The 43,052-nt window shown below is 73.2% G+C and carries 37 protein-coding genes, 4 tRNA genes and 1 other RNA gene; 22 read left to right on the top strand and 20 right to left on the bottom strand.

Features of this window, described 5'->3' with window-relative positions:
• The first annotated feature begins 117 nt into the window (after positions 1 to 117).
• The 3 genes from J1M37_RS05000 (at position 118) to J1M37_RS05010 (ending at position 2,735) form a co-directional block, all read left to right on the top strand.
• A complete protein-coding gene (locus J1M37_RS05000; RefSeq protein ID WP_020625366.1) occupies positions 118 to 612 on the top strand; it encodes a GNAT family N-acetyltransferase in 495 nt (164 codons plus the stop codon).
• A gap of 126 nt (positions 613 to 738) precedes the next feature.
• A complete protein-coding gene (locus J1M37_RS05005) occupies positions 739 to 1,902 on the top strand; it encodes a spermidine synthase (protein ID WP_342345114.1) in 1,164 nt (387 codons plus the stop codon).
• Entirely contained in the window at positions 1,821 to 2,735 is a 915-nt protein-coding gene (locus J1M37_RS05010; protein WP_342345117.1) for a universal stress protein, read from the top strand. The genes J1M37_RS05005 and J1M37_RS05010 overlap by 82 nt, the downstream gene beginning before the upstream one ends.
• 7 nt (positions 2,736 to 2,742) lie before the next feature.
• On the opposite strand, the gene J1M37_RS05015 is transcribed toward J1M37_RS05010, so the two are convergent.
• The gene (locus tag J1M37_RS05015) at positions 2,743 to 3,138 is read right to left on the bottom strand and encodes a metallopeptidase family protein (protein ID WP_002856128.1); all 396 of its coding nucleotides are present in this window, start codon (positions 3,136 to 3,138) and stop codon (positions 2,743 to 2,745) included.
• 125 nt (positions 3,139 to 3,263) lie between these two features.
• On the opposite strand from J1M37_RS05015, the gene J1M37_RS05020 reads away from it, so the two are divergent.
• From J1M37_RS05020 to J1M37_RS05035, 4 genes are all read left to right on the top strand, one after another.
• Positions 3,264 to 3,336, top strand: a tRNA-Glu gene (locus J1M37_RS05020).
• 116 nt (positions 3,337 to 3,452) lie between these two features.
• Positions 3,453 to 3,526, top strand: a tRNA-Asp gene (locus tag J1M37_RS05025).
• 72 nt (positions 3,527 to 3,598) lie between these two features.
• A tRNA-Phe gene (locus tag J1M37_RS05030) sits at positions 3,599 to 3,674 on the top strand.
• 92 nt (positions 3,675 to 3,766) lie between these two features.
• A complete protein-coding gene (locus J1M37_RS05035; RefSeq protein WP_115165509.1) occupies positions 3,767 to 4,381 on the top strand; it encodes a cysteine hydrolase family protein in 615 nt (204 codons plus the stop codon).
• A gap of 7 nt (positions 4,382 to 4,388) precedes the next feature.
• On the opposite strand, the gene J1M37_RS05040 is transcribed toward J1M37_RS05035, so the two are convergent.
• Positions 4,389 to 4,655, bottom strand: a complete 267-nt coding sequence (locus tag J1M37_RS05040) for a hypothetical protein (RefSeq protein ID WP_206452220.1) — start codon at positions 4,653 to 4,655, stop codon at positions 4,389 to 4,391.
• A gap of 201 nt (positions 4,656 to 4,856) precedes the next feature.
• Between J1M37_RS05040 and J1M37_RS05045 the strand changes: the two genes are divergently transcribed.
• On the top strand, positions 4,857 to 6,716 hold the full coding sequence (locus tag J1M37_RS05045) for a BCCT family transporter (RefSeq protein ID WP_206452221.1): 1,860 nt from the start codon (positions 4,857 to 4,859) through the stop codon (positions 6,714 to 6,716).
• 82 nt (positions 6,717 to 6,798) lie between these two features.
• Here J1M37_RS05045 and J1M37_RS05050 read toward each other — a convergent pair whose 3' ends face one another.
• The 6 genes from J1M37_RS05050 to J1M37_RS05075 form a co-directional block, all read right to left on the bottom strand.
• Positions 6,799 to 8,265 (bottom strand): amino acid permease, encoded by a 1,467-nt coding sequence (locus tag J1M37_RS05050; protein ID WP_206452222.1) that lies wholly within the window; start codon positions 8,263 to 8,265, stop codon positions 6,799 to 6,801.
• Between the two features lie 206 nt (positions 8,266 to 8,471).
• Complete coding sequence (locus tag J1M37_RS05055) at positions 8,472 to 10,295, bottom strand: glycoside hydrolase family 13 protein (protein WP_206452223.1); 1,824 nt, start codon at positions 10,293 to 10,295, stop codon at positions 8,472 to 8,474.
• A 114-nt stretch (positions 10,296 to 10,409) separates the two neighbouring features.
• Positions 10,410 to 11,312: a hypothetical protein gene (locus J1M37_RS05060; protein WP_206452224.1), complete on the bottom strand. Its 903-nt coding sequence runs from the start codon at positions 11,310 to 11,312 to the stop codon at positions 10,410 to 10,412.
• 18 nt (positions 11,313 to 11,330) lie between these two features.
• Complete coding sequence (locus J1M37_RS05065; RefSeq protein ID WP_036340253.1) at positions 11,331 to 12,158, bottom strand: exodeoxyribonuclease III; 828 nt, start codon at positions 12,156 to 12,158, stop codon at positions 11,331 to 11,333.
• A gap of 44 nt (positions 12,159 to 12,202) precedes the next feature.
• A complete protein-coding gene (nadE, locus tag J1M37_RS05070; protein ID WP_036340250.1) occupies positions 12,203 to 13,111 on the bottom strand; it encodes an ammonia-dependent NAD(+) synthetase in 909 nt (302 codons plus the stop codon).
• Positions 13,112 to 13,169: 58 nt separating this feature from the next.
• Positions 13,170 to 13,616 carry a MarR family winged helix-turn-helix transcriptional regulator gene (locus tag J1M37_RS05075; RefSeq protein WP_010079606.1) on the bottom strand — a complete coding sequence of 149 codons (447 nt, stop codon included), beginning with the start codon at positions 13,614 to 13,616 and terminating at the stop codon, positions 13,170 to 13,172.
• Between the two features lie 58 nt (positions 13,617 to 13,674).
• Here J1M37_RS05075 and pyrE point away from each other — a divergent pair, with 58 nt between their 5' ends.
• Positions 13,675 to 14,271, top strand: a complete 597-nt coding sequence (gene pyrE / locus J1M37_RS05080) for an orotate phosphoribosyltransferase (RefSeq protein WP_145950568.1) — start codon at positions 13,675 to 13,677, stop codon at positions 14,269 to 14,271.
• Positions 14,272 to 14,299: 28 nt separating this feature from the next.
• Here the strand turns inward: pyrE and J1M37_RS05085 are convergent, their stop codons facing one another.
• Positions 14,300 to 15,385, bottom strand: coding sequence for a magnesium and cobalt transport protein CorA (locus J1M37_RS05085; protein WP_145950594.1), 1,086 nt, complete (start codon positions 15,383 to 15,385; stop codon positions 14,300 to 14,302).
• A 69-nt stretch (positions 15,386 to 15,454) separates the two neighbouring features.
• On the opposite strand from J1M37_RS05085, the gene J1M37_RS05090 reads away from it, so the two are divergent.
• Entirely contained in the window at positions 15,455 to 15,823 is a 369-nt protein-coding gene (locus tag J1M37_RS05090; RefSeq protein WP_145950567.1) for a hypothetical protein, read from the top strand.
• Positions 15,787 to 16,461 (top strand): TrmH family RNA methyltransferase, encoded by a 675-nt coding sequence (locus J1M37_RS05095; RefSeq protein ID WP_101967673.1) that lies wholly within the window; start codon positions 15,787 to 15,789, stop codon positions 16,459 to 16,461. Before J1M37_RS05090 ends, J1M37_RS05095 begins: the two co-directional genes overlap by 37 nt.
• A 124-nt stretch (positions 16,462 to 16,585) precedes the next feature.
• Here the strand turns inward: J1M37_RS05095 and J1M37_RS05100 are convergent, their stop codons facing one another.
• Positions 16,586 to 17,482, bottom strand: coding sequence for an SMP-30/gluconolactonase/LRE family protein (locus J1M37_RS05100; protein ID WP_036316794.1), 897 nt, complete (start codon positions 17,480 to 17,482; stop codon positions 16,586 to 16,588).
• A 51-nt stretch (positions 17,483 to 17,533) separates the two neighbouring features.
• On the bottom strand, positions 17,534 to 18,841 hold the full coding sequence (locus J1M37_RS05105) for a lipase family protein (protein ID WP_342345115.1): 1,308 nt from the start codon (positions 18,839 to 18,841) through the stop codon (positions 17,534 to 17,536).
• A 255-nt stretch (positions 18,842 to 19,096) separates the two neighbouring features.
• Between J1M37_RS05105 and fbaA the strand changes: the two genes are divergently transcribed.
• The gene (gene fbaA / locus J1M37_RS05110) at positions 19,097 to 20,119 is read left to right on the top strand and encodes a class II fructose-bisphosphate aldolase (RefSeq protein WP_036341084.1); all 1,023 of its coding nucleotides are present in this window, start codon (positions 19,097 to 19,099) and stop codon (positions 20,117 to 20,119) included.
• A 59-nt stretch (positions 20,120 to 20,178) separates the two neighbouring features.
• Here the strand turns inward: fbaA and J1M37_RS05115 are convergent, their stop codons facing one another.
• Positions 20,179 to 21,645, bottom strand: coding sequence for a helix-turn-helix domain-containing protein (locus tag J1M37_RS05115; protein WP_078025969.1), 1,467 nt, complete (start codon positions 21,643 to 21,645; stop codon positions 20,179 to 20,181).
• Between the two features lie 269 nt (positions 21,646 to 21,914).
• Between J1M37_RS05115 and aceA the strand changes: the two genes are divergently transcribed.
• Positions 21,915 to 23,222, top strand: a complete 1,308-nt coding sequence (aceA, locus tag J1M37_RS05120; RefSeq protein ID WP_095695228.1) for an isocitrate lyase — start codon at positions 21,915 to 21,917, stop codon at positions 23,220 to 23,222.
• A 33-nt stretch (positions 23,223 to 23,255) separates the two neighbouring features.
• Positions 23,256 to 25,019 carry a malate synthase A gene (gene aceB / locus J1M37_RS05125; protein WP_206452226.1) on the top strand — a complete coding sequence of 588 codons (1,764 nt, stop codon included), beginning with the start codon at positions 23,256 to 23,258 and terminating at the stop codon, positions 25,017 to 25,019.
• A 65-nt stretch (positions 25,020 to 25,084) separates the two neighbouring features.
• Here the strand turns inward: aceB and J1M37_RS05130 are convergent, their stop codons facing one another.
• From J1M37_RS05130 to J1M37_RS05140, 3 genes are all read right to left on the bottom strand, one after another.
• Positions 25,085 to 25,936 (bottom strand): hypothetical protein, encoded by an 852-nt coding sequence (locus tag J1M37_RS05130; protein WP_241250830.1) that lies wholly within the window; start codon positions 25,934 to 25,936, stop codon positions 25,085 to 25,087.
• A 474-nt stretch (positions 25,937 to 26,410) separates the two neighbouring features.
• A complete protein-coding gene (locus tag J1M37_RS05135; protein ID WP_144879291.1) occupies positions 26,411 to 27,448 on the bottom strand; it encodes an electron transfer flavoprotein subunit alpha/FixB family protein in 1,038 nt (345 codons plus the stop codon).
• The gene (locus J1M37_RS05140) at positions 27,445 to 28,227 is read right to left on the bottom strand and encodes an electron transfer flavoprotein subunit beta/FixA family protein (protein ID WP_095347321.1); all 783 of its coding nucleotides are present in this window, start codon (positions 28,225 to 28,227) and stop codon (positions 27,445 to 27,447) included. The genes J1M37_RS05135 and J1M37_RS05140 overlap by 4 nt, the downstream gene beginning before the upstream one ends.
• 179 nt (positions 28,228 to 28,406) lie before the next feature.
• Between J1M37_RS05140 and J1M37_RS05145 the strand changes: the two genes are divergently transcribed.
• From J1M37_RS05145 to J1M37_RS05155, 3 genes are all read left to right on the top strand, one after another.
• On the top strand, positions 28,407 to 29,321 hold the full coding sequence (locus tag J1M37_RS05145; protein ID WP_206452227.1) for an NUDIX hydrolase: 915 nt from the start codon (positions 28,407 to 28,409) through the stop codon (positions 29,319 to 29,321).
• 184 nt (positions 29,322 to 29,505) lie between these two features.
• Complete coding sequence (locus tag J1M37_RS05150) at positions 29,506 to 30,924, top strand: L-serine ammonia-lyase (RefSeq protein ID WP_036384036.1); 1,419 nt, start codon at positions 29,506 to 29,508, stop codon at positions 30,922 to 30,924.
• Between the two features lie 107 nt (positions 30,925 to 31,031).
• Positions 31,032 to 32,129, top strand: a complete 1,098-nt coding sequence (locus J1M37_RS05155) for a YihY/virulence factor BrkB family protein (protein WP_227717929.1) — start codon at positions 31,032 to 31,034, stop codon at positions 32,127 to 32,129.
• Positions 32,130 to 32,222: 93 nt separating this feature from the next.
• Here J1M37_RS05155 and J1M37_RS05160 read toward each other — a convergent pair whose 3' ends face one another.
• The gene (locus J1M37_RS05160; protein ID WP_206452228.1) at positions 32,223 to 33,230 is read right to left on the bottom strand and encodes a thermonuclease family protein; all 1,008 of its coding nucleotides are present in this window, start codon (positions 33,228 to 33,230) and stop codon (positions 32,223 to 32,225) included.
• Positions 33,231 to 33,380: 150 nt separating this feature from the next.
• Complete coding sequence (locus J1M37_RS05165; RefSeq protein WP_206452245.1) at positions 33,381 to 34,202, bottom strand: TspO/MBR family protein; 822 nt, start codon at positions 34,200 to 34,202, stop codon at positions 33,381 to 33,383.
• Positions 34,203 to 34,266: 64 nt separating this feature from the next.
• Between J1M37_RS05165 and J1M37_RS05170 the strand changes: the two genes are divergently transcribed.
• Positions 34,267 to 35,163 carry a haloacid dehalogenase gene (locus J1M37_RS05170; RefSeq protein ID WP_206452229.1) on the top strand — a complete coding sequence of 299 codons (897 nt, stop codon included), beginning with the start codon at positions 34,267 to 34,269 and terminating at the stop codon, positions 35,161 to 35,163.
• Between the two features lie 130 nt (positions 35,164 to 35,293).
• Positions 35,294 to 37,009 (top strand): ubiquinone-dependent pyruvate dehydrogenase, encoded by a 1,716-nt coding sequence (gene poxB, locus J1M37_RS05175; protein ID WP_049146688.1) that lies wholly within the window; start codon positions 35,294 to 35,296, stop codon positions 37,007 to 37,009.
• A gap of 87 nt (positions 37,010 to 37,096) precedes the next feature.
• On the opposite strand, the gene J1M37_RS05180 is transcribed toward poxB, so the two are convergent.
• Positions 37,097 to 38,659: an alanine/glycine:cation symporter family protein gene (locus J1M37_RS05180; RefSeq protein WP_206452230.1), complete on the bottom strand. Its 1,563-nt coding sequence runs from the start codon at positions 38,657 to 38,659 to the stop codon at positions 37,097 to 37,099.
• A gap of 218 nt (positions 38,660 to 38,877) precedes the next feature.
• Positions 38,878 to 38,963: transfer RNA gene (locus J1M37_RS05185), tRNA-Ser, on the bottom strand.
• 155 nt (positions 38,964 to 39,118) lie between these two features.
• Between J1M37_RS05185 and ffs the strand changes: the two genes are divergently transcribed.
• Positions 39,119 to 39,215, top strand: an RNA gene (gene ffs / locus J1M37_RS05190) — signal recognition particle sRNA small type.
• Between the two features lie 16 nt (positions 39,216 to 39,231).
• Positions 39,232 to 40,218, top strand: a complete 987-nt coding sequence (gene gluQRS / locus J1M37_RS05195) for a tRNA glutamyl-Q(34) synthetase GluQRS (RefSeq protein WP_170748230.1) — start codon at positions 39,232 to 39,234, stop codon at positions 40,216 to 40,218.
• Between the two features lie 39 nt (positions 40,219 to 40,257).
• Here gluQRS and J1M37_RS05200 read toward each other — a convergent pair whose 3' ends face one another.
• On the bottom strand, positions 40,258 to 40,923 hold the full coding sequence (locus J1M37_RS05200) for a malonic semialdehyde reductase (RefSeq protein ID WP_049146682.1): 666 nt from the start codon (positions 40,921 to 40,923) through the stop codon (positions 40,258 to 40,260).
• Between the two features lie 78 nt (positions 40,924 to 41,001).
• Here J1M37_RS05200 and J1M37_RS05205 point away from each other — a divergent pair.
• The coding region (locus J1M37_RS05205; protein ID WP_206452231.1) for a DNA polymerase III subunit gamma and tau at positions 41,002 to 43,052 on the top strand (2,051 nt) is incomplete at its 3' end.

Here is a 43,052-nt window from a genome sequence, read left to right on the forward strand (position 1 = left end):
CCCCCACTTCCGTTCGAGAAACGGGAGCCTCGGGAGGCACCTTCGTTCGAGGAACGGGAGGTCCCCCGACCGCTTTCGTTCGAGGAACGGGAGCCCCACATGCCCAGGAGGTCCGCCATGGCCGTCACCGTGCGACCGGCCACGTCCGACGACGTCGAGCCCCTGCTGCGCGTCAAGGCACAGGCCTGGCGCGAGGCCTACGGCGGGCTGCTGCCCGCCGCGCACCTGGACGCCGTGGACGCGGGCGTGCCGGAGCAGGTCCCGGGGTGGGCCGCGCTGGTCGGCTCGGACCGGGAGCTGTGGGTCGCCGACGACGGCGGCCGGCTGCTCGGCATGGCGCTCGCGGGCCCGCGGCGCAGCCAGGGCGGGGGCCTGCCCGACCTCGAGCTCATGGCGCTCTACGTCCTGGCTGAGGCGTACGGCACGGGCCTGGGTGCGCTCCTGCTGGACGCCGTCGTCGGGAAGCGTCCGGCGGTCCTGCGCGTGCTCGCCGAGAATCCGCGCGCGGTGGCCTTTTACGCGAAGCACGGCTTCGCGCCCGAGGGTGGGCCCGAGCCCATGACCGGGCCGTGGGCGGGCTTGCACGAGCAGTTGATGGTGCGTCGTGGCTGAGCGGCGGACTCGCTCCGGGCGGGCGTCGGGCTCCCGTTCCTCGAACGGAAGCGGTCGGGGGACCTCCCGTTCCCCGAACGAAGGCGCCTCTGGAGGCTCCCGTTTCCCGAACGAAGGCGTGGGGGCGTGAGCCGGCGGTCGGGTCGGTCGTCGGGTCGGTCGTCGGCGGCGTCCTCGTCGTCGCGGGGGTCGGCCGCCCGGCGCGGCCGGGCCGCGGAGCCGGAGGGGATCGTCCCCGGCGTCCACGCGATCACCCACGGCACCGCCGAGATCCGCGAGGACGCCTTCGAGCCGGGCGCGTTCATCCTCTACGTCAACGGCGTCGAGTCCTCGCCGCTGGACCCCGAGCGCCCCGAGCGCATGGCCTTCGAGTACATGCGCTGGGCCGCCGCGGCCGTCCGGGCGCACTGGCCGGAGCCCACGCCCCTGCGGGCCCTGCACCTGGGCGGCGCGGGCTGCGCGCTCGCCCGCTGGGTGGACCACGCGTACCCGGGCTCCCACCAGACCGCGGTGGAGATCGACGCCGGCCTGGCCGCCCTCGCGCGTGAGCGCTTCGGCCTGCCCCGCGCCCCGGCCCTGCGCATCCGCGTGGCCGACGCCGCCGAGGTCCTGGCCACGGCCCACCCGGCCAGCCGCGACCTGATCATCCGCGACGTCTTCGCCCCGGACCCCACGGACCTGACGGGCGCCCGCCACATCACCCCGCCGGGCCTCACCGGCCTGGACGCGGCCCGCGCCGCCGCGCGGGTCCTCGCCCCCGGCGGGCTGTACGTGCTCAACGTGGGCGGCGGGCCGGACCTGACGTCGGTGCGGGCGGACGTGGCCGCCGTCGTCGCCGCGTTCGAGCACGTCGAGGTGATCGCGGATCCGCCCATGCTCAAGGGGCGGCGCCGCGGCAACGTCATCGTGGCGGCCTCGGACGCCCCCGTGGCCCGCCCCTTGAGCAGCCCGGCTCCGACCCCCGCGACCGCCTGGCCCGTGCCCTGCGCATGGACGCCTTCCCGGCCCGGCTCGCGGAGGATCCACGCGGCTTCCCCGCGGGCGTCGCGCCCGGGATCACGGGACTCGTCCCGGGCCCCGAGGCGTAGACTGGAGGCACTCGGCCGGGTCCGCCCGGGGCCCGTCGAGTCCGACTCGAGGAGGTCGCCATGTCCGCCCAGACCCAGCCCGCCGCCACCCGCCGTGAGGACGCACCGCTCGGCGTCCTGGTGGGTGTGGACGGCTCCGACCAGTCCGTCTCCGCCGCCCGCTGGGCCCAGCGCGAGGCCGGCCTGCGCGGCGAGCCGCTGACCCTCGTCACCGCCTACTCGATCCCCGCGTACTGGGGTTACGGCGCGGACGCCGGCGGCGCCGTCCTGGACGACTCCCGTCTCCGCGAGGGCGTGCAGGCCCTCCTGGAGGAGGTCGCCGGCAAGCTCGACGCCGACGGGGTGCGTCCGGAGCTGCGTGTGGAGATCGGGGACGCGGCCGGCGTCCTCGTGGAGCTCTCCGCCGAGGCCTCCCTGCTCGTCTCGGGCGCGCGCGGCCGCGGCGGCTTCATGGGCCGCCTGCTCGGCTCGGTGGCCGCCGCGCTGCCCGGCCACGCGCACTGCCCGGTCGCCATCATCCCCGCCGGGGTCGAGGCCAGCCGCGCGGGGGACAGGACCGCCGTCGTGGTGGGCGTCGACGGTTCCGAGCAGGGCCGTGCCGCCGCTCTCGAGGCCGCTGAGGAGGCCCGCCTCCGCCAGGCCCCGCTGAAGCTCGTGTGCGCCGTCCCGCCCCTGGGCGCGAATGCCGCGTGGCTGGCGGTCAGCCTGGACGAGGAGGCCCGCGAGCGGGAGCTGCGGGAGCGTCTCGAGGCCGGCGCCGCGTGGATCAGCTCCGAGTTCCCCGGCCTCGAGGTCCTCACCGAGCTCGTGGACGGCACCCCCGTGGACGTGATGGTGGACCAGAGCGCCACCGCCTGCCTCACCGTGGTGGGCACGCGCGGTCTGGGCGGCTTCGCCGGTGCGATCGTCGGCTCCACGAGCCGCGGCGTCGCGGACCACGCGAAGGGCCCGGTGCTCGTCGTCCCGTTCCGCGAGGACGTCCGCCTCGGCCGCCGCGCCTCGTTCGGCCCGGTCCAGGACCAGCCGGAGTCCTGACCGGCGCTCAGCCCCAGCCGAGCTCGTGGAGGCGCTCCTCGGAGATGCCGAAGAAATGCCCCACCTCGTGCATGACGGTGACGGTGATCTCGTCCTCGAGCTCGGCGCGGGAGGTGCAGTGGCGGGTGAGCGGGCCGCGGAACACCACGATCCGGTCCGGCATCTGCCACGCGAACTCGGCGCGCTCGGTCAGCGGCACGCCCTCGTAGAGGCCGAACAGCTCGGTGGCCGGGTCCTCCCAGCGCTGCGGCTCGTACTCGTCCTCCACCACCACGACGACGTTCGTCAGCAGCCGTGCCAGCTCGTCCGGGATGCGGGTGAGGGCCGCGGAGACGGCGTCGTCGAACTCCTGCTCGCTCATCCACGTGGCGGCGGGCTGCTCGGGCGACGGGCGGTGGTCCACGGCGGCTCCTGGGGGTGCGGGGCTCCGCGGTGCGGAGGGCGGCCGGCCGGCGGCCGGACTTGCCGGAGGGTGTGCGGCCACCATAGACTCCCAGGGTCCACCTCGGGAATCTCGACATCGGACCTGCCCCTATCGTCTAGAGGCCTAGGACACCGCCCTTTCACGGCGGCGACACGGGTTCGAATCCCGTTGGGGGTACGCAGAACGGCCGCCCTCGGCGGCCGGAACGGCACGTAGAGCGTGGATTTGCACGACGCTCGGAGGCTCTGCTAGAGTTTCCACTCGTTGCGAAAGCGGCGAGAACAACAGAACATGGCCCTGTAGCGCAGTTGGTTAGCGCGCCGCCCTGTCACGGCGGAGGTCGCGGGTTCAAGTCCCGTCAGGGTCGCTCGGATCGTCCGATCACCGGCATTCGGAAACGGAGTCCGGTGACGCATGGTCCTGGTGACGAAGGTCGCCGGGCTCTGTAGCTCAGTTGGTAGAGCGTACGACTGAAAATCGTAAGGTCACCGGATCGACGCCGGTCGGAGCCACCACTTCGAGAAGGCCCCCCGCAGACGCGGGGGGCCTTCGTCGTCCGGGGCGACGGGCCGCTGACAGGCGGCGACGCGGTGGGCACACTGGGTCGATGCCCGATTCCCCCTCCCCCCGCGCGACCGGCGGCGAGACCGCGCTGGTGGTGATCGACGTCCAGCACAGCTACTTCGAGCATCCCGCGCTGGCCGCCCATCAGGCCGAGCTGACGGCGGCGGTCGTGGAACTGCTCCGGACCGCGCACGAGGCCGGCCGTCCCGTCTTCCTGGTGCGGACCGAGCACGCGCGGGACCGCTCCACGTGGACGTTGAACATGCTGGCCGACGGCGAGGGCTTCGCCTTCCCGGGCACCCGGCAGGCCGCTCTGCTCGACGGGGTCGCGGCGGCCGCCCCGGACGCCGTCGAGGTCGTGAAGACCCGGGACTCCGCCTTCCACGGCACCGGACTGGCGGCCGAGCTGCGGGGCCGCGGGGTGGATCGGCTCCTGCTGTGCGGCGTCTCCACCCACAGCTGCATCGCCGAGACCGCCACGGCCGCGTTCGCCCTCGACTTCCACGCCGCGATCGCGACGGACGCGATCGCCTCCGAAGAGCCGGCGCTGGCCGCCGCGATGCTCGACTTCCTCCGCGCCGAGATGCGTCAGCCGCTCCTCGGGCAGGACGAGGCGCTCACCCTCCTGCGCACCGGCCTCGTCCCCGACCGGGGCTGAGGGGCGGTCACAGGATCTCGACGTCGCCCTCGTCCGCACGCGTGCGGACGAGGGCGTCCTCCTCGATGTGCATGGCGGCGGACTCCGCATTGCGAAGGGAGTCCGGGGCACGTCCCTCCCCGGCCCAGTGCTGCGGGTCGTCCGAGCCGCCGCGCACGGGCTGGCCGTCGCGGCCGTCCTCCGGCTCGGGGTCGCCGGCGGCGTTGGGATCGGCGAGCAGGTCCGTCTCGAGCTCTCGTTCGTCCTCGCGGTCCTCGAAGGGGACGTCGGTCATGGTGCGGTCCTTCCTCTCGCGGGCGGGCCCATCCGGCGCCGCCGTCGTCGTGGTGCCCCACACCCTAGTGAGGCCGCCCACGCCTCACCAGGGGACGCCCGCGCCGGGGCCGTGGGTGCGGTCACCCCACCGGGTGAGACCGTCCACTCGGCCGCGTCTCAGGCAGGGAGCCGGCGTGCGGGACCACGTAAGGTCGGGAGGATGAGCGATCCGACACCGCCCTCGACCGAGCCCATGATCCCCGAGCAACCCGGGAACCATCCGTCCTCGGCGACCGCCCCCGACGCCGGCGTCGCCCCTGCCACCTCCGCCGCGGCCGCCCGCGACCGCGTCCTGCTGCCGTGGGTGTTCTGGCCCTCCGCGGTCATCGTGCTCTCCTTCGTGGGGGCCACGCTGCTCGCCCCCGACCAGATGACCGTGGGCATCGGCCTGGTCCAGCAGGCCATCATCACGAACTTCTCGTGGTGGTACGCGCTCGTCGCTCTGTTCTTCGTGCTGTTCTGCGGCTACCTCGCGTTCTCCCGCAAGGGCGGGATCACGCTGGGCAAGCCCGATGAGAAGCCCGAGTTCTCCACGCTGTCCTGGTTCTCCCTGCTCTTCGCGGCGGGCATGGGCATCGGCCTCGTGTTCTTCGGCATGACCGAGCCGCTCATGCACTTCACCGATCCGCGGCCCGACGTGGCGGCCGCCAACCCCACCCAGGCGGAGGCCGCCCAGTCGGCGCTGGCCACCACGTTCCTGCACTGGGGCCTGCAGCCCTGGGCGATCTACGCGGTGGTGGGCGTGGCGGTCGCGCTGGCCATCCACCGGCGCGGCCGTCCCCTCGCGCTGCGCTGGGCCTTCGAGCCGCTGATCGGCGAGCGCCGCGTGCGCGGCGGCTGGGGCCACCTGATCGACAACATCGCCCTCATCGGCACCGTCTTCGGCGTGGCCACCTCGCTGGGCCTCGGGGTCACCCAGATGTCCGCGGGCCTGCGCGCGCTGGGCATCGTGCCCGAGGACAGCCCCTGGCTCGAGTACGCCATGATCGGCGCGGTCACCTGCGTGGTGCTCTACACCGTGGTCTCCGGCGTGGAGCGCGGCATGAAGTGGCTGTCCAACACCAACCTGATCCTGGCCGCCGGCCTGCTGCTGTTCATCGCGATCGTGGGACCCACCGCGTTCCTGTTCAAGGAGATGGTGCAGTCCCTCGGCTCCTACATGCAGTACTTCTTCGCGAACTCGCTCAACGTCTCCGCGTTCTACGGCGCCGAGGGCGACGCGTGGCAGGCCGGCTGGAGCGCGTACTACTGGGGCTGGTGGATGTCCTGGACGCCGTTCGTCGGCATCTTCATCGCCCGCATCTCGCGCGGTCGCACCGTGCGCGAGTTCATCGCCGGCGTGCTGCTGGTGCCCACCCTGGTCTGCGTGGTCTGGTTCGGCATCCTGGGCGGCACCGCGATCTTCCTCGAGACCACCCGCCCGGCCGGGTACACCTCCGTGGTGGGCGCGGACGGCGCCATCGACTCGAACACCGCGCTCTTCCAGGTGCTCGAGCAGCTGCCCGCGGGCATGATGCTCGTGGTCGGCGCCATCATCCTCTCGGGCATCTTCTTCATCACCTCCGCCGACTCGGGCTCGCTGGTGATGGGCATGCTCGCCACCGGCGGCGACGTGAACCCGAAGGCCACGGTGAAGATCTTCTTCGCCATCGCCACCTCGCTCATGGCCGCGGCCCTGCTGGCCGCCGGCGGCCTGTCCGCGATCCAGGTCCTGGCCATCACCATCGGCCTGCCGTTCTCCGTGCTGATGCTGCTGATCTGCCTGGCCACGTTCCGCTCGCTCGGCTACTCCGTGGCGCGGGTGGAGGCGGTGCGCCGTCAGGCCATGCTGGCCTCCATCAAGGACCGCCTGGGCCTCGAGTCCGACGACGACGAGGTGGTCGACGCCGGCCCCGTGGCGGCCTCGCAGTGGTGGGCCTCGCTCAGCCGGGACCACCAGCAGCGGATCGCCGATGCGGCCGCCGGCGTCCCGGCCTCGGAGGGGTCCCGCCGCACCCGGCTGCGCCGCCACGAGCACTGACGTCCGCCCCCGGGCGCCCTCCCGGCCCCAACGAGAACGGCCCCTGTCCCGCGCGGGACAGGGGCCGTCGTCGTCGTGGGGGTCAGTCCTCGTGGGACTGGCGGGTGCGGACCACCGGCAGGGTGCCGGTGCGGCTGTGGGCCGCGGCCGACGTGCGGGTGCCCGTGACGAACCAGGCGAGGGTCAGGACCGCGACCCACACGAGACCGATGATGAGCGCCTGGCGCGAATCCGGGATGGTAGCCATGGTGATCACCACGGTGGCCACGAACGCCAGGCCCAGGTAGGTGCCGACGTTGCCCAGCGGCATGGGGAAGGGGGACGGCTCCGCGCCCTGCTCCGCGACGCGCCTGCGCATGGCGCGGTGGGACAGGAAGATCATGGCCCAGGTCAGCACCACGGCGAACGAGGCGACGCCGGCCACCAGGCTGAAGGCGTTCGGGTCCACGGTGATCAGCACCGCGCCGAGCACCATCACGCCCAGCATCACGGCCACGGACAGCCACGGCACGCCGCCGCGGTTGGTGTGGGTGAAGGCCCGGGGCGCCTGGCCGTCGTGGGCCATCGCGTAGAGCAGGCGACCGGACGCGTAGATGCAGGCGTTGATCGCGGAGACGGCGGCCGTGAGCACCACGAAGTTCAGCAGGTGCGGGGCGAAGGGGACGCCGAGGCCCTCGAAGATCTGCACGAACGGGCTGGCCTTGCCGTCCACCTGGTTCCAGGGGACGAGGGCCATGATGACCGCCATCGTCAGCACGTAGAACAACAGGATGCGGATCGGCACCGTGTTGATGGCCTTGGGCAGCACCTTCTCCGGGTTCTTGGCCTCGCCCGCGGCCACGCCGAGGGTCTCGACGCCGCCGAAGGAGAACGTCACGATGGTGAGCGCGGTCAGCACGCCCAGGATGCCGTGCGGCAGGAATCCGCCGTGGTCCACGAGGTTCGCCAGGCTCGCCTGGGTGCCGTCCGCGGTGGAGGCGCCGGTGAAGAGCAGGATCACACCGCCGAAGATCATCGCCACGATGGCCCCGACCTTCACGAGCGTCAGCCAGAACTCGGCCTCACCGAAGTTGCCGACGTGCGTGAAGTTGATCAGGCCGACCACGAGGATCGTGGCCGCGACCCAGGCCCAGGCCGGGACCCCCGGGAACCAGAACGCCATGTACGTGGTGATGGCGGCGGTGTCCGCGATGATCACGACGGCCAGCTCGAAGACGAAGGTCCAGCCGGTCACGTAGCCGGCGAAGGGGCCGAGATAACGGGAGGCATAGGCGGCGAAGGAGCCGGAGACGGGCTCACGGAGCGTCATCTCGCCGAGGGCGCGCATCACGAGGAACACGGCGGCGCCGGCGACGAGGAAGGACAGGATCACGCCCGGCCCGGCGGCCTGGATGCCGCCGGCCGAGCCGTAGAAGAGGCCGGTGCCCACCGCCGTGCCCAGGGCGATGAACATGATGTGCCGCTGGCTCAGGCCGCGGTGCAGCTGCCCGCGGTCCGTGGTGGCCGCGTCGGGCTCGGCGACGCGGGAGCCGGAGGGGGAGGTGCTCACGTGAAGTCTCCGCTCGAAGGGGGTGGATCAGGACACGCCATGGTGACTCGTGACACAGCGTTCATGCCACTTTGTCCGGTGTGATGCGAGTCATCGTGGACGTTACGTCGAGTTCATCCGACCGTGCCGGATGATGTGGCCTCGGCCACCGCTGATTCCTCGCGGAAGATCTGTGGCGCCCCGGCGGGTCCCGGGGCGTGCCCGGCTCAGTCCATGAGCAGCCACGCGGCGGCGTCGTGCGCGAGCTGCCCGTCCTGCACGGCCTCTGCCTCCTCGAGGGAGAACAGGGCCCGGGAATGGCCCGCGGGCAGGTCGACGGGATCGGTCGACAGGTTCGCCATCACGAGCACGGTGCGCGCCGGGATCGGCTCGCCCGAGCCCAGGTGCCGGCCACCGCCCGAGGTGACCGTGAACGCCAGCACCCCGCGTGCGGGGTCGTGGTGCTCGGACCACGCGAACGTGCCCGTGCCCAGGTCGAGCTCGCCGCGGATCTGCAGCAGACGCCGGTACAGCTCGAACACGGAGCCCTCGACGCCGACCTGCCGGTCCGCCGCCAGCGCTCGGAAGGACGCGGGCTGGGGCAGCCACGGCGCGGCGACGCCCTCGGCGGCGGACGCGGGGCCGTCGCCGTCCGCGGGGGTCGAGAAGCCGTAGGACGGCTCGTCGGCGGCCCACGGCAGAGGGATGCGGCAGCCGTCGCGGCCGGGCTCCGTGCCGTCCGTGCGGAAGAAGTACGGGTCCTGGCGATGCTCGGCGGCGAGGGTGGTGTGCTCGGGCAGGCCCAGCTCGTCGCCCTGGTAGATGTACGCGGAGCCGGGCAGGCCCAGCTCCACCATCGCGGCGGCGCGGGCCCGACGGCGGCCGACCGCCTCGTCCGGCTGCTCGTCCTCGGCCGTGATGCCGGCGGGGTAGGAGCTCGGGTCCGCGAGGCCGTAGCGGGAGGCGTGGCGCACCGTGTCGTGGTTCGAGAGCACCCAGGTGTTCGGGGCGCCGACGCGGCCGGCCTGCTCGAAGGACCGGTCGATCGCGTGCGTCAGCGACGTGGCGTCCCAGCCGGCCATGAGGTAGGTGAAGTTGAAGGTCTGGTGCATCTCGCCGGGGCGGACGTACCGGAACATGCGCGAGAGCGGGGCCACCCACGCCTCGGCCACCATCATCGGCTCGTGGTCGTAGGAGTCCAGGACCCGCCGCCAGTCCCGGTAGACCTCGTGGACGCGGTCCTGGTCCATGAACGGGGTGAGCGGCTCGAAGGTGTCCGGGTCGAACGTGGGGTCGGCGTCCTCGCCCGCGTCCGTGACCATGCCCATGCGGGAGTGCTCGGCGTCCGGGTAGCCGGGCTGCTTGATGAGCCCGTGGGCCACGTCCACCCGGAAGCCGTCCACGCCGCGGTCCAGCCAGAACCGCAGGATGGAGCGGAACTCCTCGCGCACCTCCTCGTTCTCCCAGTTCAGGTCCGGCTGCGTGGTGTCGAACAGGTGCAGGTACCACTGGCCCGGGGTGCCGTCCGCCTCGGTCACGCGGGTCCAGGCCCCGCCGCCGAACGTGGACTCCCAGTTGTTGGGGGGCAGCTCGCCGTGCTCGCCGCGGCCCTCGGCGAAGTGGTAGCGGGCGCGCTCGGGGGAGCCGGGGCCGGCGGCCAGGGCGGCCTGGAACCACGCGTGCTCGGACGAGGTGTGGTTCGGCACGAGGTCCACGACCACGCGGATGCCGGCCTCGTGCGCGGCGGCGATCATCTCGTCCGCGTCCGCGAGCGTGCCGAACCGCGGGTCCACGGCGCGGTAGTCCGCGACGTCGTAGCCGGCGTCGTGCTGCGGGGAGAGGTAGAAGGGCGAGAGCCAGATCGCGTCCACGCCGAGCTGGGCCAGGTAGTCGAGGCGCGAGGTCACGCCGCGCAGGTCGCCCATGCCGTCCCCGTCCGCGTCCGCGAAGGAGCGCGGGTACACCTGGTAGATCACGGCGTCCACCCACCACGGGGTGACGGGCCGGTTCCGGGCTTCCGAGGGCGGGGTGCTCAGGCGCTGCGTGGTCATGGGATCCACCCTAGGCCCGACGCCGGGGCGCGCGCCCCGCGTGGGCGGCGTCGGCGGCGTGGTGTGCGTCTCGAGCACCCGGGTCGGCCCCACCCCGGTGCGCCGGCGGCCGGCTCAGGTCAGCCTGGCCAGCATCCCGACGGCGGCCCAGCGCCGGTTCAGTCGTTCCTGTGCGACGCCGGCGGTCGCCTCGTCGCCCTCCTCGAGCGCGTCGATGAGCGTCCACAGGTCGAAGACGGAGTCGTCCGGCCACACATGCCGCGTGAGGCCGCCGTAGTCCAACTCCACCCACGAGTCGGGGTGGAACGCGCCGAGCCACTCCACCATCACCGTGAGCTCACCGATCAGCTCCGCATCCGGGGCGTGCCGCGCGAGCACCGCCGCCGCGTGCCCGGCCCGCTCCCGGGCGGCCACGATCGGCGCGCGCCGGTACGCCGTGCGCTCGCCGTCCACGAGGCGCTGCACGGCCTCCTCGGGGTCGAACACCGTGAGCCAGCCGTGCGGCACACCCCACGTGGCGGTGCGCGTCTGCACGCGGTGGTGGTCCGACGCGCCGTCCTCGCCGTGCGGGTCCTCGCCCGCCGCGTCCGGGTCGGGGGAGAGGCCCCACTCCTCCTCGAGCGCCACGAGTGCGCGGCCGCGGTTCATGGCCCGCGCCGCCGGCGGGATGGCGGCCTCGTGCAGCCGCGGCAGCATCGTCTCCTCGAGCATGGCCGCGGCCATCTCGGCGCGCAGGCCCCGCTCGTCCGGGCAGTAGAAGGCGGAGCGGTGCTCGTCCTGGAGGACCCGCACCAGGTCGTCCTCACCGGGTTCCGGGAACGGGTCGGCCACGGGCCGGGCCAGGCGACGCCGGGCCCGTTCGGCCGCCTCGGCCTCGACCTCGGCACGGGTGCGGTGGCCGCCGGCGATCAGCCGCGCCTGGACCGCGTCCGGGAACGCGGCCAGCGGTTGGAAGACGCGCAGGTGCGCGGTGCCGCGCGCGACACCCGGGGGCGGGCCGCCGTCGTCGTGGGTCATCGCGGGCTCGTCCGTGGTTCAGCCCAGCTCGACGACCACGGGCGCGTGGTCCGAGGCGCCCTTGCCCTTGCGCTCCTCGCGGTCGATCCAGGCGTCCGTGACCGTCCGTGCGAGGGCGGGGGAGCACAGCTGGAAGTCGATGCGCATGCCCTTCTTCTTGGGGAAGGCCAGGCCCGTGTAGTCCCAGTACGTGTACACGCCGGGGCCGGGGTGGCGCGGGCGCACCACGTCCACCAGCCCGGCGTCCTCGAACGCGTGGAACGCCGCGCGCTCGGCCGGGGAGACGTGCGTGTAGCCCTCGCGCTGGAACAGCTCGATGTCCCACACGTCCTCGTCCTGCGGAGCGATGTTCCAGTCGCCGGCCAGGGCGAGCCGGGTGTCCGGGTCCTCGGCGAGGCGAGCGGCCGCGTGCTCCTGGAGCACGCGCAGCCACTCGAGCTTGTAGCCCATGTGCTCGTTCTCCAGGCCGCGCCCGTTGGGCACGTAGAGGCTCCACAGGCGGACCGGGGCGACGCCGTCGGCCGCCTCGGCGCCCACGGTCGCCCCGATGGCGCGGGACTCCTCCTGCGGGTCCACGCCGCCCTTGCCGAAGTGCGGCTGGCCGGGGAAGCCGCGCTGCACGTCGCTCAGGCCGACGCGGGAGGCGATGGCCACGCCGTTCCACTGCGAGGTGCCGTTGTGGACCACCTCGTAGCCGGCGCGCTCGAAGAGCTCCCACGGGAAGTTCTCGTCCCGGCACTTGGTCTCCTGGATGGCCAGGACGTCGATGTCATGGCGCTCGAGGAAGGCCTCGACGCGGTCGGCGCGGGCACGGAGGGAGTTGACGTTCCAGGTGGCGATCTTCACCCGGCCAGGCTATCGAAGGGCGCGGACACCGTGGGATCGGCGCCTCAGCGCCACCAGTCGTCGTGGATCGTCACCGGCGTGGTGCGCTTGTGGCGGCTGCGGAGCCAGATGCCCTCGAGCTTCTCCGCGACCTCGGTCGGGACGTCCTTGCCCTCGAGGTAGTCGTCGATGTCCTCGTACGTCATCCCGAGTTCGGCCTCGTCCGTCTGGCCCGGCGTGCCGTCCAGCAGGTCCGCGGTGGGCACCTTGTTCCACAGGGGCTCGGGGGCTCCGAGTTCGCGGCCCAGCGCCCGCACCTGCCGCTTGTTCAGGCCGGCCAGCGGCAGGACGTCCGCGCCGCCGTCGCCGAACTTCGTGTAGAACCCGGTGACGGCCTCGGCCGCGTGGTCCGTGCCGATCACCAGCTGCCCGTGGGCGCCGGCCACCGCGTACTGGGCCGTCATGCGGATGCGGGCCTTCACGTTGCCCTGGTTGTAGTCCGAGATCGGCTCCCCCACGGCCTCAGCGAAGGCGGCGGCCAGACCCTGCACGGCCTCCGCGATGTTCAGGGTGACGTCCTGATCCGCACCCACGAAGTCCATGGCCGCCCGGGCATCCGCCTCGTCGTGCTGCACCTTGTAGGGCAGGCGCACGGCGGTGAACCGGGGGTTCTCGCGGGAGGGCACGACGTCGGCGCCCACCCCCGCCTCACCCGGCGGAGTGGTGTCGGGGCCGCCCAGGGCGACGGCGTCCGTGACGCCGAGCTGGGCGCGGCGACGCTCGACGGCGAGCTGGGCCAGCCGGCCGCCCACGGTGGAGTCCACGCCGCCGGAGATGCCCAGGACGAAGCCGGACGCGCCCGTGGCCGCGAGGTAGTCGGCGAGGAAGGCCACGCGCCGTTCGACTTCGGCCGCGGGGTCGATCTCAGGGAGGACGCACTGCTCGGCGATGATCCGCTGCTGGAGTTCACGCATGCCGGTCAGCGTAGGACCGGCGCCGCGCACGGGGACAGGGGCGACCGGCGACGGCGGCTCACGCGTCCGGGTGCCCCAGGTTGCGGGCGATGCGGCGCAGGACGCGGACGGCGTCGTCGATCTGGTCCCGCGGGACGTCCGCCGTCGCCTCGGCACGCAGGGCCTCGACCGCCTCGCCGACGCGGGCGCCCGCGGTGCGGCCCGTGGCGGTGAGGGTGTAGAGGTCGCCCTCGACCGTCACCCAGTGGGACTCGACCAGCTCCTCGATCTGACCGGACACCGCGCCGCGCTGCTCCTCCTCGAAGCCGGCCTCGAGCTCGGCACGGGACTGCGGGGCCACCGTGAGGGTGTTCAGCAGCTGCCACTGGGCGCGGGTCAGGCCGTGCTCCTCGAGGCTCTCGGCCACGCGCGCCGCGATCAGGCCCTCGGTGAGGGTGAGCCAGTGCGCCAGGGGCAGGCCGGAGGGGTGCTGGACGGCGGTGTCATCGTGCGGAATCTCGCTCATAACCCGAGCCTAGCCAGGCCGGGACGGAAGCGGCAGGGGTGGCCGGGCCCGCACTAGCATGGGCGGCATGACCGACGCGCAGACCCCCACCGTCCCCACGCCCGAGCAGGACCGCGAGCGGCTCAAGCAGCTCATCCAGGAGCTGGCCGTGGTGCACGGCCGGGTGACCCTGTCCTCCGGCAAGGAGGCGGACTACTACGTGGACCTGCGTCGCGTCACCCTGCACCACGAGGCCGCCCCGCTGATCGGCCGCGTGATGCTGCGCCTGCTCGAGGAGAACGGGATCGGGTTCGACGCCGTGGGCGGTCTCACCATGGGCGCCGACCCCGTGGCCACCGCGATGATGCACCAGGCCGGCGCCGCGGGCCGCGCGCTCGACGCGTTCGTGGTGCGCAAGGCGCAGAAGTCGTACGGCATGGGCCGGCAGGTGGAGGGCCCGAGCGTGGACGGGCGCCGCGTCGTCGTGCTGGAGGACACCTCGACGACGGGCGGCTCCGCGCTGACCGCCGTCGAGGGCGTGCGCAACGCGGGCGGCGACGTCCAGGCCGTGGCTGTGATCGTGGACCGTGCGACCGGCGCCGCCGAGCGCGTGGCCGAGGAGGCGGACGTGCCGTACCTGTACGCGTTCGGCAAGGACGAGCTCGGCCTCGACTGAGCCTCGGACTGCCCCGCGCGCCGCCCGCCTAGAGCCAGTCCGCGCGCTTGAACAGCACGAACAGCGTGAGGGCCACCGCCAGCATGAGTCCCAGGGCGAACGGATAGCCGAACGTCCAGTGCAGCTCGGGCATGCCGTCGAAGTTCATGCCGTAGACCGAGCCCACCAGCTGCGGCGCGAAGATGATCGCCGCCCAGGACGAGATCTGCTTGACCTGCTCGTTCTGGGCGATCGACTGCTCGGACAGCCGCTTCGACGCCAGCGTCGAGTCCAGCTCGAGGGCGCTGTGGAGCATCTGGCGCATGGTCGTCACGCGCTCGTTGATCTGGACGGTGTGGTCGTGGACGTCACGCAGGCGGCGCAGGTTCTCCACCTCGAGGCGCGCCTGATCGCTGAGCTCCTCGTCCTCCCAGGCGTGGGCGTCGTCGCGCCGGGGCAGGCCGTCGGCGTCGAGGCGGCGGGTGTCCTCGTGCAGGCGGGTGCGCACCTCCTCCTGGAGCTGTTCCACGATGGACGGCAGCGCGCGGATGGCGTGCTGGAAGTTCAGCACCTCGCGGGAGAGCTGGTAGATGCGCCGGGAGACGTGCCCGTCGCCGGCGAAGACCTGGCCCTCGATCTCCTCGATGTCCTGTTCGAGGCCGTCGGCCACGGGGAAGTAGTCGTCCACGACCCGGTCCAGGATCTCCAGGGTGACCTGCCACGGCCCCATCGCGAGGCGCTCGCGGCCCTCCGTCTCCAGGGACCGTCGCACGGCGGCCAGGTCCGGCTCCTCCGCGTGACGCACCGTCACCACGTAGTGCTCACCGGTGAAGACGCTCAGCTCGCCGAACTCCACGGTCTCGGTGCGGTCGACGTAGCGGGCCGGGTGCAGGACCATGAACGAGTCCTCGCCGTAGCGGTCCAGCTTGGCGCGCTCGCCTCCGGCGAGGGCGTCCTCGACGGCGAGCGGGTGCAGGCGCAGCTCCTCCGCGACCGCTTGGAGCTCGGCCACGTCCGGGCGGTACAGGCCCAGCCAGGCCATGCCTCCGGTGCGCTCGCACTCCTCCCAGGTGTCCTCGAGGGTGGAGGGGGCGTGGACGCGCCGCCCGTCCACGTACACGGCGTTGTCGATCATGCTCACCCGGACATTCTCCCCGACGGCGGTCCCCGGCGGATTCCAGGATGCGCGCGCTACGGTGGCGCCATGAAGACTCCGCGCCATGCCCCGCCCGTCGTCCGCGACGGCAAGACCCTGCTCCCCGCCCACGCCGTCTCCACGGCCCCGGTCACCGCATTCGGTCTGATCGGCGGCTACCTGACCGCCCGTGAGACCGGCATCCGGCCGATCGGCGGTGTCGTGCTGGCCGCCGCCGGCCTGTATGCCGGCCGGACGTGGTTGGCCACGCGTGGGCCGGCCGTCGCCGGGGGCCTGGCCGCCCTGTACCTCGGCGGCTTCGGCGCCTCCCACCCGCTGGCCAAGAAGATCGGTGCGTGGCCGGCGGTGCTCTCCGTGGCCGCGGTGTCCGCCGGGGCCGCGTGGGCCGCCGTCGACCGGTCCGAGGCCGGCCGCTGAGCGAGCCCGCGCCGGCCGAGGACGGCGCCGCGCCCCGCGAGGTCGGCGTCGGCCCGTGGCTCGGCCCGTGGCCGGAGGACCCGCGCTACGACCCGGAGCTGCTCGCGCACGGCGACCGCCGCAACGTGCTCGACCACTACCGCTACTGGAGCCTCGAGGCGATCGTCGCGGACCTCGACGCGCGGCGCCACCCGTTCCACGTGGCCATCGAGAACTGGCAGCACGACCTGAACATCGGCACCGTCGTACGCACCGCCAACGCGTTCAACGCCGCCGGGGTGCACATCATCGGGCGGCGCCGCTGGAACCGGCGCGGCGCCATGGTCACCGACCGCTACCTGCACGTGCGCCACCACGAGACGGTGGCGGCGTTCACGGAGTGGGCGGCGGGGGAGGGGCTGCCCGTGCTCGGCGTGGACCTGTTCCCCGAGTCGGTGCCGGTGGAGACCTTCGACTTCCCGCGCGCCTGCGTGCTCGTCTTCGGGCAGGAGGGGCCGGGACTCTCGGCGGAGGTGCGGGCGGCGTCGAGCGCGGTGCTGTCCATCGCGCAGTACGGCTCCACCCGCTCGATCAACGCGGGCGTGGCCGCCGGCATCGCGATGCACGCGTGGATTCGGCAGCACGCGGCCGTCCCCTGAGTCCGGCGCGAGCCAGACGATTCCGCGCTGAAAGGAGCCTCTGGACCGCAGATTCGTCTGGCTCGCCGCGCAGAACGGCGCAGGACCGCGCAGGACCGCGCCGACGACGTGCGGCGTGACGGCCTCAGCCCGCGAAGGGCCGGGCCGGCAGGCCCGTCACCCCCGGGCGGACGGCGAACAGGGCCCCGGCCAACGGGTCCTCGCCGCGCTCCATGTTCTCCCAGGAGGTGGTGATGTAGAGGGTGCCGAGGTCGTCGCCGCCGAAGGTGCAGGCCGTGGTCTTCTGCACGGGCACCTCGACCACCTCGTCGAGCGTCCCCTCGGGCGTGTACCGGTGGATCTGCCCGTGGCTGAACACGGCCACCCAGACCCCGCCCTCGGCGTCCACGGTGAGTCCGTCCGGCTTGCCCTCCCCGTCGAGCACGTCCACGAGCACGCGGCGGTTCGTCAGGCCCTCCTCGCGGGAGTAGTCGAACACGGCCACCTGCCGTGTGGGGGTGTCGTTGTAGTAGGCCCGTGTGCCGTCCGGGCTCCACTCGAGGCCGTTGGACGTCGTCGCGCCGGTCAGCACGACGTCCACCTCGCCGGCGCCGCCGTCGGGTCCGGGGGCGAGCCGGTAGAGGTTCGCGGCGCCGGGGGTCTTGGCGTACGCCATGGTGCCGCAGTAGAACCGGCCGTCCGGGTCGCAGCCGCCCTCGTTCATGCGGATCCCGGCGTCCGCGCCCCACAGCTCGGGCAGCGTCGTCAGCTCGCCCTCGGGCGAGATCAGGGCGAAGCCCCGCTCCACCGCGACGACGGCGCCGCCCCCGGCACGCGGGCGCAGCGCGGCGGCCACGTCGCCGACGTGCGTGCGGTCCACCGTCCCGTCGGCGCGCAGGGACAGGACGTCCCCGGCGAGCATGTCCACCCAGCGCAGGCCGCCGCCGGCGGTCACGCCCTCGGCGGCGGCGCCCCAGGAGGCGGCCCAGACGGGGCCCTCGCCGTGGTAGGCGATGGGATCGGTGACCTGCTCGGCGCGCATGACTGCTCCTTCGGTGGGCGGGACGGTCCTGGCCCCGACGCTAGCCGAGGCTCAGAACCACCCGCACGAGTCGGCGGTCCAGCGGTCGGCGAGGGTCGCGTCCAGGAACGCCCCCATCCGCGGCAGGGAGGCCACGTGGCCGCCCACGTGGGTCGGGGTGAGGAGCGGGTCGAAGCGCACCCGCGCGCCCTCCGCGCACCAGCGGCGGCCCAGGTCGCGGCCGGCGCGGTACGGGATGACGTCGTCCGTGACGGAGTGCGCGATCATCACCGGCACATCGGGACGGCGGCCCTGCGCGCCGATCCGCTGCTCGGCGAGGATCCCGGCCAGCTCGGCGTCGGAGCGGACGAGCTCAGGGAAGTCCTGCCCCGTGTGGGTCAGCGTGGCGGAGTCGAGGTGCGCGTAGGCGAGGCTGCCTGCCAGGCAGGTCTCGGCCGCGCCGTCGAGGGCCGTCAGGCCGGTCTCGTTGAGGTGCGTGGCCGGGTCCACGTCGTACGCGGCGAGCTGCCCGGCCATCGCGTAGAGCAGGAAGGCCGCGTAGAGACCGCCGTCGATCCGGCCCGCGACCTGCACGAGGTCGGCCGGCGGGGCGCCCGCGTAGGCGCCCTTGAGGTCCAGCTCCGGGGCGTAGTCGGGCGCGAGCTCGGCCGCGGCCGCGGCCGCCCCGCCGCCCTGCGAGTAGCCCGCGAGCGCGACCGGCGCGGTCGCGGTGACGCCCGACCCCGCCACCTGGGCGGCCGCGCGCACCGCGTCGAGGACGGCGTGCGCCTGGGCCTCCCGGACCATGTAGGTGTGCGTGCCCGGGGTGCCCAGGCCCTCGTAGTCGGTGACCACCACGGCGTGGCCGCGGCTCAGCAGGGACGTGATCCCGACGCCCTCGTACTGCACGCCGGTGGAGAGGGTGCGGGAGGGGGCGCAGCGGTCCGCCGCGCCCTGGGTGCCCACCGCGTAGCCGATCACGGGGCGCTCGCCGGCGCCCGTCCACGGGGCGGTGGGGGTCAGCACGGTGCCGGTCACGGCGATGGGTCGGCCCTGGGCGTCCTGCGAGGCGTACATGATGCGCGTGGCGTGCGCCGGCACCTGCACCAGTCGCACCGGGTCCAGGTAGAAGGCGGTGGGCTCGGTGCGGATCAGGGCGCCGGGGGTCGAGGGCAGGGTGGTGGGCGGCAGGTAGAAGGGGTCGTCGGCCGAGGCGGCCGCCAGGGCGTCCCGGGCCGCGTTCCAGCGGGCGTCCTCGGCCGTCGTGGCCGGCTGCGAGAGGTCCTCGACGGCGGAGCTCACCTCCGGCGCGTCGGGGGCCGGGGCGGACTCCTGGGCCAGGGCCGCGTGCGGCGCGCCGAACCCGGCGACGACGGCCACGGCGGCGGCCAGGGCGAGGGGGCGGGAGGGGCGCGGGAGGGGCGGCGTACGGGGGCCATGGTGGTCTCCGGTCTCTGGGATGCAGATGTGACGCAGCTCACCCTAGGCCAGCGACGGGGCCGTGCCCAGGTTGGCGTCGCCGTCGGGCCCGGGGCCCTGGGGCGGGTCCGGCCGCGCGGATAGGATGAGCCCGAGGGTGTCGCGCCCGCCGCGCTCCCCCGCCTGCCTGAGTCGACGACGCCTAGGAGCTGCAGCATGCCCATCGCATCCCCGGAGAAGTACGCCGAGATGATCGACGCCGCCAAGAACGGCGCCTTCGCCTACCCGGCGATCAACGTCACCAGCTCCCAGACCCTGAACGCCGCCATCCGCGGCTTCGCCGAGGCCGGCTCGGACGGCATCATCCAGGTCTCCACCGGCGGTGCCGCCTACTTCTCCGGCTCCTCCGTGAAGGACATGGTCGCCGGCTCGCTGGCGTTCGCCGCGTTCGCGCGCGAGGTCGCCAAGAAGCACTCCGTGAACATCGCCCTGCACACGGACCACTGCCCCCAGGACAAGCTCGAGGACTTCGTCCTGCCCCTGCTGGACGCCTCCGAGGCCGAGGTGAAGGCCGGGCGCGACCCGATCTTCAACTCCCACATGTGGGACGGCTCCGCCGAGACCCTCGAGGAGAACCTGCGGATCGGCCGCGAGCTGCTCGCCCGCACCCACGCCAACAAGCAGATCCTCGAGGTGGAGATCGGCGTCGTGGGCGGCGAGGAGGACGGCGTGGCCCACGAGATCAACGAGAAGCTCTACACCACCGTGGCGGACGGCATCGCCACGGTGGAGGCACTCGGCCTCGGCGAGAACGGTCGCTACCTCACCGCGCTGACCTTCGGCAACGTGCACGGTGTCTACAAGCCAGGCAACGTGAAGCTGCGCCCGGAGATCCTGCAGGAGATCCAGCAGGCCGTGGGTGAGAAGTTCGGCAGGGAGCGCCCGTTCGACCTCGTGTTCCACGGCGGCTCCGGCTCCGCCGCCCAGGAGATCGCCGACTCGGTGGAGTACGGCGTCGTGAAGATGAACGTGGACACGGACACCCAGTACGCGTTCACCCGCCCCGTGGCCGGGCACATGTTCGAGAACTACGACGGCGTCCTGAAGGTCGACGGCGAGGTCGGCGACAAGAAGCAGTACGACCCCCGCGTGTGGGGCGCCAAGGCCGAGGAGGCCATGGCCGCCCGCGTGGTCCAGGCCTGCACCGAGCTGAACTCGGCCGGCAAGAGCATCGGCTGACCCCGCCGTCCGCCGCACCGGCCCGCACCCTCGCGTGAGGGTGCGGGCCGGCGTCGTCCTCAGCCCTCCCGCTCCTCCTGGGCCTGGAGGAACTCGAAGACCTCGCGCTCGTCCACACCGGGGAAGGTCTGCGTGGGCATGGCCGCCAGCAGATGCGCGTGCATGCGGGCCGCGGGCCACACGTGCCCGCCCCACGCGGCCTCGAGCTCGGGGTCGGGGCGGCGGCAGCAGCGCGGATCCGGGCACGTGGAGGTGACCCGGTGGCGGGTGTCCGCGCCGCGGAAGTACCGGGCATGCTCGAACGGGGTGCCCACGGAGAGGGCGAACAGTCCGTCGGGGCCGTTCTCGATCATCGAGGTGCACCAGAACGTCCCGTTGGGCGAGTCCGTGTACTGGGCGTGGGCGCGGAACCGGTCGTTGCGGGAGAACGCCTGCCGTGCGCCCCACTTCCGGCACGCCTGCTGGCCCTCGATCGCACCGGTGTGGTCGGCGGGGAACACGATCCCGTCATTCTCGTAGGCCTTGTGGATCACCCCGGTCTCGTGGACCTTCTGGAAGTGGCAGCGGATGCCCAGGTCCACGGTGGCCAGGTTGGTGAACCGGTGCGCGGCGGCCTCATAGGAGACGCCGAACGCGTCCTTCAGGTCGTCCACGGACAGGTCCCGGCGCTTCTGGGCGGCCCGCAGCAGCGACGACGCCGCCCGCTGCGGCATGAGCAGCGCGCCCGCCAGGTAGTTCACCGCCACACGCTGGGCGAGGAAGTCCTCGTAGTCCCGCGGCTCGCCGTGGCCCAGGACGGCGGCGGCGAGGGCCTGGAGCACCACCGTGCGGCGGTCGTGGTCCGACGAGCGGGAGCCGCTGATGTGGATGCGCCCGTGCTTGAGGTCCGTGACGGAGCGCGTGGAGTGCGGCAGGTCCGGGACGAAGCGCAGGGTGAAGCCGAGGTGCTCGGCCAGCTCCGAGACCGCGTGCAGGCCCAGCGGCCCGCCCGTGTGGCCGATCGCGTCGAGCAGCCGATGCGCCTCGGCCTCGAGGTCGGGGTAGTGATTGTCCACCGCGCGCATCCGGGCGCGCAGCTGGGCGTTGGCGCGGCGCGCCTCCTCGGGGGTGGCGGCCTGCTCCTCCAGGCGACGGCGCAGCTCGGCCTCCAGCCCCGCGATCACCTCGAGGACCTCGGTGGGGGTGCGGGGCCCGATGCGCAGCGGCGGCAGGCCGAGGGAGGCGTAGTGCTCCGAGCGCGCGAACCGTTCGACCTCGATCTCCAGTTCGGCCCGCCGGGTGGGGGCCCGGCCGGTGAGCAGGTCCTCGACCGGCACGCCCAGGACCTCCGCGATCCGCTGGACCAGCGAGAGCCGCGGCTCGCGGCGGGCGTTCTCCACGAGGGACAGGTGGGAGCCGCTCACTCCCGTGCGCTCCGCGAGCTGGTCCAGGGTGAGGCCGGCCTGCTTGCGCAGGTGCCGGACGCGGCGGCCCAGCGCGACGGTGTCCACGGTCGCGCTGTCCTCGGGAAGCGGGCGGGTCATCATGCGCGGAACTGTAGACGGAACCGGGGAGGAGATCACGTGTGACGGAAAGAAAGTCACATTCTTGACAAGCGGGGGGCCGTTGTCGTGACCCAGACCACACCGGGGCGCAAGGACCGTCACGTTCTGACCCAGTGGCAGGAACAGCCGGAGTTTCCACCGATTTTGTGCTCCAGAGGGCCTTGCCCGGGGCCAAGGTGGATGTCAACGGCAGCGACGGACACGTCGCACCGAACCCCTCACCGAACCGGACCGATCCTCAGGAGGACGTCATGACCACCCAGCCCCACCACTCCACTCCCGCCTCCGCCGAGCAGCTCCAGCACGACTGGGAGCACAACCCCCGCTGGGCCGGCGTCGAGCGCAGCTTCACCGCCGAGGACGTCGTCCGTCTCCGCGGCCGGATCCAGGAGGAGCACACGCTGGCCCGCCGCGGCGCCGAGAAGCTGTGGACCCAGCTGAAGGACGAGAACGCCCGCGGTGATTTCACCAACGCCCTCGGCGCCCTCACCGGCAACCAGGCCGTCCAGCAGGTCAAGGCCGGGCTGCGCGCCATCTACCTCTCCGGCTGGCAGGTCGCCGCGGATGCCAACCTCTCCGGCCACACGTACCCGGACCAGTCCCTGTACCCGGCCAACTCCGTGCCGCAGGTGGTGCGCCGCATCAACAACGCCCTGCTGCGCGCGGACCAGATCGAGCACGCCGAGGGCGTCAGCAGCGTCGAGGACTGGCTCGTGCCGATCGTGGCCGACGCCGAGGCCGGCTTCGGCGGCCCGCTCAACGCCTACGAGCTCATGAAGTCGATGATCACCGCCGGCGCCTCCGGTGTGCACTGGGAGGACCAGCTGGCCTCCGAGAAGAAGTGCGGCCACCTCGGCGGCAAGGTGCTCATCCCCACCGGCCAGCACATCCGCACGCTCAACGCCGCCCGCCTGGCCGCCGACGTCGCCGACGTGCCCAGCGTGATCATCGCCCGCACCGATGCCGAGGCGGCCACCCTGATCACCTCGGACGTGGACGAGCGCGACGCCGAGTTCATCACCGGTGAGCGCACCGCGGAGGGCTTCTACAAGGTCCGCAACGGCGTCGAGCCCTGCATCGCCCGCGCCAAGGCCTACGCCCCCCACTCGGACCTGATCTGGATGGAGACCGGCACCCCGGACCTCGAGCTGGCCCGGAAGTTCGCCGAGGCCGTCAAGGCCGAGTTCCCGGACCAGATGCTGGCCTACAACTGCTCGCCGTCGTTCAACTGGAAGAAGAACCTCGACGACGACACCATCGCCAAGTTCCAGCGCGAGCTGGGCGCCATGGGCTACACCTTCCAGTTCATCACGCTGGCCGGCTTCCACGCCCTGAACCACTCGATGTTCGACCTGGCCAAGGGATACAACGAGCGCCAGATGTCCGCGTACGTCGAGCTGCAGGAGCGCGAGTTCGCCGACGAGGCCCGCGGCTACACCGCGACCAAGCACCAGCGCGAGGTCGGCACCGGCTACTTCGACGCCGTGTCCACCGCCATCAACCCGGACAGCTCCACGGTGGCCCTGGCGGGCTCCACGGAGTCCGGCCAGTTCCACTGATCCGCTCAGCCGAGACCGCGAGGAGGCAGTCCCATGAGCCCGCAGACCACGACCCCCACCCTGCACGAGATCCATGCCGACGACGTTCGGGAGCACACGCCCCTGCCGCATGACGTGAGCACCCAGGCCATCCCCGTCGTCATCCCCGAGGGCGCCGCCCCCGTGGTGACCGTCCACGGGCCGGTCGACGGGCGGCAGGCCGAGATCCTCACGGACGAGGCGCTGGCGTTCCTCGGCCGCCTGCACCGGCTGGCCGAGGACCGCCGCCGGCGGCTGCTCGAGGAGCGGGAGTACACCCGGCGCCGCATCACCGACGGCTGGAACCCGCACTACCTGCGGTCCACCCGCCGGGTCCGCGAGGACGACTCCTGGCGTGTGGCGCCGCTGGCCCCCGGCCTGCAGGACCGCCGCGTGGAGATCACCGGCCCCGTGGATCGGAAGATGACGATCAACGCCCTCAACTCGGGCGCCTCGGGCTGGCTCGCCGACTTCGAGGACTCCTCGACGCCGTCCTGGGACCGGATGCTGGACGGGCAGGTCAACCTGTTCGACGCGATCCGCGACCAGATCGACTTCACCTCCCCCGAGGGCAAGGAGTACCGGCTGCGCGAGCGCGAGCTCACGGACCGGCCGACCATCATCGTCCGCCCGCGCGGCTGGCACCTCCTCGAGGACCACATCCGTGTGGACGGCGAGCCGATGGCCGGCGCCCTCGTGGACTTCGGCCTGTACTTCTTCCACAACGCCGACGAGCTGATCCGCCGCGGCCACGGCCCGTACTTCTACCTGCCCAAGCTCGAGTCCCATCTCGAGGCGCGGCTGTGGAACTGCGTGTTCGTGGCGGCGCAGGACGAGCTGGGCATCCCCCAGGGCACCATCCGGGCCACCGTGCTGATCGAGACGATCACCGCGGCGTTCCAGATGGAGGAGATCCTGTACCAGCTGCGCAACCACGCCGCGGGCCTCAACGCCGGCCGCTGGGACTACATCTTCTCCATCATCAAGAACTTCCGGGACCGCGGGGCCGAGTTCGTCCTCCCGGACCGCTCGGAGGTGACCATGACCCAGCCGATGATGCGGGCCTACACGGAGCAGCTGGTCCGGGCCTGCCACCGGCGCGGCGCCTCGGCGATCGGCGGCATGTCTGCCGTGATCCCGGACCGCCGGAACGAGGAGGCCAACGCCGCCGCGCTGGAGAAGGTGCGCGCGGACAAGGCCCGCGAGGCCGGCGACGGCTTCGACGGCTCGTGGGTGGCGCACCCGGACCTCGTGCCGGTCGCCCGGGAGGAGTTCGACGCCGTGCTCGGCGAGGCCCCGAACCAGATCCGCACCCGCCGCCGCGAGGACGTGGTGCCGGACGAGGCCGCCCTGCTCGACATCGCCGCGACCACGGGCTCGGTGACCGAGGCTGGCGTGCGGATGAACATCGAGGTCGGGATCCGCTACATCGAGTCCTGGCTGCGGAGGAACGGCGCCGCCGCGATCCACGGACTCATGGAGGACGCCGCCACGGCGGAGATCTCCCGGTCCCAGATCTGGCAGTGGGCACACAACGGCACCGGTGTGCAGCTGACCGAGGGCGGCGTGCGGACCGCCAACCGCGGCTGGATGGAGCAGCTGATCCGCGAGGAGCACGCTCGGATCCTCGCCGGCCCGCTGCCCGAGGGCCACCGGTTCGAGGACGCGGTGCGCGTGTTCTGCGAGTCGGCCCTGCCGCCGGAGTACCCGGCGTTCCTCACCCTGGGCGCGTACCGCCGGCACTTCGCCGGTCAGGACGACGCCGCGGCGAAGGCCTGATCCGCCGGGCCCCACGACGACGGCCGGTCACCTCACGAGGTGACCGGCCGTCGTCGTGCCGGGTGTCAGTCCCCGGACGTGGAGGGGGACGGGGAGGCCGAAGCCGACTTCGTCGGTGACGGGCTGGCCGACGCCGAGGCGGACGCCTCCGCGGCCCGCTGGGATTCGGCGGCCTCCCGCGCGGCACCCTGGAACGGCCGCGGCGGCTGGCCGGGGGCCACGGGGCCGGGGGCGCCCTCGGGGCGGTCGATCGTGGACTGGTTGTTCAGCAGCTCGTCGGGCACGCGGCCGGTGGGGATCTCCCGGGCCTGGGCCAGGGCCTCCTCGTCCATCTGCGCGTTCAGGAAGAACGGCGAGCTGAGCTTGATGACCTCCTGGAAGTCCCCGGCGTCCTTCAGCACGGTGTCCGCGAGGTGGTCGCGGGTCTCGGTGACGAGGGTGGTGCTCTGCGCGACCGGCGAGTTCTTCACCTGGGTGAGGCCGCCGTTGGCGTCACCGAAGCCCTCCATCGAGCCCATGGTCACGGAGACCATCTCGCTGCCGTCCTCGGAGCAGGCCCACGCGGTGCGCTGGGGCAGCAGGGGGGCGCCGTCCTGGCCGCCGACCATGCCGGGGCGCAGCAGGGCGAGCAGCCCCTTGCCGGTCTTCGGGTCGAACGTGTATTCGTCCGCCACGGCGGCGGGCTCCTCCTGGCACCACTCCAGGCGGGAGCCGTCGAGGTTGTGCTGGTAGTGGACCTGCGCCAGGGGCATGCCGGGGCTGTACTCGAAGTAGCCGTTGTAGACGCAGGTGAGGAACTCGTGGGTCTCGTCCTGCGAGGCGAACAGCTGCACGATCTCGATGTTCGAGCTGTCCGGGATGTGCGTGGCGACGGCGTCCAGGGTGCGCTGGTCCAGGACGTCGCGCGTGCAGTCCATCACGGAGACGGTGTCGTTGCGGACCGCGGCCGTGTTCTTCCAGGCCTCGGTGGCGGCGCCGTCCTTGATGCCCGGGCCGACGGTCTCGAACGCCTGACGCGGCTCGGCGCGCGGGGTGCCCTCGGCGGACTCCGACGCGAGGGCCTCACGGACGCGGGACGCCGCGGCGGACGCGGGGTCGGTGGGGCTCTCCGTGGCCGAGCCGGCCGCGGCCGAGGCCGCCGATCCGCTGGGCGCCGCGGCAGTCGACGAGGCGGGCTCACCGGACTGGCCGGCCGAGCCGCAGCCGGCCAGGGCGAGGGCGAGGGCGGCGACGCCGACGGCCAGCGGGGCACGGCGGCGGGCGGGCGCGGGGGGGCGGGCTCGGTCTCGGCCGGGGCGCCCTTCAGGGGGACGTAGCCGGCCATTCGCTGCTTGGGCATGCTTCTCCTCGTCCGAGGGGCGCGGTCCGCAGCGGACCGCGCCCGCACCGGTTCAGCCGCGGCGGGTGCGCAGCTGCTCGATGACCTGCGGGACCACCTGGAAGATGTCCCCGACCACGCCGAAGTCGGCGTGCTCGAAGATCTCGGCGTCCTCGTTCTTGTCGATCGCCACGATGGTCTTGGCGGTCTTCATGCCGGCCAGGTGCTGGATGGCGCCGGAGATGCCGAGGGCGATGTACAGGTTCGGGGACACGATCACGCCGGTCTGGCCCACCTGGCGCTCGGCCGCGGTGTAGCCGGAGTCGACGGCGGCACGCGAGGCGCCCACGGCGGCGCCGAGCTCGTCGGCGAGCTGCTCGACGATCGCGAAGCCCTCCTCGGAGCCCACGCCGCGTCCGCCGGCGACGACGGTCTTGGCGCCGCGCAACGGCGGACGGGCGGAGTTCTGCGTGCGGGCGTTCACCTCGAGCACCCGGGCGCCGGCGGTCACCGGGCCCAGCTCGGCGGCGGCCAGCTCCACGACCTCGGGCGCCTCGACGGCCGGGGCCCGGTCCGCGACGGCGCCGGGGCGCACGGTGATGATCCGGGGGCCGCCCTCGCCGGTGGACTCGCTGAGGTAGTCGCCGCCGAACACGGAGTGGCGGGCGATGACCTCGTCGTCGGCCCAGCGCAGCCCCACGGCATCCGCGCAGACGGGGCCGCGGGCGCGGACGGACAGGCGGCCGGCCACCGCGCGGGACTCGGGGCTGCTGGAGATCAGCACGGCCACGGGCGCGGTGCGGGCGGCCGCGGCGGCGAGGGCCTGCACGGCGGCGTCGCCGAGGGTGGTGGCGGCGTCGTCGGCCACGAGGACGTGGACGCGCGTGGCGCCGTACTCCCCCAGACGGGCGACGGCGGCGTCCCTGCCCTCCGCGCCGGTCACGAGGACGGCCTCGGGCACGCCCACGGTTGCGGCGGCGCCGAGCAGCTCGGCCACGACCGGGCGGAGCGCGCCGTCCGCGCCGATCTCGGCGTGCACCAGCACGGTCTGACCGCTGTTCGCGGCGTCGGTCTGCGTCGTCATCTCGGTCTCCTCCACGTTCGCGCTCACACGAGCCCCCGACCCGCGAGGAACTCCACCAGCCGCTCGGCGGCGGTGCCGTCGTCGGTGATCTTCTCGCCCGCGGCACGCTCGGGACGCGTGTCCGCCGAGACCATCACGGAGCGGTAGGCGGCCTCGGCCGGGCCCGCGGCGATGCCGAGGTCGGCCAGGGACAGCACGGTGAGCGGCTTCTTCTTGGCCGCCATGATGTTCTTGAAGTTCGGGAACCGCGGCTCCGCGGTCTTCTCCGTCAGGCCCGCCACGGCGGGCAGGGCGACGGCGGCGCGCACGTCCGCGTCCGAGGTCGCCACGGTGCCGGTCAGCTCGCCGTCGGCCAGCTCGGGGGCCTCGGCGTGCGGCAGGTAGGGCCGGTCCAGGAGCTCGGCGACCATGGCCGGCACCACGCCGGTGCCGCCGTCCGTGGACAGCGTGCCGGCGAGCACGAGGTCGGCGCCCTCCTTCTCGACGGCCGCGGCGATCACGCGGGCCGTCTCCACGGCGTCCGAGCCGACGAGCGCGTCGTCGGTGATCTGCACGGCGGAGTCCGCGCCCATGGCCAGCATCTTGCGCAGGGTCTTCGAGGAGTCCTCGGGGCCCACCGTCAGGGCCACGACCTCGACGTCCGCGCCGGCGTCCCGCCAGCCCAGGGCGACCTCCATGACGCGCTCACTGATCTCGTCCGGCACGGGCTCGGCCGCGCCGTCGCGCACCACCCAGCCGGTCTCCAGGCTCAGCTCACGCTCCTGCCACGTGTCCGGCACCTGCTTGGCCAGCACCAGGATCTTCACGGCCTCTCCTCCTTGGGTCGCGGTCTCGCCCCGGGGCCTCCGCCCCGAGCACGGTGACTTACGCTACAGACTACGGGTCCGCGCACGTCCGGGCCGCATGACCCCCGCGCGGGAGCGGCCGGGGCCGCCGTCGTCGGCCCGTGCGTCCGGACCATGATCGCCCGAACCGAGGAGGCACCGTGAGCCCCGCCGCCCCGCCCGCCGAGCCGCCGGCCGCCGAGGACCGGCCCCGGGTCCCGGCGGTGCCCGCCTCCTCCCTCGTGCTGGTCCGGCCCGGGGCCAGCGGCGAGATCTCGGTGTTCACCGTCCGCCGCGCCGGGACCATGGCCTTCAGCGCCCACGCCACGGCCTTCCCCGGCGGCCGCGTGGACCCCGCGGACGACCTGCCGGACCGGCTGTGGGAGGGCACGGATCTGGCCGACTGGGGCCGGCGCCTGGGGCTGCCGCGCGAACCCGTGGACGCCCACGGCACCCTCACGGAGCTCGACCCCGCCGAGGGCGCCGGCCGCGTGCTGGCCGCCGCCGTCCGCGAGACGTTCGAGGAGACCGGAGTGCTCCTGGCCCGGGACGCCGTCACCGGCACCCCCGTGGACCCGGCCCGGGTGGCCGCGTTCCCCGACGAGCTGCGCGACGCCGTCGAGCGCCACGAGGTGGACTTCGGGGAGCTGCTCGACCGCGAGGGGCTGCGCCCCGACGCCGGCGCGCTCGTGCCGTGGTCCCGGTGGATCACCCCGCACGGGGGCCCGCGCCGCTACGACACGTTCTTCTTCGCCGTCCACCTGCCGCAGGGCCAGTCCCCCGAGCGGATGTCCTCCGAGGCGGCCAGCCACGGCTGGGCGTCCCCCGCCGAGCTGCTGCGCCGCTTCCGGGCCGGCAAGGTCAACCTGATGGCCCCCACGTGGTGGCAGCTGCGCACCCTGGTCGACGCCGGCGAGGACGTCCACGCGGGCCGCTCCCGGTTCGAGCCCCTCGAGGGGGTCATGCTCGTGGCCGGGCAGGGGCCCGTGTTCCCCCACGCGGACGAGTATCTGCGTGACCTGACGGCGTTCCGCGCGGCCGCGCAGGTGGAGGAGTCCAAGGACAACATCCTCTGAGCGCTCCCGTCTCCGGTCCGTGCGGTGGGCGACGGGCCGGAGAGCAGCGCGGACCACGAGCCGCGACCCCATGGCCTGCCGGGCCCCGTGCCCCTAGTCTGGTCTGCACCGGATCACCCGGCTCCGCGCGTCCGGCCCCCACCCCCGGCCACCGCGCGTCCCGCTCGCACCCTAGGAGCACTGCATGGCGCTCAGCGTCCTCGACCTGTTCTCGATCGGCATCGGCCCGTCCTCGTCCCACACCGTGGGGCCCATGCGCGCTGCCCGCCGCTTCACGGACAGCATGGGCCAGCACGGCGTCCTCGAGCGCACGGCCCGCGTGCACGCCGAGCTGTTCGGCTCGCTGGCGGCCACCGGCGTGGGCCACGGCTCGGACACCGCGGTGCTGCTCGGCCTGGCCGGCCAGGACCCCGAGACCATCGACCCGGACGCCTGCACCGGGCTCGTGGAGGAGATCGTCACGGGCGGTCGGCTGCCCCTGGACGGGCGCCACGAGATCGCCTTCGACCGGCAGGCGGACCTGACGCTGCACATGCGCGAGTCCCTGCCCGGGCATCCGAACGGCATGCGCCTGACCGCCTACGACGACGCCGGCGAACAGCTTCACACCCGCGACTACTACTCCGTGGGCGGCGGCTTCGTGGTCACCTCGGACGAGCTCGAGGCCGAGTTGGACGCCACCAAGGACGTCAACCGCACCGACGACGGCGACACCGGCGAACCGTACCCCTTCTCCACGGGCGCCGAGCTCGCCGCCCGCTGTCACGAGGCGGGCCTGAGCATCGCGGAGCTCATGCTCGCCAACGAGGCCACCCGCCACGACCTCGACGAGCTGCGCACCCAGCTGCTGGCCATCTGGGCCGTCATGGAGGAATGCGTCCACAACGGCGTGTCCCGCACCGAGCCGATCCTGCCCGGCGGACTGAAGGTCCGCCGTCGGGCCCCCGCGCTGCGGGAGCACCTGCTCCAGACCACCGACCGCACCGACCCTATGTGGGCCATGGAGTGGGTCAACCTCTTCGCGCTCGCGGTGAACGAGGAGAACGCCTCGGGCGGGCGCATCGTCACCGCGCCCACGAACGGCGCCGCGGGCATCATCCCGGCCGTCATGCTCTACTACATGCGCTTCGTGCTCCCCGAGGGCGCCACGCAGCAGGAGCGGGACGACAAGGTGGTCGAGTTCCTGCTCACCGCGGCGGCGATCGGCATCCTGTACAAGCGCAACGCCTCCATCTCCGGCGCCGAGGTCGGCTGCCAGGGCGAGGTCGGCTCGGCCTGCTCCATGGCGGCGGGCGCCCTGTGCGCCGTGCTCGGCGGCACCGTGGACCAGGTGGAGAACGCGGCCGAGATCGGGATCGAGCACAACCTCGGGCTGACGTGCGACCCCGTGGGCGGCCTCGTCCAGGTGCCGTGCATCGAACGCAACGCGATCGCGTCGGTGAAGGCCATCAACGCGGCCCGGCTGGCGCTGCTGGGGGACGGCTCGCACCGGGTGACCCTGGACCAGGCCATCACGACCATGCGCGACACCGGCGCGGACATGAAGTCCAAGTACAAGGAGACCTCGCGCGGCGGCCTGGCCGTGAACGTCATCGAGTGCTGATCGCCCGGGTCCGCGGCCCAGCGCCGCTCCGGTCGGGACGGACGGGGCACCCGTCCGCTACCGTGGGGCCCGACCCGCACCCTGCCCCCGAGCGCGAGAGGACCGACGTGGCCATTCATCCTGTGGACGCGACCCTGGAGGCCGCGAAGATCGATCCCGACCAGCGTGCCGAGAGGCTCAAGGGCGTGAAGCTCGACGGCGCCGGCTGGAAGTACGCGCTCACACGCGCGCTCAAGGAGTTCGGCAACGACGGCGGCACCGACCTGGCCGCGAAGCTCACCTACTACCTGGTGCTCTCGCTGGCTCCTTCCCTGCTGGCCGTGTTCTCCATCCTGTCCCTCGTGCTCGCCTCCAACCGCGGGGCCATCGACGATCTGCTGGGGGAGCTGACCGGCCTGGTCCCGAGCGACTACCAGCCGCTCGTCACGAACCTGGTGACCACCATGAGCGACTCGGCCGGCTCAGGCGGCGGGATCATCGCCCTCATCATCGGCATCGCGACCGCCCTGTGGTCCGCCTCCGCGTACGTGAAGGCGTTCAACCGCTCGGCCAACACGGTGTACGGCTACGAGGAGGGCCGCGGCCTGGTGAAGCTGACGCTGACCAACCTGCTCACCACGCTCATCCTGATCGTGGGCATCGTGGTCGTGCTGCTCTCGCTGGCGCTGAACCGCTCGCTCGTGGACGGCTTCCTCCAGCCGATCGCCGGGCCGCTCGGCATGACCGGCGTGGTGAACTTCCTCTCGGACACGTTCCTGCCGGTGTGGGCGTGGGCGAAGTGGCCTGTCGTCGTCGTGATCCTGCTGGTGCTGATCGCGACCCTGTACTACACCACCCCGAACGTCCAGAAGCCGCGCTTCCACCTCTTCGGCCCCGGCAACATCGTGGCGCTGGTGGGCATGGTGCTGGCCGCGGTGGCCCTGTCCGTGTACTTCACGCAGTTCGCCGGCTACTCGGCGTACGGTGCGATCGGCACGGTCATGGCGCTGCTGTTCGCCCTGTGGATCTTCAACATCGTGCTGCTGCTCGGCCTGGAGGTCGACGCCGAGGTGGAGCGTGCCCGCCAGCTCGAGGCCGGCCTGCCCGCCGAGGCTCGGGTGCAGCTGCCCCCGAAGGACGTGGCCGGGGTGGAGAAGCGCGCCGAGAAGCAGACGGCCGTGGAGGAGCGCGGCTACGAACTGCGGGCGGTCCACGAGGGCCGCTGACCGCGCCCGGCGCGGCGCCGAGCGCACGTTCCGCACCGACAACGACGGCCGCTCACCTGGCGAGGTGGGCGGCCGTCGTCGTGCGCGGGGCCCTCAGCGCTGGGCCGCGCGGTAGCCGTCCGCCTGGGCCGCGGCGGCGGAGGCGTAGCAGTGGCGCGCGTTGGTCCTGCCGTAGTGCTGCTGACCGGGCACGTGGTAGATGCCCGAGTTGTCGTTGGCCTTGACCGGGTGGGAGTCCGGGCACACGGAGTCGGCTCCGCTCACCGGCCCCGCGTCGCCGGACGCGGGGGCCGCCTCCGGGGCGGGGGCCGGGGCCGCCTCCGGGATGGGCTCGGCCGCGGTGCCGCACTCCCCGGAGAACCTGCCGACGCCGTTCGCCCGGGCCTGCTCCCACGCCGCCTCGACCTCGGGCAGGAAACGGTCGTTGCCGTCGAAGACCGCCGGCTCGCCGTAGCCCAGGCGGGCCATCTCGGCGTTGAGCAGGACGCCCTCGGCGTACACGCCGGCGAGGAGGCGGTCGTAGCGGTCGTAGAGCCGGCGATCGTACCGCAGCACCACCGTGTCGCCGGGGCTGATCATCGACTTCAGCGCCGCCGTCGCCTCCGGTCCCATGCACTCGACCGGCTTCGAGGGGTGGTGGGTCTCGGGGGTGTCGATGTTGAGCAGGCGCACCCGCGTGGACACCTCGCCGAGGGTCACGCGGAGCGTGTCGCCGTCCGAGATCGACTCGACCGTGACCACGTCTCCCTCGACGTCGGCCGGGGCGGCGGGCGCCGCCGGCTCGGCACTGCGGGAGCCTTCAGCAGTACGCGACTCCTCCGCGGCACGTGCGGCACGCGACTGCGCAGCCTCGATCGAGGACGACGCCGCGGCGCGCGAGCTCTGCGCGGCGGAGGAGGCGGCCAGCGACGACGCAGCGGCACGGCTCGTCGCAGCCGCGTCGACGGACGGGGTGGGCGTCGTCGGCATCGTGCTGACCGACGCGGAGGTGTCGGCATCGCTCTCCGGGGTGACGCCGTCGTCGGTGGCGGTGCAGCCGGTGAGCAGGAGCAGAGACAGTGCGGCCGCGGGGAGCGCCGCGCGCAGACGGGCAAGGGGCACGAGGATCCTGGAGGGGAAGGGACGGGGACATGACGAAGGCCCCGCCGTGAGGCGGGGCCTTCGGATCACCACATCATCGCAGGTGGGAGGCACAGGTGTTGCCGCACGTCACGACAGCATCGGTCCCCGTTCCGTCAATGACGACGGGGGTCAGCGGCGGCCGTCGATGGGGTCGCCGCCGCCGTCGAGGGCGTCGAGGACGAGGTCGCGGGCCTCGCCCGTCGCGGACCGGCGGGAGAGCAGCAGCGCGGCCAGCCAGCACAGCAGGACGATCGCGGCGCCGCCCCACGCCAGGAGGGCGAGGCTGCCCGAGAGCAGCCCCGTGCCGTCCGCGCGGCCGACGCCGATCCACACCAGACCCCACGCGAGCGCGAACGCCGGAGCCGGGCGGCCGCCGTTGTACACGGCCGTGAACGCGCCGATCAGCACGGCCACCACGAGCATCACCTTCGCCCAGAGGGACGACTGCCCCGGATCGCCGACGACGCCGGTCGAGGCCAGCCACGCGGCCAGGTTCGCCACGGCGGCGATCGAGACCCAGCCCAGATGCAGGCCCTGCACCCCATCCAGGAGGATCCGCTCCCCCCAGCTGTGCGCACGGACGGATTCGAGGAGCACCAGGATCCACGCCAGGCACGCCAGCAGCAGCGCGATCACCACGACGCTCAGCCCCAGCAGCCCGGCCTGCACCGTCCAGATCCACGCGGCGTTGAGCAGCACCGAGACCAGGATCCACGGTCGCAGGCGGTCGTGACGGGCGGACTGGCCCGAGGGGAGGAACTGCCACACGGCGTAGGCGAACAGGCCCGCGTAGATCACGGACCAGATGCCGAACGCGGGGGTCGCCGGGGACACCCAGGTGGCGTCCGGGCCGAGCCAGCCGCCCGCGGCCTCGGCCACGGGGGTCAGGCCGCCGACGACGCCGGAGCCCAGGAACGCGGCCACGATCGCGAGGATCACGACCACGAGCATGGCCACCCGGCCGCCCGTCGAGGACAGCCCCTTCGGCCCCGACGCCGCGGCCTAGGGTGGGGGCATGCGCACTCCCTCCCCGATCGGACTCCTGCTGGACGTGGACGGCCCCGTGGCCTCCACCGAGACCCGGACCGTGCCGGAGGGGATCATCGACGTGCTCGTCCGCCTCGCGAGGCGCGGGGTGCCGGTCGGCTTCAACACGGGCCGCTCCACGGACTTCCTCCTGCACAACCTGATCGCCCCGCTGCGCGACGCGGGCCTCCCGGACGACGCTCCCTTCCACGCGATCTGCGAGAAGGGCGCCGTGTGGTTCCCGTTCTCCGCGGTGCCCTCCGGGGACCTGCCCGACGTCACCGTGGACGGCACCGCCCCGGACTGGCTCCGCACCGACCCGGACATGGCCATCGACGCGGACACCCGTGACGCGATCTGGGCTCTCAACGATGAGCGCGCCGGGGACCTGCAGTTCACCGACCGCACCAAGCTGGCCATGGTCTCCCTCGAGAAGACGGTCGGCGCGGACCAGACGGAGTACGAGCGGGTGCGCGACGACGTCGCCGCGCGCGTCGAGGATCTGCTCGCCGAGCGCGGACTCGCCGAGGAGGTGCGCGTGGCCCCCTCGGTGATCTCGGTGGACGTCGAGCACCGCTCCTCCGGCAAGGACCTGGGCGTCGAGCGCTGCTTCGACCTGCTGGCGGAGGCGGGCACCCCGGTGCCCGAACGCTGGCTCACCGCGGGCGACTCGCGCAGCGACTACGCCATGGCCGACCGGCTGCACGAGCGCGGACTCGCCGTGGAGCACATGGACGTGCGGCCCGCCGACGGCGTCCCCGAGAAGCCCTACGGCGTGGTGACGGCGGCGATCCTCGCCGAACGCGGCATCGGCGACGCCGACGACGTCCACGAGCGGGCGGGCGAGTCCCTGCTGCGCTGGGTGGAGCGCGACCTGCTGCGCTGACCAGGCCGGACGCCCCCTCTGCGGACGGCCGACCCTCCCCGGGCCTGGACCTCGACCCCTAGCGTGGAAGGGAATGCCGCGCCCCTGCCGAACCGGCCCGGGCGCCTCCCGACCAGAGAGAGGTTCCACCGTGGCCACCGTCGCCCAGAACATCGTCGAGACCCTCCACGCCTCGGGCGTGCGCCGCATGTACGGCGTGCCCGGGGACTCCCTCAACGGGCTGACCGAGGCCCTGCGCTCCCACGGCGGCATCCAGTGGGTGCACACCCGGCACGAGGAGACCGCGGCCTTCGCCGCCTCCGCCGAGTCCCAGCTCACGGACGAGCTCGCGGTCTGCGTGGGCTCGTGCGGTCCGGGCAACCTCCACCTGATCAATGGCCTGTTCGACGCGCAGCGCTCCCGCACCCCGGTGCTCGCGATCGCCGCGCACATCCCGTCGGAGGAGATCGGCTCGGGCTACTTCCAGGAGACCCACCCGCAGGACCTGTTCCGCGAGTGCTCCGTCTACGTGGAGCACGTCTCCTCGGCGGACCAGATGCCCCGGATGCTGCGCACCGCGATGCGGGCCGCCGTCGAGCAGCGGGGCGTGGCCGTGCTCGTGATCCCGGGCGACGTGGCCCTCACCGAGCTCTCCGCGAAGCCCGAGGTGATCCGTCACACGCCGTCCCGCGTCATCCCGGCCGACTCCGTGCTGCGCGAGGCCGCCGAGGCCCTGGACTCGTCCAAGCGGATCACCATCCTGGCCGGCGCGGGCGCGGCCGGCGCCCACGACGAGGTCGTGGCCCTGGCGGAGCGCCTGCAGGCCCCGATCGTCCACGCGCTGCGCGGCAAGGACCGGATCGAGTACGACAACCCGTATGACGTCGGCTTGACCGGCCTGCTCGGCTTCGCCTCCGGCTACCACGCGCTCAAGGAGGCCGAGACGCTGCTGATCCTCGGCTCCTCCCTGCCGTACCGGCAGTTCTACCCCGAGGACGCCACGGTCATCCAGGTGGACGTGCGCGGCGAGCAGATCGGCCGACGGGTGGCCGTGGACGTGCCGCTCGTGGGCGGTGTGAAGGAGACGGCCCAGGCCCTGCTGCCGCTGCTGCGCGGGAACTCGTCGTCGGCGTTCCTGGACAAGGCGCTCAAGCACTACGCCAAGACCCGCAAGGACCTCGACCAGCTGGCCACCCCGGGTCGTGGACGCGTGCACCCGCAGTATGTGGCCCGCCTCCTCGACGAGCTGGCCGACGACGACGTGGTGTTCCTGCCCGACGTCGGCTCCCCGGTGGTCTGGGCCTCCCGGTACCTGACGATGAACGGGCGCCGCCGGATCATCGGCTCCCTGTCCCACGGCTCCATGGCCAACGCGGTCACCCAGGCGGTCGGCGCCCAGGCGGTCGACCCCACCCGCCAGGTGGTGGCGATGGCCGGCGACGGCGGGCTGGCCATGATGCTCGGCGAGCTGATGTCGTTCGTGCAGAACGGCCTGCCCGTGAAGACGCTCGTGTTCGACAACGACTCGCTGAACTTCGTGGAGCTCGAGATGATGGCCGCCGGGTTCGTCCCCTACGGGACGAGCCTGGAGAACCCGGACTTCGCGGCGATCGCGGAGGCGATCGGCATCAAGGGCTTCCGCGCGGACCACACGACGGACCTGCCCGCGGTGATGCGCGAGTTCCTCGCCCACGACGGGCCGGCGCTGCTGGTGGTCAAGACCGAGCGTCAGGAGCTGACGATCCCGCCGAGCATCGAGTTCGAGCAAGCCAAGGGCTTCGCGCTCTACGCCATGCGCACCGTCCTGGACGGCAAGGGCACCAAGCTGCTCGACCTCGCGAAGGCGAACCTGCGCCAGCTCTTCTGACCTGCCGCGCACGACGACGGCCCGGACGCTGGCGGCGTCCGGGCCGTCGTCGTGGTGGGGCGGGGAGAGCCCAGCCCCGCCGGTAGGTCAGGCGCGGTGGGCGCCGCCCTCGGCGACGATCGGGTGCTCGGCCGTGCCGGCGACGCCCTGGGTGATCAGGCCGTCGGCGCGGTGCTCCCAGAAGTCCGCGTTGCGGATGCCGAGCGGGCGCGGGTCGAACTGCGGGTCGAGACCCTGGCGCTTCTGTGCGCGGTAGTCCTTGAGGGCCTTGAGGGCCGGGCCCTGCAGCACCAGGATGCCGAGGATGTTCAGCCAGGCCATGGAGCCCACGCCGATGTCGCCGAGGCCCCAGGCCGCACCCGTGGTGGCGACGGCGCCGTAGGCCACCGACACGAGGATCAGGGCCTGCAGGAAGCGCAGCGCGACGCGGCGGACCATGCCGTTGCGCAGGTTGCGCGTGAGGAACACGATGTTGACCTCGGCCATGTAGTAGTACGCCACGATCGTGGTGAAGGCGAAGAACGCCAGCGCCACGGCCACGAACGTGGGGCCGAAGCCGGAGAACATGGCGTCGAAGCCGGTCTGGACGAAGGCCGGGCCCTCGGAGGCCGTCGGCGAGACGATGCCCTCGAACAGCAGGCCGGAGCCGGACCCGTCCGAGTACACCCGGTAGGCGCCCGTGGAGATGATGATGAACGCGGTGGCCGAGCAGACGAAGAGCGTGTCGATGTACACGGCGAACGCCTGCACGAAGCCCTGCTTGGCTGGGTGCGAGACCTCGGCGGCCGCGGCGGCGTGCGGGCCCGTGCCCTGGCCGGCCTCGTTGGAGTAGACGCCGCGCTTCACGCCCCACTGGATGGCGAGGCCGAGGATCGCGCCGAACACGGCGTGCACGCCGAACGCGCTGGCGAAGATGGAGCCGAAGACCTCGGGGATCTGGTCGAAGTTCAGGAACAGCACGATCAGCGCGAGGATGATGTACAGCACGGCCATCACGGGCACCACGTAGACGGCGAACGTCGCGATGCGCTTCACGCCGCCCAGGACGATGAAGGCCAGCAGGATGACCATGGCCAGGGCCACGACCCAGGCGGGCACGGCCCACGCCTCGCCCACGGCCGCGGCCACGCCGTTGGCCTGCACGCCCGGCAGGAAGTAGCTGGTGGCGAAGACGGTGACGACGGCGAACAGGATCGCGTACGCCTTGAAGGCGGGGGCGGCGGCCGTGTGCTTGTAGGCCTTCTCGAAGTAGTACGCCGGGCCGCCGCGGTACTCGCCGGTGTCCGGGTCGCGCTCCTTGTAGATCTGGCCGAGCGTGGACTCGATGAAGGATGTGGCGGCGCCGAGCAGGGCCATGACCCACATCCAGAACACGGCGCCGGGGCCGCCGAACGCGATGGCCGTGGCGACGCCGCCGATGTTGCCCATGCCGACGCGGCCGGCGAGCGACATCATGAGGGACTGGAGGGACGAGGTGCCGTCCGCGGAGTCCTGGCCCTCGCGGAGCTGCTTCACCATGTCCGGGATGTTCACGAACTGCAGGAACATGGTCCGGACGGTGAAGTAGAGGCCGACGATCAGGCAGAGCCAGATCAGGGCCGGGGACCAGATGACGTTGTTCACGGTGGTGATGAGATCTGCGAAGGACATGGGGTCTCCAGATCGGGGTGGGGATGGCCGGTGCGGTGCGAGTTCCGAGCGGCGGCCGCCGGCAGTCCCGGACGACTGGGGAGAAGGATACGCGCAAATGTGACCCGCGTCTCGCATCCAGCGGGGCGGATGAGGAGTCCGGGCGCGCCCTCCCCCGTCGACAGCGGTCCCCGACATGCGAAAAGCCCCGGAACCACTGGGGTCCCGGGGCTTATCTGCGGAGGATGGGGGATTTGAACCCCCGAGGGCTGTTAACCCAACACGCGTTCCAGGCGTGCGCCATAGGCCGCTAGGCGAATCCTCCTTGGTGCGCCCTCATGCGGCGGACCGCGCGAGGGCAGGCTCCATCATAACCAGATCGTCCTGGGCCGCGCCAATCCCCCGCGGGAGGCGCGGGCCCGGCCCGGGGCTCGCCGCGGCCCGAATCGCCGCGCCCGCCGCCACCCTGGTAGAGTCGTCGGCGGCCCCTCACGTGGTGTCATCTCGCTGAACTCCCCCAGGACCGGAAGGTAGCAAGGGTAGGTGGGCTCTGGCAGGTGCGTGAGGGGTCTTCACTTTCCCCAGGAGATCCCATGCCCGCCGGACGCTACGCCCCCTCCCCCACGGGAAGCCTGCACCTGGGCAACCTGCGCACCGCGCTCGTCGCGTGGCTCGCCGCGCGCGCCACGGACCGCGCCTTCCTGCTGCGGATCGAGGACCTGGACCGCGTCCGCTCCGGGGCCGAGGCCGACCAGCGGGCGGACCTGGCCGCCGTCGGGCTGGACTGGGACGCCGAGCCGGTGCGCCAGTCCGAGCGCACCGCCCTGTACGACGCCGCCGTGGCCGCCCTGCGCGCCGCGCACGGCGCGGACGCGGTCTACGAGTGCTTCTGCTCGCGCAAGGACATCGCCGAGGCGACGTCGGCCCCGCACCCGCGACCCGACGACGGCGCCCCCGCCTCCGGCGGCGCCGTGCCGCTGCGTCCGCCCGGCTTCTATCCGGGCACCTGCCGCGGCCTGACCGAGGCCGAGCGGGCCGAGCGACGGCGGGTGCGTCCCGCCGCCCTGCGGATCGACGCGGCGAAGGTCGCGGGCCTGCCGGACGGTGAGATCCCGCGCGCGACCGCCGTGGACGTGCTGCACGGCGACGTCACGGGCCTGGTCGACGACCTGGTGCTGCGCCGGAACGACGGGGCGTACGCGTACAACCTGGCCGTCGTCGTGGACGACCTGGCGCAGGACGTGGACCAGGTGGTCCGCGGCGACGACCTGCTCGACTCGGCCCCGCGCCAGCGCTGGCTGGCCGAGGCGCTGTGCGCCGCGCGCGGGGAGCCGACGCCTGCGGTGGAGTACCTGCACGTGCCGCTCGTGCTGAACACGGAGGGGCGGCGGCTGGCCAAGCGGGACGGCGCCGTGACCCTCAAGGACCTCGCCGCGCAGGACCCGGCGTGGACCCCCGAGCGGGTGCGGGACCGGCTGCTGGAGTCCCTCGGCCTGCCCGCGGGACCGCTGGCGGCCGCCGTGCCCGCGTTCGACCCGGCCGCCCTGCCGCGTGATCCGTGGGTGTTCACCGGGCTCTGAGCGGGCCGGCGCCCTGGTCCGCCGCAGGCCCGGCCCCGGTCAGAGGACCTGGGCGGCCTGGTCGAAGTCGAGGCGGCCCTGGCGGGGCTGCTGCGCCTTCTCGTCGTCTGCGGCGGCGTGGCCCACGTTGATCACCAGGAGGGACTTCCAGGCACGGTCCGCATGGAACTCGGCGTCCACGGCGGCGGCGTCGAACCCGGCCATGGGGCCGACCTCGAGCCCGTGGGCGCGCAAGGCCACGAGCAGGTAGCCCACCTGGATGAGCGCGTTCGTGCGGCCCATCCCCTCGCGCATGCCCGGCTTGCCCTCGGCATCCTCCTCGAAGCCCTCCCGGAACGGGGCGAGGTGGCCCATGTGGCGGTGCCAGTCGAGGTCGTAGGAGGCGATCAGCGTGAGCGGGGCGCGCTCCGTCTTCTCCCGGTTGAACTCGATCATCAGCGGAGCCAGGCGGGCGCGGGCCTCGGGGCTGTCCACGACGTCGAGCCGCAGCGGCTGGTTGTTCATGGCGGTCGGCGCCCAGCGGAGGTCCGCGTAGGCCCGCTCGATCAGCGCGAGGTCGACGGGCTCGTCCGAGAAGAGCTGCGTCGTGTGGCGGTCCGCGAAGAGGCGGTCGATCTCGGCCTGACTCAGCGGTCCCGCGTCCGGGGCCGGCTGCGTGGGGTGGATCGTGTCCTCGGCGTCGGTGTGCATGTGCGTGGTGGTCATGGGCCAGGGAACGGGCCGGTGGGTGGGCGCATTCCCCGGCTCCCTTAGCCCGTCCGCCCGCCGGATAGGCTTTCGAGGGTGAGCACCGCCCTGTACCGCCGCTACCGCCCGGACCGTTTCGAGGACGTGATCGGGCAGGACCATGTCACGGTCCCGCTGCGCACCGCACTGGCGAAGGACCGCGTGAACCACGCCTACCTCTTCTCCGGCCCGCGCGGCTGCGGCAAGACCACGTCCGCCCGCATCCTCGCGCGCTGCCTGAACTGCGCCCAAGGCCCCACGCCCACGCCGTGCGGCGAGTGCGACTCGTGCCGGGACCTGGCCACCGGCGGGCCGGGCTCGCTGGACGTGCTGGAGATCGACGCGGCCTCGCACGGCGGTGTGGAGGACGCCCGCGGCCTGCGCGAGCGGGCCACGTTCGCCCCGGTCCGGGACCGCTACAAGATCCTCATCATCGACGAGGCGCACATGGTCACCGCGGCGGGCTTCAACGCGCTGCTCAAGATCGTGGAGGAGCCGCCGGAGCACCTGAAGTTCATCTTCGCCACCACGGAGCCGGAGAAGGTCATCGGGACCATCCGCTCCCGCACCCACCACTACCCGTTCCGGCTCGTGCCGCCGGAGCCGCTCATCGCCTACCTCGAGCAGCTGTGCGCGGAGGAGGGCGTGTCCGTGGAGAAGGGCGTGCTGCCGCTCGTGGTGCGCGCCGGCACGGGCTCGGTGCGTGACACGCTCTCCGTGCTGGACCAGCTGATCGCGGGTGCCCAGGAGGGCCAGGTCTCCTACGAGCTCGCGGTGAGCCTGCTCGGCTTCACCCCGGAAGCCCTGCTGGACGACGTGATCGACGCCGTCGCCGCCGACGACACGCCCACGGTGTTCCGCGTGGTGGACCGCGTGGTGCAGTCCGGCCAGGACCCGCGCCGCTTCGTCGAGGACCTGCTGGACCGCTTCCGCGACCTCGTGATCGCACGCGCCCTGCCGGAGGAGGCCGGGGCGATCCTGCACGGCATGCCGGAGGACCAGGTGCGGCGTCTCTCGGCGCAGGCCGCGCAGCTCTCCCGCGCGGAGCTCTCCCGCCTCGCGGACATCACCAACCTCGCGCTGACGGACATGGTGGGTGCCACGAGTCCCCGCCTGCACCTCGAGCTGCTCATGGCGCGCCTGCTGCTGCCCGCCTCGGACGAGACGCACCGCGGCCTGGCCGCCCGCCTCGAGGCCCTCGAACGGCGCCTCGAACTCGGTGGCGCCGCGCCCGTCGAGGACGGCACCCCGGAGGGCACGACGACGCCGGCCCGGTCCGGCACGCCCGCCGCGGACGGCGGCGGGTCGGCCGGGAACGCGGACGGCTCCGGCCCTCTGACCGGTGCCGCGCTCGCCCGGGCCGCCATGCGGCGGACGGAGGAGCCCGCGTCGACGGCGCCGACCGCCCCGCCGGAGCGCTGGGCACCGCCCGCCCAGCCCGCCGCGGCCGAGGCGCCGGAGGGGGACGCCGCCGCCGGGACCACGAGGTCCGAGCGTCCGCAGCAGCCGCCGCAGCCCGGACGACCCGAACCGGCCGAGGCCGGGGCCCGTGCCGAGGGCGCGCGTCGCCCGGAGGTCGGGAGCCGCCCCGAGCCTGAGGGCCGCCCCGAGCCCGAGGGCCGGCCCCAGGCCCAGGACAGCACCGGTGCCGCGCCGTCGAGCCCCGCTCCCGCCCCGGCGGCGAGCCAGGTGGAGATGATCCGCCGGGCCTGGCCGGACATCCTCGCGGCCCTCGAGGACGCCTCTCGGCTGGTGTGGATGCTGGTGAAGGACAACGCGAGCGTCGCGGGCTACGACGGCTCGCTGCTGACGATCGGCTTCCAGCAGGACGGGCCCCGCCAGTCGCTGCTCGGCCGGGGCGGCGACCGCGTGCTCGGCGAGGCCGTCCACCAGGTGCTCGGCATCCGCCCGCGGCTCGACCTGATCCTCGGCGGGGACGCCCCGACCGGGGACGCCCGCGCACAGTCCGGCACTCGCCCGGCCGGACCGGCGCGGACGGACCGGCCTGAGCGTCCGGCCCCGCAGCAGAGTCGGCCCGACCGACCGGCGACACAGCCGAACCGCCCCGCCCCGGTGCCGGGTCCGGCCCCGCGCGAGCCGGAGTCCTC

Origin of the sequence: Micrococcus sp. KRD012 (genome assembly GCF_017168555.1) — a bacterium.
In the GTDB taxonomy this organism is placed as follows: Bacteria; Actinomycetota; Actinomycetes; order Actinomycetales; family Micrococcaceae; genus Micrococcus; species Micrococcus luteus.

Excerpts from the sequence above, each read along its gene's own strand:
- aceB (WP_206452226.1), top strand. The coding sequence starts at position 23,256 with ATGAGCCCGCAGACCACGACCCCCACCCTGCACGAGATCCATGCCGAC.
- J1M37_RS05180 (WP_206452230.1), bottom strand. The coding sequence starts at position 38,659 with ATGTCCTTCGCAGATCTCATCACCACCGTGAACAACGTCATCTGGTCC.
- pyrE (WP_145950568.1), top strand. The coding sequence starts at position 13,675 with ATGGGCGGCATGACCGACGCGCAGACCCCCACCGTCCCCACGCCCGAG.
- J1M37_RS05035 (WP_115165509.1), top strand. The coding sequence starts at position 3,767 with ATGCCCGATTCCCCCTCCCCCCGCGCGACCGGCGGCGAGACCGCGCTG.
- J1M37_RS05100 (WP_036316794.1), bottom strand. The coding sequence starts at position 17,482 with ATGCGCGCCGAGCAGGTCACCGATCCCATCGCCTACCACGGCGAGGGC.
- J1M37_RS05000 (WP_020625366.1), top strand. The coding sequence starts at position 118 with ATGGCCGTCACCGTGCGACCGGCCACGTCCGACGACGTCGAGCCCCTG.
- J1M37_RS05045 (WP_206452221.1), top strand. The coding sequence starts at position 4,857 with ATGAGCGATCCGACACCGCCCTCGACCGAGCCCATGATCCCCGAGCAA.
- J1M37_RS05060 (WP_206452224.1), bottom strand. The coding sequence starts at position 11,312 with ATGACCCACGACGACGGCGGCCCGCCCCCGGGTGTCGCGCGCGGCACC.
- J1M37_RS05150 (WP_036384036.1), top strand. The coding sequence starts at position 29,506 with ATGGCGCTCAGCGTCCTCGACCTGTTCTCGATCGGCATCGGCCCGTCC.
- aceA (WP_095695228.1), top strand. The coding sequence starts at position 21,915 with ATGACCACCCAGCCCCACCACTCCACTCCCGCCTCCGCCGAGCAGCTC.
- J1M37_RS05085 (WP_145950594.1), bottom strand. The coding sequence starts at position 15,385 with ATGATCGACAACGCCGTGTACGTGGACGGGCGGCGCGTCCACGCCCCC.
- J1M37_RS05040 (WP_206452220.1), bottom strand. The coding sequence starts at position 4,655 with ATGACCGACGTCCCCTTCGAGGACCGCGAGGACGAACGAGAGCTCGAG.
- J1M37_RS05075 (WP_010079606.1), bottom strand. The coding sequence starts at position 13,616 with ATGAGCGAGATTCCGCACGATGACACCGCCGTCCAGCACCCCTCCGGC.
- fbaA (WP_036341084.1), top strand. The coding sequence starts at position 19,097 with ATGCCCATCGCATCCCCGGAGAAGTACGCCGAGATGATCGACGCCGCC.
- J1M37_RS05055 (WP_206452223.1), bottom strand. The coding sequence starts at position 10,295 with ATGACCACGCAGCGCCTGAGCACCCCGCCCTCGGAAGCCCGGAACCGG.
- J1M37_RS05130 (WP_241250830.1), bottom strand. The coding sequence starts at position 25,936 with ATGGACTGCACGCGCGACGTCCTGGACCAGCGCACCCTGGACGCCGTC.
- J1M37_RS05115 (WP_078025969.1), bottom strand. The coding sequence starts at position 21,645 with ATGATGACCCGCCCGCTTCCCGAGGACAGCGCGACCGTGGACACCGTC.
- J1M37_RS05090 (WP_145950567.1), top strand. The coding sequence starts at position 15,455 with ATGAAGACTCCGCGCCATGCCCCGCCCGTCGTCCGCGACGGCAAGACC.
- gluQRS (WP_170748230.1), top strand. The coding sequence starts at position 39,232 with ATGCCCGCCGGACGCTACGCCCCCTCCCCCACGGGAAGCCTGCACCTG.
- J1M37_RS05200 (WP_049146682.1), bottom strand. The coding sequence starts at position 40,923 with ATGACCACCACGCACATGCACACCGACGCCGAGGACACGATCCACCCC.
- J1M37_RS05170 (WP_206452229.1), top strand. The coding sequence starts at position 34,267 with ATGCGCACTCCCTCCCCGATCGGACTCCTGCTGGACGTGGACGGCCCC.
- J1M37_RS05165 (WP_206452245.1), bottom strand. The coding sequence starts at position 34,202 with ATGCTCGTGGTCGTGATCCTCGCGATCGTGGCCGCGTTCCTGGGCTCC.
- nadE (WP_036340250.1), bottom strand. The coding sequence starts at position 13,111 with ATGCGTGAACTCCAGCAGCGGATCATCGCCGAGCAGTGCGTCCTCCCT.